Origin of the sequence: Streptococcus sp. NLN76, assembly GCF_015686645.1 — a bacterium.
In the GTDB taxonomy this organism is placed as follows: domain Bacteria; phylum Bacillota; class Bacilli; order Lactobacillales; family Streptococcaceae; genus Streptococcus.
The window spans coordinates 1-42,733 of record NZ_JADPMS010000013.1 but is presented as its reverse complement, the minus strand read 5'-3'; the positions used below and the strand labels follow the sequence as shown (position 1 = coordinate 42,733).

43 protein-coding genes, 1 tRNA gene and 2 rRNA genes are annotated in these 42,733 nt (G+C 43.3%); 5 read left to right on the top strand and 41 right to left on the bottom strand.

Annotated elements, in window-relative coordinates:
* Positions 1-381 precede the first annotated feature (381 nt).
* Together serS and I1A59_RS03885 are read left to right on the top strand one after the other, a co-directional pair.
* Positions 382-1,659, top strand: a complete 1,278-nt coding sequence (gene serS, locus I1A59_RS03890) for a serine--tRNA ligase (RefSeq protein ID WP_196091503.1) — start codon at positions 382-384, stop codon at positions 1,657-1,659.
* A gap of 108 nt (positions 1,660-1,767) precedes the next feature.
* Positions 1,768-2,595 carry an exodeoxyribonuclease III gene (locus I1A59_RS03885; protein ID WP_196091502.1) on the top strand — a complete coding sequence of 276 codons (828 nt, stop codon included), beginning with the start codon at positions 1,768-1,770 and terminating at the stop codon, positions 2,593-2,595.
* 491 nt (positions 2,596-3,086) lie between these two features.
* On the opposite strand, the gene I1A59_RS03880 is transcribed toward I1A59_RS03885, so the two are convergent.
* From I1A59_RS03880 to I1A59_RS03795, 18 genes are all read right to left on the bottom strand, one after another.
* Positions 3,087-5,138: a sodium:proton antiporter gene (locus tag I1A59_RS03880; RefSeq protein WP_196091501.1), complete on the bottom strand. Its 2,052-nt coding sequence runs from the start codon at positions 5,136-5,138 to the stop codon at positions 3,087-3,089.
* A complete protein-coding gene (locus I1A59_RS03875) occupies positions 5,139-5,396 on the bottom strand; it encodes a hypothetical protein (protein ID WP_196091500.1) in 258 nt (85 codons plus the stop codon).
* Positions 5,389-5,946 carry a class I SAM-dependent methyltransferase gene (locus tag I1A59_RS03870; protein ID WP_196091499.1) on the bottom strand — a complete coding sequence of 186 codons (558 nt, stop codon included), beginning with the start codon at positions 5,944-5,946 and terminating at the stop codon, positions 5,389-5,391. Before I1A59_RS03870 ends, I1A59_RS03875 begins: the two co-directional genes overlap by 8 nt.
* Before the next feature lie 212 nt (positions 5,947-6,158).
* Positions 6,159-6,812, bottom strand: a complete 654-nt coding sequence (locus I1A59_RS03865) for a phosphatase PAP2 family protein (RefSeq protein ID WP_196091498.1) — start codon at positions 6,810-6,812, stop codon at positions 6,159-6,161.
* Positions 6,802-7,365, bottom strand: a complete 564-nt coding sequence (locus tag I1A59_RS03860; RefSeq protein ID WP_196091497.1) for an ECF transporter S component — start codon at positions 7,363-7,365, stop codon at positions 6,802-6,804. The genes I1A59_RS03865 and I1A59_RS03860 overlap by 11 nt, the downstream gene beginning before the upstream one ends.
* A gap of 11 nt (positions 7,366-7,376) precedes the next feature.
* Complete coding sequence (trmL, locus tag I1A59_RS03855; protein ID WP_196091496.1) at positions 7,377-7,955, bottom strand: tRNA (uridine(34)/cytosine(34)/5-carboxymethylaminomethyluridine(34)-2'-O)-methyltransferase TrmL; 579 nt, start codon at positions 7,953-7,955, stop codon at positions 7,377-7,379.
* Positions 7,956-8,028: 73 nt separating this feature from the next.
* Complete coding sequence (gene yidD, locus I1A59_RS03850) at positions 8,029-8,280, bottom strand: membrane protein insertion efficiency factor YidD (protein WP_196091495.1); 252 nt, start codon at positions 8,278-8,280, stop codon at positions 8,029-8,031.
* Positions 8,277-9,020 carry a pseudouridine synthase gene (locus tag I1A59_RS03845; RefSeq protein ID WP_196091494.1) on the bottom strand — a complete coding sequence of 248 codons (744 nt, stop codon included), beginning with the start codon at positions 9,018-9,020 and terminating at the stop codon, positions 8,277-8,279. Before I1A59_RS03845 ends, yidD begins: the two co-directional genes overlap by 4 nt.
* Complete coding sequence (gene scpB / locus I1A59_RS03840) at positions 9,010-9,573, bottom strand: SMC-Scp complex subunit ScpB (RefSeq protein WP_196091493.1); 564 nt, start codon at positions 9,571-9,573, stop codon at positions 9,010-9,012. The genes I1A59_RS03845 and scpB overlap by 11 nt, the downstream gene beginning before the upstream one ends.
* On the bottom strand, positions 9,570-10,286 hold the full coding sequence (locus I1A59_RS03835; RefSeq protein ID WP_196091492.1) for a segregation/condensation protein A: 717 nt from the start codon (positions 10,284-10,286) through the stop codon (positions 9,570-9,572). The genes scpB and I1A59_RS03835 overlap by 4 nt, the downstream gene beginning before the upstream one ends.
* A complete protein-coding gene (xerD, locus tag I1A59_RS03830; RefSeq protein ID WP_196091491.1) occupies positions 10,277-11,026 on the bottom strand; it encodes a site-specific tyrosine recombinase XerD in 750 nt (249 codons plus the stop codon). The genes I1A59_RS03835 and xerD overlap by 10 nt, the downstream gene beginning before the upstream one ends.
* On the bottom strand, positions 11,023-11,484 hold the full coding sequence (gene cbpB, locus I1A59_RS03825) for a cyclic-di-AMP-binding protein CbpB (protein WP_196091490.1): 462 nt from the start codon (positions 11,482-11,484) through the stop codon (positions 11,023-11,025). Before cbpB ends, xerD begins: the two co-directional genes overlap by 4 nt.
* Positions 11,481-12,005: a metallophosphoesterase gene (locus I1A59_RS03820; RefSeq protein ID WP_196091489.1), complete on the bottom strand. Its 525-nt coding sequence runs from the start codon at positions 12,003-12,005 to the stop codon at positions 11,481-11,483. Before I1A59_RS03820 ends, cbpB begins: the two co-directional genes overlap by 4 nt.
* On the bottom strand, positions 11,987-12,943 hold the full coding sequence (locus tag I1A59_RS03815; RefSeq protein ID WP_196091488.1) for a nucleoside-triphosphate diphosphatase: 957 nt from the start codon (positions 12,941-12,943) through the stop codon (positions 11,987-11,989). The genes I1A59_RS03820 and I1A59_RS03815 overlap by 19 nt, the downstream gene beginning before the upstream one ends.
* Positions 12,940-13,734: a glutamate racemase gene (gene racE / locus I1A59_RS03810; RefSeq protein WP_196091487.1), complete on the bottom strand. Its 795-nt coding sequence runs from the start codon at positions 13,732-13,734 to the stop codon at positions 12,940-12,942. Before racE ends, I1A59_RS03815 begins: the two co-directional genes overlap by 4 nt.
* A 94-nt stretch (positions 13,735-13,828) precedes the next feature.
* Positions 13,829-14,062, bottom strand: coding sequence for a YneF family protein (locus tag I1A59_RS03805; RefSeq protein ID WP_196091486.1), 234 nt, complete (start codon positions 14,060-14,062; stop codon positions 13,829-13,831).
* 104 nt (positions 14,063-14,166) lie between these two features.
* Positions 14,167-14,853, bottom strand: coding sequence for a Bax inhibitor-1/YccA family protein (locus tag I1A59_RS03800; RefSeq protein WP_196091485.1), 687 nt, complete (start codon positions 14,851-14,853; stop codon positions 14,167-14,169).
* A gap of 16 nt (positions 14,854-14,869) precedes the next feature.
* Positions 14,870-15,604, bottom strand: coding sequence for an RNA methyltransferase (locus I1A59_RS03795; RefSeq protein ID WP_196091484.1), 735 nt, complete (start codon positions 15,602-15,604; stop codon positions 14,870-14,872).
* A gap of 31 nt (positions 15,605-15,635) precedes the next feature.
* On the opposite strand from I1A59_RS03795, the gene I1A59_RS03790 reads away from it, so the two are divergent.
* Both I1A59_RS03790 and yidC read left to right on the top strand, forming a co-directional pair.
* Positions 15,636-15,914 carry an acylphosphatase gene (locus I1A59_RS03790; protein WP_196091483.1) on the top strand — a complete coding sequence of 93 codons (279 nt, stop codon included), beginning with the start codon at positions 15,636-15,638 and terminating at the stop codon, positions 15,912-15,914.
* 82 nt (positions 15,915-15,996) lie between these two features.
* Positions 15,997-16,938: a membrane protein insertase YidC gene (gene yidC / locus I1A59_RS03785; RefSeq protein WP_348769635.1), complete on the top strand. Its 942-nt coding sequence runs from the start codon at positions 15,997-15,999 to the stop codon at positions 16,936-16,938.
* A gap of 95 nt (positions 16,939-17,033) precedes the next feature.
* On the opposite strand, the gene greA is transcribed toward yidC, so the two are convergent.
* The 18 genes from greA to I1A59_RS03695 all read right to left on the bottom strand — a co-directional run bounded on the left by greA (position 17,034) and on the right by I1A59_RS03695 (position 38,897).
* A complete protein-coding gene (gene greA, locus I1A59_RS03780; protein WP_196091481.1) occupies positions 17,034-17,516 on the bottom strand; it encodes a transcription elongation factor GreA in 483 nt (160 codons plus the stop codon).
* Positions 17,517-17,529: 13 nt separating this feature from the next.
* On the bottom strand, positions 17,530-19,278 hold the full coding sequence (gene mltG / locus I1A59_RS03775; RefSeq protein WP_247644756.1) for an endolytic transglycosylase MltG: 1,749 nt from the start codon (positions 19,276-19,278) through the stop codon (positions 17,530-17,532).
* 65 nt (positions 19,279-19,343) lie between these two features.
* Positions 19,344-19,835 carry a GNAT family N-acetyltransferase gene (locus I1A59_RS03770; protein ID WP_196091504.1) on the bottom strand — a complete coding sequence of 164 codons (492 nt, stop codon included), beginning with the start codon at positions 19,833-19,835 and terminating at the stop codon, positions 19,344-19,346.
* Positions 19,836-19,886: 51 nt separating this feature from the next.
* Positions 19,887-21,221 carry a UDP-N-acetylmuramate--L-alanine ligase gene (gene murC / locus I1A59_RS03765; RefSeq protein ID WP_196091480.1) on the bottom strand — a complete coding sequence of 445 codons (1,335 nt, stop codon included), beginning with the start codon at positions 21,219-21,221 and terminating at the stop codon, positions 19,887-19,889.
* The gene (locus tag I1A59_RS03760; protein ID WP_196091479.1) at positions 21,218-21,787 is read right to left on the bottom strand and encodes a hypothetical protein; all 570 of its coding nucleotides are present in this window, start codon (positions 21,785-21,787) and stop codon (positions 21,218-21,220) included. The genes murC and I1A59_RS03760 overlap by 4 nt, the downstream gene beginning before the upstream one ends.
* 68 nt (positions 21,788-21,855) lie before the next feature.
* Positions 21,856-24,936, bottom strand: coding sequence for an SNF2-related protein (locus tag I1A59_RS03755; protein WP_196091478.1), 3,081 nt, complete (start codon positions 24,934-24,936; stop codon positions 21,856-21,858).
* 48 nt (positions 24,937-24,984) lie between these two features.
* The gene (gene der, locus I1A59_RS03750; protein ID WP_196091477.1) at positions 24,985-26,295 is read right to left on the bottom strand and encodes a ribosome biogenesis GTPase Der; all 1,311 of its coding nucleotides are present in this window, start codon (positions 26,293-26,295) and stop codon (positions 24,985-24,987) included.
* Positions 26,296-26,308: 13 nt separating this feature from the next.
* A complete protein-coding gene (gene dnaI / locus I1A59_RS03745) occupies positions 26,309-27,202 on the bottom strand; it encodes a primosomal protein DnaI (protein ID WP_196091476.1) in 894 nt (297 codons plus the stop codon).
* Positions 27,203-28,387, bottom strand: coding sequence for a hypothetical protein (locus tag I1A59_RS03740; RefSeq protein ID WP_196091475.1), 1,185 nt, complete (start codon positions 28,385-28,387; stop codon positions 27,203-27,205).
* Positions 28,374-28,847: a transcriptional regulator NrdR gene (nrdR, locus tag I1A59_RS03735; protein ID WP_196091474.1), complete on the bottom strand. Its 474-nt coding sequence runs from the start codon at positions 28,845-28,847 to the stop codon at positions 28,374-28,376. The genes I1A59_RS03740 and nrdR overlap by 14 nt, the downstream gene beginning before the upstream one ends.
* Positions 28,848-29,078: 231 nt before the next feature.
* Complete coding sequence (locus I1A59_RS03730; protein ID WP_196091473.1) at positions 29,079-29,921, bottom strand: endonuclease/exonuclease/phosphatase family protein; 843 nt, start codon at positions 29,919-29,921, stop codon at positions 29,079-29,081.
* 19 nt (positions 29,922-29,940) lie between these two features.
* Complete coding sequence (locus I1A59_RS03725) at positions 29,941-32,133, bottom strand: PTS transporter subunit IIBC (protein WP_196091472.1); 2,193 nt, start codon at positions 32,131-32,133, stop codon at positions 29,941-29,943.
* 137 nt (positions 32,134-32,270) lie between these two features.
* Positions 32,271-32,969 (bottom strand): response regulator transcription factor, encoded by a 699-nt coding sequence (locus I1A59_RS03720; protein ID WP_196091471.1) that lies wholly within the window; start codon positions 32,967-32,969, stop codon positions 32,271-32,273.
* A 9-nt stretch (positions 32,970-32,978) separates the two neighbouring features.
* Entirely contained in the window at positions 32,979-34,403 is a 1,425-nt protein-coding gene (gene gndA / locus I1A59_RS03715; protein ID WP_196091470.1) for an NADP-dependent phosphogluconate dehydrogenase, read from the bottom strand.
* 233 nt (positions 34,404-34,636) lie between these two features.
* Entirely contained in the window at positions 34,637-36,721 is a 2,085-nt protein-coding gene (locus I1A59_RS03710) for an ATP-dependent Clp protease ATP-binding subunit (protein WP_196091469.1), read from the bottom strand.
* A 166-nt stretch (positions 36,722-36,887) separates the two neighbouring features.
* Positions 36,888-37,421 (bottom strand): YceD family protein, encoded by a 534-nt coding sequence (locus I1A59_RS03705; protein ID WP_196091468.1) that lies wholly within the window; start codon positions 37,419-37,421, stop codon positions 36,888-36,890.
* A gap of 8 nt (positions 37,422-37,429) precedes the next feature.
* On the bottom strand, positions 37,430-38,332 hold the full coding sequence (htpX, locus tag I1A59_RS03700) for a zinc metalloprotease HtpX (protein WP_196091467.1): 903 nt from the start codon (positions 38,330-38,332) through the stop codon (positions 37,430-37,432).
* 1 nt (position 38,333) lies between these two features.
* Positions 38,334-38,897, bottom strand: a complete 564-nt coding sequence (locus tag I1A59_RS03695) for a LemA family protein (RefSeq protein ID WP_196091466.1) — start codon at positions 38,895-38,897, stop codon at positions 38,334-38,336.
* Positions 38,898-38,984: 87 nt separating this feature from the next.
* Here I1A59_RS03695 and rsmG point away from each other — a divergent pair, with 87 nt between their 5' ends.
* Positions 38,985-39,698: a 16S rRNA (guanine(527)-N(7))-methyltransferase RsmG gene (rsmG, locus tag I1A59_RS03690; protein WP_196091465.1), complete on the top strand. Its 714-nt coding sequence runs from the start codon at positions 38,985-38,987 to the stop codon at positions 39,696-39,698.
* A gap of 62 nt (positions 39,699-39,760) precedes the next feature.
* Here rsmG and I1A59_RS03685 read toward each other — a convergent pair whose 3' ends face one another.
* The 5 genes from I1A59_RS03685 to I1A59_RS03665 form a co-directional block, all read right to left on the bottom strand.
* Positions 39,761-40,822, bottom strand: a complete 1,062-nt coding sequence (locus I1A59_RS03685; protein ID WP_196091464.1) for a serine hydrolase — start codon at positions 40,820-40,822, stop codon at positions 39,761-39,763.
* A gap of 113 nt (positions 40,823-40,935) precedes the next feature.
* Complete coding sequence (locus tag I1A59_RS03680) at positions 40,936-41,919, bottom strand: rhodanese-related sulfurtransferase (RefSeq protein WP_196091463.1); 984 nt, start codon at positions 41,917-41,919, stop codon at positions 40,936-40,938.
* Between the two features lie 125 nt (positions 41,920-42,044).
* A tRNA-Asn gene (locus I1A59_RS03675) sits at positions 42,045-42,118 on the bottom strand.
* Positions 42,119-42,127: 9 nt separating this feature from the next.
* Positions 42,128-42,243: ribosomal RNA gene (gene rrf / locus I1A59_RS03670) — 5S ribosomal RNA — on the bottom strand.
* A gap of 372 nt (positions 42,244-42,615) precedes the next feature.
* Positions 42,616-42,733: ribosomal RNA gene (locus tag I1A59_RS03665) — 23S ribosomal RNA — on the bottom strand; the annotation flags it as partial.

The following is a 42,733-nucleotide window of genomic DNA, read 5'->3' as shown; positions in this document are numbered from 1 at the left end:
CTTGCTTGATCACTTGATATTTTTTATCTTCAGACATTGTTAAAACTATTTTCCTCATCTTTCTAATGTAACACAGAGGACATTTTCATATTCGATTTACTTAAGACATTATCACTTTCGAATGATAGACCTGGAAAAAAATTCAGCAAGCGCTTGCCAAAAAAGGCTAGTTTGGATATAATGAAACAAACGGACAAGTAGTCTTATTTCTTCTTTTAGAGAGTCTGCGGTTGCTGCAAGCAGATAGAAGGGAAGGACGAAATTCTACCGTTGGATACAGTTTAGATAAGGAATCAAGGCACACGATGTGAAGTTGGATGGAACCGCGTTTCGACGCTCCAACACCAGCATTCGTGTGTTTTTTCATTAGAGGAGGTTTCTATGTTAGATTTAAAACAGGTTCGCAATGACTTTGCCGCAGCTCAAGCAAAATTGGCCACACGTGGAGTCGACGCTGCTATCTTAGATAAGATGAAAGAATTAGACGAGCAACGTCGGGAACTCTTGGTTCAGGTTGAAGAAGAAAAAGCCAAACGCAATACCGTCTCTGCAGAAATTGCCCAAGCCAAACGCAACAAAGAAAATGCGGATGACAAGATTGCAGCCATGCAAGCTTTGTCTGCCGAAATCAAAGAATTGGATGCCCGCTTAGCAACCATTGACCAGGAACTTCAGGACATTCTAGTAACCCTTCCCAACCTTCCACATGAGTCTGTTCCAGTTGGGGAAGATGAAGAAGACAATGTGGAAATTCGTCGCTGGGGTCAGGTGCCTGAATTTGACTTTGAGCCCAAAGCTCACTGGGACCTGGGAGAAGATCTAGACATTTTGGACTGGGAACGTGGTGGGAAAGTGACTGGAACTCGTTTCCTTTTCTACAAAGGACTCGGAGCACGTTTGGAGCGCGCACTTTACAACTTCATGTTGGACGAGCACTTGGCAGAAGGCTACACTGAAGTGATTCCACCTTATATGGTCAACCACGATTCTATGTTTGGAACCGGTCAATATCCAAAATTCAAAGAGGATACCTTTGAATTGGCAGATACCAACTATGTCCTCATTCCAACTGCGGAAGTTCCCCTTACCAACTACTACCGTGGGGAAATCTTGGAAGCCAAAGACCTACCAATCTACTTCACTGCCATGAGTCCATCTTTCCGTTCTGAAGCTGGTTCAGCAGGACGCGACACCCGTGGTTTGATCCGCTTGCACCAATTCCATAAGGTCGAAATGGTTAAATTTGCCAAACCGGAAGAATCTTACCAAGAATTGGAAAAAATGACTCAAAACGCCGAGTCAATCCTCCAAAAACTTGGCTTGGCCTACCGTGTCTTGACCCTCTCAACTGGAGATATGGGCTTCTCAGCTGCAAAAACGTATGACTTGGAAGTTTGGATTCCAGCGCAAAACACTTACCGTGAAATCTCAAGCTGCTCCAACACCGAAGACTTCCAAGCACGCCGGGCACAAATCCGTTACCGGGATGAAGCAGACGGTAAGGTAAAACATGTTCATACGCTTAATGGATCAGGACTGGCCGTGGGTCGGACTGTTGCTGCTATCTTGGAAAATTACCAAAACGAAGATGGCTCTGTGACAATCCCTGAAGTTCTCCGTCCTTACATGGGTGGTGTTGAAAAAATTGAAGTTCCGTAAAGAAGCTGTTAGCTGGGCGAAAGCCCAGCTTTTTCAATCTCCATTAGACAAATTCCAGCTCTTTCTTTGGTATAATGATAACAATTGAAAAAATAGTAAGGATAGATTATGAAACTCATTTCATGGAATATTGATTCATTGAACGCCGCTCTGACTTCTGACTCAGCTCGGGCTCAATTGTCACAAGCAGTTTTGCAAACCCTAGTCGATGAAGATGCTGATATCATTGCCATTCAGGAAACTAAATTGTCTGCCAAGGGACCTACCAAAAAACATTTAGAAATTTTGGCTGACCTTTTCCCAGATTATGAAAACACATGGCGTTCTTCTGTTGAACCCGCTCGTAAAGGATATGCTGGAACCATGTTCCTCTATAAAAAAGGACTGGAGCCTGTCATCAGCTACCCAGAAATTGGTGCTCCTTCTACCATGGACTTAGAGGGCCGGATTATCACCCTTGAATTCCCAGAGTTCTATGTGACACAGGTCTACACCCCCAATGCAGGAGATGGCCTCAAACGCTTGGCAGAACGCCAAGTCTGGGATGCCTGCTACGCTGATTACCTAGCAAGCCTAGACAAAAACAAACCTGTTCTAGCAACCGGTGACTACAATGTAGCCCACAACGAGATCGACTTGGCTAACCCTGCCTCTAACCGCCGTTCCCCAGGCTTTACAGACGAGGAACGCCAAGGATTCACCAATCTCTTGGCCAAAGGTTTCACAGATACCTTCCGTCACCTCCATGGAATGATTCCAGATCACTATACCTGGTGGGCTCAACGCAGCCGAACCAGCAAAATCAATAACACCGGCTGGAGAATTGACTACTGGTTGGTTAGCAATCGTCTTGCGGCTAAGGTGCAAGAATCCAGCATGATTGACTCTGGTGCTCGCCAGGACCACACTCCTATACTTTTAAAAATTGAACTCTAACAAAGAAGCACGAGTACTGAGACTCGTGCTTCTTTGTGTCAAATTATTCATTTTCTATAAAACTTATACTCATTAAATTTCAAAATCTGACGTTGTCAAGCCTCTTCGGTGAACTTCAGTTCTACCATCATCGGCTTTCCTAGTCATTTTTTTGAAATTTTTCGAGTATTCCGATTTTGAAATTTGTCCAGTATAGTCTTTTAGTTTGCTTTTAGTACAAGGCAGCGAGTCGCAGGCAGTACTAAAGTACGGCAAGACGAGCTAACACAGTAATAAAAGATAAACTAAAAGAGTATATTAACGAATTTCAAACATAGAAAGCTTAGTAGTGAAGAAACCTTCGACGAAAGATTTCCTCACTACTTTTTCTTTATGTTAAAGTAGAGGTGTCTTGTTAAATCGTACTAAATTTTGGCATTTAATGCCGTAGCTCAGTATTTTCTGCGACTCACTTCTATGGCTAAAATTGCTTTTCAGTGAGCATAAACTGTCTATCCTCTGCGACTCCCCAATTCTAAAAGATTCATCTGCAGATGATTTTCCTTTAAAGAATAAGTTTCCAATTGGTTGACAACTGACCGTAAATGATTCGCTTTTTCACTTGAAATCAGCCCATCACTTTCAAATTCATGAATGATTTTTCGTTCCAAATAATAAGCCGCAATTAGTTCCTTTGAATGGTATTGTCTGGTTCGCAATAAAACACGACTGACAAATCCACCATCCCCGATAATGGTTGCTTCTCGTAAACGATAATCTCTGTAGTAATGCAGGAGCTCCGTTGAGTAGACTCCTGACAACTCAGCCAAGGCATCCATCAACACTTCTGTATTGTTCAGATAAAGAATCGCCAATTGATCGCTCTCCTCCGCACTTAGCTGCGGCTGATTTCCAGCCAACCACTGGCGAGTATAGGATCCAAATGTCATGATTTCATGGACCAGCAGTCTAGCTACCCGGAAAAAAAATAGTAACAGAAATGTTAAACGGCTCATAACTGAGCGACTCACTTGCCCTTCCAATCTTCTCAAATAACGCTGGTAAACAAAGTAAGCACGTTCTGATAATTGTCCCGCTTCATAGGCCTGATCGAGACCATCATTTTCGACACTTAACGTTAACAGATTCAAATCTAACCATTGCTGTCGAATGGAACGCCCTTCATGCTCAATAATCAAAGAACCAATCCGATCATTATAATTATCAAGCACAGCATATAGAGCCTCCTTCACTGTACTTTCTTGAATGTCTTGTTCAATTTGATTGATGACTGCATTAAGAACAGCTATCTCTGCAGCATAATCGATATCTTCCTCGGGCTGATCAGCTAGATAAGGTAAAACCAAAAGACCTGTCAAAAAACTGAAGAGCGTAACGCTAGCCACTACAAAGAGTAAACTCGGGTAAGCAATTTTTAAATCTTGTGGTAAGAGAAGGATGGTCGCTATCGACATGGTTCCTTTGACTCCTGAAAACGTTAGGATGAAAATTTCCTTCCACTGGGAGGTCAAACTATCCTTTTTGATCCATGCACGAAGAGCATAATAGACAGTAATTCCTATAAAACGAAGGGCAAATAAAACAACTGTTAGAAGGACACTCAATCCTAAAAGAATCGCATTGTCATACAAGGGACTTCTGACAATTGGATCAAACATATAGACCAATTCAATTCCTAAAATAAGAAAGACAGCCCCATTTAACATGAAGTTCACTGCTTTCCAAACAGTGTCAAAGGTTTCTTCTATTTCCACCTCAAGTTGATTGAAGCGTTTCCTGCGATTAGACTTCAAAATTCCAGCCACAACAACCGCAATGATCCCCGAAACTTGTAGCTGATCCGCCAAATAAAAGGTCAGAAGTGGGAGGCTCAGTTCTAATAACAATTCTCCCGCCACATCAACAGCTTGGTAACGCATCAGTATTTTGTGGGTAATGAAATTCAAACCAGCCGCGAAGAAACCAACCACAATTCCTCCTGCAATTTGAACAAAAAGCGTGCCTCCAGCTTGGGTTACAGAAAACATACCGGTTGTCCAAACCAGAATGGCCGTTTGATAAGAGACCAAACCACTTGCATCATTCAAGAGCCCCTCTCCCCTTAAGATATCCTCTGTCTTCTGCGAAAATCGGAATCGCTCGGCCAAGGACGAAAATGCAATCAGGTCAGTCGAGCCTAGGGCAGCACCTGTGGCTATCGCTACTGCCCACGGTACAACCACTAACTGGGTATGAATAACAGCGCCTAAAACAAGGGTCGTCAAAAAGATGAGGGGGAAAATTAAATAAAGGATGAAGCGCCAATGCCGGCCAATACTAGACACATCCGCCTCCTCCGACTCGCGAAAGGCTAGGGGACCAATGATCAAAGCCAGAAACACGTTCGTATCAAATTCAATTTGATCTGAAAGCGTAAATAATCCAATGATGATCCCAAATACAATCTGTAGAAAAGGGACAGGTAATTGAGGGATAACCTTATTTAATGCATTTGATAAAACTAATACCGATACAAAAATTAATAAAATCAGCAAGATTTCCATCTAGCGCGTTCCACCCTGACAAAGCTTCTGATAAAAATTTTTCTCTTTCGCCACCTTTTTAGCAGTTGGCTGATCATCCTGCCCATTAATTTGCAAGGCACATCGTTTCATCTCCAAACCTAAAACTCGTTTTTGTTGACGACGTAACTGGCGCTCATGACCTGCTTGGATAGCCTGATGATCATCCACACTAATATCTTGTAACCGTGCTCTATCTTTTAAAGCCTGCAAACGTTCTTCAATAAATTCCTTATCCATATTTCTCTACTTTCTTTTCAATCATAATTAAAAAAGGGGGACAATTCCGCTGATTCAGGGTTCGGTATTCCAAAACGGTATAATCCTCTTGCGGCAGGTCTTGGACAAATGCCAAGAGTGCATCCTTTTCCTCTGGACCTCCTGGATGTCCCCAATAGACCATCATCGCAATCCGACCACCCGGAAGCAAGATATCACAGGCGGCCTTCACCGCTGCCAAGGTCGTTTCTGGAAGGGTCACTAGACTCTTATCCGCTGACGGTAGATAACCCAAATTAAAAATCACCGCCTTAGCCTGATCCACATATTCTGCCAGATGCTCATGTCCCTTTAAGTGTAATTGAACATTGCTCTGACCAGCCTGTTCCAAACGCTGCTGGGTTTGAACCAATGCTTGTTCCTGAATATCAAAAGCATGGACCAGACCGCTCCTTTGGGCTAGAAAGAGTGTGTCATGGCCATTCCCCATGGTTGCATCCACTGTGGTATCCTCTGGGCTAAGGACCTGAACCAGAAATTCATGGGCCATGTCTAAGGGTTTTAGTGGCATTTTTTCCTCCCCCATCTTTTTATGCTCGTTATATTTCAAATTCTGACGTTGTCAAGCCAATTCGGTGAACTTTCGTTCAACCTTCATCGGCTTTCCTAGTCATCTCTTTTAGTCATCTCTTTGAATTTTTCGAGCATGTCAGAATTAGTTAAGTACAAAGATGTTCCCATTATACCATTTTTCCCAAAAAAGAAAGCAAGCTAACGCATGAGCTACCTTGCTTGTTTGCCTGTGAAACGCCAACGAAAGCGAAGTCTTTGATAGGCGGGAAATTCTAAAAATAAGATCCCGAACCCTAGTAAAAGACTACCAATGACGTCGCTCGGGTAATGAACCCCTAGATAAACTCTGGAGAGGGGTAAGGCCAAAATCAGGAGAATCAGAGATCCTTGTAAAAAACGCCGGAACCATCCTGCCTGAACATTTTGACTGACAATAATCAGCACAGAGCCGATCACCAAACTGGCTGCTAGAGCATGACCACTGGGGAAAGAAAACCCCTTCTCTGCAACTAAATGCTCAATACCAGGACGTGGTCTTTGATAGATATTCTTCAAGATAAGAACCAGTAGGCCAGTTAAAGCCAAGTTCCCTACTAAGAGGATTGCCTCGCTATAGTAACGTTTCCACAGAAGGAAGATTGTAGCCAGGCCAACCCAGCCCATAATGACCGGCATATTCCCAATCTTGGTTAGACTGGTAAAGAAAGTCGTCAAAGCTGTGGGAAGATCACCACGAACAGCGGTTTGAATCCCACTATCAAAAGCCACCAAGTTTTGAGGATAGAAACGAACTGTATACCCCAAAATCACAAATAATAAGAGACAAAAACTCCCTCTCGTCCAGTAGCTTTGCTTATTCTGCATAGGCTTTCACCACCGGTTTCATGAGTGCCCAAATCAGACAAAAACTAAAGGTATAAGACACTCCAGCAATCAAATTGAAGGGGAGAACCATAGCTTGGAGATAGGTTCCAAGCCCAATGATAGCAGCAATATCAAATCCAGCAAAGCTAGCATACAGGGGAATGGCATAGAAATAGTTCATCCCAAGCATCACCACGGTTAGGGCTAGGGTTCCCAAGCCTCCAGCTAGAAAATACTGAACATAGGAATCCTTTTTACGCCAAACCATGGCTAACACCAACATAAAAGAGAAAATTCCGAGCATATTCATAGGAAGCCCGATAACAGTCGAAATCCCTTGGTTATTCAATAAAAGCTTCAGTAGCGAACGAAGCAAGAGAGCCAAGCTTGCCTGCTTCAGGCCAAACAACTCCAATGCTACCAAAATGGGTAAAATACTTAAATCCAACTGCAAGAAATCTGCACCTGGAATAATGGGAAAAGCAAAAAACATCAAAATAAAGGAAAGGGCAGCCAACACTGCCACGATCGTCAAGCGTTTAATTCGAGTCATGTCGTACCTATCTATTTAATCTTATCTTGTTCATAATGATGAACGGTTTCTAATCCAACAAAGTTCTGTTGGCGTAAAGCCTCGTAAACCACCATACAGACTGCATTGGAAACATTTAAACTACGGACATGGTCATCATTCATGGGAATCCGAATCGCCTGTTTCCGATAGTCCTGTAAGAAATCCGCAGGCAAGCCAGTATCTTCCCGTCCAAAAATAAAGTAAGCATCGTTCCCTGTCTGATAGTCCTTCTCAGCATAGGTCGCTTCTGCAAATTTGGTAACGGGATAGAGTGATTGATGACCCTGTTGGCTCAAAAAATCCTCTAAAGATTCATAGTGAAAAATCTCCAACTGGTCCCAATAATCGAGCCCTGCACGTTTCATCTTTTTATCATCCAAAGGAAAACCCAAAGGATGGATCAAATGAAGGGGACTGTTGGTTGCGGCACAAGTCCGAGCGATATTTCCTGTATTTTGTGGAATCTGAGGTTGGTATAAAACAATATGATTCAAGGAAAAGGTCCTTTCGAATAAAAAAATAGCCACATTGTCCGGAGTCAAGCTCAGCGGGCAATGTGGTGCGCTCATCTGATTAACTTAGATCACAACAGGTCTGAGCTAAATCAATCAAATTACAGTCTTAGTATATACCAGGAACACCTTACCTGTCAAGCTTCTTGATTGTTTTTTTGAAAAAAACAAAGGAATCTGGAAGGGGATCCTCGCCCCCCTGTGACCAAGGGTGACAGGACAAGATTCGCTTACTGCCCAAATAGAGACCCCATAGACCATAAGCCTCTAGGGCTTGAATCATATAAGTAGAACAAGTGGGGCTATAGATACAGGAAGGTGGAAAAAGAGGCGAAATAAAGCGTTTGTAGCCCTTCACCAGAAGAATCAGAAGACGACTCATCGTCTTTTCTTCCCAGTCTGCTTAGGCGTTACCGCTAGGTTATGCAGTTGACTGATTTCTTTTTTGTTTAACCGTCGGAATTCGCCTGGCCGTAAACCTGCTACATCCAGATGACCGAAACGAGTTCGGGATAATTTGTCAACTTGAAGTCCAACCGCCTCAAACATCTTCTTAACCTGATGATTCCGGCCTTCATGAATGGTTAATTCCACAACGGAACGGTTTTTAACCGGGTCGACTTTTAAAATATTGTAGACTGCTGGTTTTGTTTTCTTTCCTTCAATGACAATGCCTCTGGTTAACGGACGAAGGTTTTCCTTGGTAGCCAATCCTTTCACACGCGCTAGGTAAACCTTGTCAATTTCATTTCGAGGATGGATCATCTCATCCGTAAAATCACCATCATTGGTCAATAACAAAACACCACTAGTGTCCCAGTCCAAGCGGCCAACGGGATAAATCCGTTCCTTGACCCCACTAAAAAAATCAAGAACAGTTGCCCGGCCCTTGTCATCACTGACACTGGAAATAACTCCACGGGGTTTATTTAAAAGGTAGTAGACTTTTTCCTCATGATAAATCGGTTGACCTTCAACTTCTACACGGTCCCCTTTTTTCACAGTGGTAGCCAATTCCTTGACCACTTGGCCATTGATCGTTACCCGGCCCTGCTTAATCAGCTCTTCTGCTTTGCGACGGCTGGCAATTCCAGCATGGGCTATGTATTTATTAATTCTCATTTTCTTCCTCAATCCTAAACAAGGACTTCTCTTGCTCTTCTTCTTCCTCTACTTGGACCTGAGGAAGATCTTCTAATTGATTCATCCCCATGTAGTCCAAAAAATAATCAGTGGTGCCATATAAATTTGGGCGCCCTAAGGTTTCCTTTTTACCAACCTCTTTGATTAAACCAAACCCTTGCAACTTGGTTAAGGCCCCGCTTGAGTTAACACCGCGAATAGCATCAATTTCAATGCGAGTGATTGGCTGACGGTAAGCAACAATGGAAAGCACCTCCAAGCTGGCCCGGGAAAGAGATTGCTGCATCGGTGTCTGTGCATAGGCTTCCAATAAAGAAGCATAGGCCGGCTTGGTCACCAGACGCAAGCTTCGCTTGGTCTCAATGACCGTCAAACTGGAATCAGGATTCTGGTCATAGGATTGGATTAAAGCCTTGATCAAGGGTTCGAGCTGAACTGGATCTACATCCAACATGGAGGCCAAATGGAAGCGATCGAGACCATCTTCACCAGCTGTAAATAAGAGGGCCTCCAAGGCCGCTAATTGACTCATGTTACCTGTCCTTCTATCCATATTTCATCAAAGGTCTCAGCCTGATGGAGACGAATTTCTTGGATTTTCACCAATTCCAAACAGGCTAAAAATTGTGTAATCATTTGGGAAAGCGATTCAGCCTGAACTAGAAGTTGGCTAAAGGCCAGTTTTCCCTTGGCTTGCTTCAAACCTTGGCGAACCTGATCCATGGAATCCTCAATCCGAAAATCATCCCGTTCTACCGTTGTATGCTGTCCCTGCCGTTTCTTTTTCTCCTGCCGTAGTAGATGCGAAAAAGTCAAAAAGAGGTCCATGGAGGTGACGTCCTGATTGAGTTCCACAACTTCCGAAAGCAAAGGACTAGAGGGATGGCTATAATAGAGCGAGCGATCCTCATGCTGCTGGGCCAATTCCTGACTGGCTGCTTTAAAGTAGCGATAATCTTCCAATTGTTGAAGCAGGTTCTGCTCCATATCCTCCACTAGCTCGTCTTCCTCTTGACTTTGAATCTGGGGTAAGAGCTTCCGGCTTTTTAGTAAAATCAACTGACTGGCCATAACCATATACTCAGAAGCCACTTCCAAACGTAAGGCTTGGAGGGTTGACAGGTAGGCCAGATACTGTTCAATCACCTCTAACAAGGGAACATCATAAATATCCATTTGGTAGCGAGAGACGAGGTGCAAGAGCAAATCCAAGGGTCCCTCAAAATCTTTGATTTTTATTTCCATTTGCGGTATTTCTCAATACTGTGTAAGGAGCGCAGGCCTAGATTATCTGCAATCGTCAGCAAGTCCACTCCGGCTTTCAATTCTTTAAAAATATACTGCTCTCGTAAACTTTGAGGGGAGTGGGTTGTCAGCTCCTGCTCCTCCAAAAAAGCTTTTATCTGTAAGAAAACCCACTGACGGGTATAGGGTTTCCCTTGATGTTCAAAGAGAAAGGTGCCTGGGCCTGCTTGGCCCAGGAGCTTTCTCAAGTTCTCTCCCACTTCCAGAACTCTGCGTTTACCGCTTTGTCCCACCTGCAAAAGACCAAGAGCAGGCTGTAAATCAGACTTCTTCAGCTGAATAATTTCAGTTGGCAAGAGCCCGGTTTCCAAAATCAGAGCTACCAAAAGCTGGCCTTGTGGATATTGGGTCCTTATCTGAAACAAATCCTTAGCCAACAAAGCCTGGTCAGGAGCACTCGGCTCCTCTTGACTTTTCAAAGGCGGCAAATCCAAACGGTAATAACGTTCGACATGTCCCTCTTGATAAAGAAAGAAGAGGAATTGGTTAATGGCGGATAGCTTTCGCCGCTGAGCCTTTACACTGAGATGACTCAAAGAGTCCCGGTAGACTTTAAGACCCAGATCATCTACCTTGCCATTCAGGCTCCGCTCTAATTGCTTTAAATCCGATACATAGGCCGCCCTGGTATTGGTGGAAAGTCTTTTGCTTTCTAAAAAGGACTCAATCCAAGCTCTCATTTGGGACTCATTTCATAATGTTGGCCAAAATCATGGAGCAGGGCATTGGTTGCCTTGAGAATGGATTTACGAGCAATAATCCCTTCCAAAAGGCCCTCAGCATCCAAGACCGGCAGAAAGGACTCGTCCACCAACTTGTGAAAGACCTCTGTTAGGGTGTAACCCGGTCCCAGGGTAAGTCCATCTCTTTTGACCATATGCACAATGTCCATATTTTCCAGCTCTGCAGCTGACAGATTGTGTTGTATTTGATAGCTCAGGATATCCGTTAAAGAAATCGTTCCTACAAATTTACCGTGGTCTGTTACGACAGGAATCCGTGAATAGGTAATCTGACTTAGTAGAAGAATTACATGATCCACGTTATGGCTATCGATGACAACCGCCAGATTCGCAGCGGGCGTTAGAAAGGTGGACTCTTGGGCCTTCAAATAGTCCTCTAGGGGTTGTGCAATCATTTGATAGTAAACTCCTTGCTTAAGCTGGGGAAAAGCTGATGATCTCGTGTGAAGTAATCCACACGAGCTTGATTGCCTTCAAGACGAATCACAGCATAGAGACGTTCCAAGATTCTCCCACGCGGCTGACTGACTGAACCTGGATTCAAATAAAGGATCCCATCTTCTTGATAAGCAGCAGGGATATGGAGATGCCCGTAAAGACAGATGCTGGCTCCTTCTTCTTGCGCCCAGTAGGCCAATTTATCCATGGTGAAATTGATATTTTGCAGATGGCCATGAGTTTGGACAATCTTGTGCCCATCCAAATCGACACTCAGACGATCCGGAAAACCTGCAAAAAAGTCCATATTTCCGGCAACAACATGGATACCGTCCCAAACTGGATCATCCACTTCCAATTCTGAATCTCCATTGTGGAAAATCAAGTCTGCCTTATCTTGCCATTGTTCTTTGATGGCTTGTACAATACTGCGATCCCCATGAGAATCGCTCATAACAACTACTGTCCGTCTCTCCATGATGGAAATACCTCCACTAATTTCTGAACAGCTTGAGCCCTATGAGACTGCTGGTTTTTCTCCTCCATACTTAGCTGAGCAGACGTTATTCCAGTCTCACCTATGAGAAAGAGGGGATCATAACCGAACCCATTCTCTCCCTTAGGCTCAAAGGCAATGTAACCAGGCCAATCGGCCTCAACAACCAAAGACTCACGCCCCGGAGCAGCGACAACCAAGGTCGTATGGAACTGAGCTGAACGATTTTCCTTCTCTAAAACCATGGCCATCTCATGTAATAATCTAGCATTATTTTCAGCATCCGTCGCATCTGGTCCAGCAAAACGGGCACTCCATACTCCTGGAAGCCCACCTAGGACATCCACTTTTAGGCCAGAATCATCCGCTAGAACCATAGTCCCTGTTAGTTCTGCAATTCCTTCTGCCTTCAGACGGGCATTGGCTTCAAAAGTCGTACCTGTCTCCGCAATTTCTGGCAGATCTGGATAATCATTGAGATTTTCCACTCGGAAACCTAGTGGTTCGAAGATTTTCTTAAACTCCGCTGTTTTACCCTCATTGCGCGTGGCAATCAAAAGAGGCTCTAATTCCGCTTGTCCCAGCACCTTATCCAACTTTTCCCCACCTTCTGGTAGGACCACGTGTAGCAGACGCTCTCCCTCCATAATCAATAGGGCAGCTCCTCGGCGCTCTAGGCTCAGATGACGGTTCTCACTGCGATTGATCAGGTCCACCATAAACTGTGCCAGCTTTTGAGCTGAAGACCATTGGAAAACTTGCACTTTAAAGCCATTTTTTTGAGACAAATTTTGAAAAGGGGCTAGGAAATGGTAAACCTGATCCTCCTGATCAAAAGCGAAACTCAAGTGAGGTCCGTCCGACACTTGTGCGACGTACCAGTCTTGTCCATCTCGAAATTCTACTAGTTCTTGTTTCATAAATCTATATGCTCCACTCGTACTTCTTCTTCTAACCAGGTCTGGGCTAGTTGGGCAAAGGCAGCCGCATCTCCTGTCGTATAAAAGGCGTGTTGTTGCTGTTCCAAATCACGTCCACGATTGATTTCAAAATAATTCAAGAGGACCGAAATATCCCGAACACACTCAGCGCCACTATCAATCAAGGTGACCTCAGGACCCAAGGCATTTTGAATGACTGGCCGTAGCAAGGGATAATGGGTACATCCCAAAATCAAGGTTGAAACCTGTCCCTGAAAATCTTTTAACTGATCATACACAACCTTTTTAGCCAGACTAGAGTGAAGCTCATTCGCTTCAACCAGTGGGACGAAAGGTGGACAGGCCTGACTCATGACTTGAGCATTGGGATCCAAGGACTGAATCTTTTTGCGGTAAATATCCGAGGCGACGGTCATTTCTGTCGCAATGACACCAATCTTTCCTTTATGATTGACTTTAAGAGCTGCAGAAGCACCTGGAAGAATAACACCAAGCACCGGAATATCCAACGCTTCTTTAATATCCTCCCAGGCCACAGCTGTTGCCGTATTACAGGCAATGACAATCATTTTAACATTTTTAGCCTGTAAAAAACGAACCAGTTCCCAAGTATATTCTCGAATTTCTTCAGCTGCCCGAGGGCCATACGGAGCTCGGGCAGAGTCTCCTATATAAATAACTTCTTCATGGGGTAGTTGGCGTCGGAGCTCTTTTACAACGGTCAAACCACCGACTCCTGAATCCAAGAAACCAATTGGACGATTATCCATGCCATACTCCTTTTATCTAGCCCAGTGGCCAATATTGCTGTAACCACCCTAGAAAAAACGAGAAGGCCGAGACTTTTGTCTCAGCCTCGCTTGTTTATTTCTTGGCTTGTTTCTTTTGTTGGTTAACAATTTGTTGATAAACTTGGTTGACACGCGCCTCGCTTGGTTTTTGTCCCATTTGCCCCATCATGACACGCAGGGCATCCTTATTCAAACGAGGGTATTGAGCAATTTCTTGCTCAAATTGACGGCGAGACAAATAAATTCCAAGTGCTACACCAGCAATAAAGAAAACAACGATTAATAGTATTCCTAACCAAAGAGGCATAATTCAATTCCTTCCACTTTCATACATTTCTCCTTATTATACCAAAGCCTAGCCTCTTTTTCAAAAAGAAAAAAACCTCCAAGCAAAACTTGGAGGAATCAGCCTTAATCGCGATTAGCCGCAAAAATGCGGAGGATACTCAAGAAAAGGTTGATAAAGTTCAAGTATAGGCTGAGAGCCATGGAAATAGCCCAACCGTTGGAAACTTGTCCGCCTGATTGCTGGTAGGCTTGACGAATGCGTTGGTTATCATAAGCCGTCAAACCTGCAAAAATCACAACCATCACAATACTCATGATGTAGGACAAGCCTGCACTGCGTAAGAAAATATTAATCAAACTAGCAATCAAAACTCCGAATAAGACCATGCGAAAAGCATGAGCCATACCAGACAAATCCCGCTTGCTAACAAGACCAACCACTGCCATAGCAAAGAAGGTCAGTGTAGCGGTCAAGAAGGCCGCAAACACATCCGTTTGGCTGTAAGCTGCTAGGATAAAGCTGAGGGTGAAGCCGTTTAGGGCTGAATAGAAAAGGAAAAGTGGCATGGCCATTGGATTATTTTTCCAAGCGGTTGTTGAAACTGAATAAACAAGAGCCAACTCAATAAAAGAGGCAGCATAGTAAACCCAAGAATGGTTGACCATAATATTTATCATGGTTGCTTGGAAAACATAAAGCAACAGACCGGAAACGAGAGCTGAAATACCAAGCCCCATCCCCATATAACCATAAACTTTAGCGAAAAAACGATTTAAACCAGTATCGGTTTGCGACATGATTGGTTGCATAAAAAAACTCCTTTAGCTATTTTTTTAAATGAAACAAGAGAATACCAGCCGCGATGGCCACATTTAGACTCTCTGCCTGACCTGACATAGGAATATGAACGGTTTGATCCGCCAACGAATGAGCTAGACCAGAAGCCCCTTGCCCTTCATTCCCCATTAAGAGGATGAGCTGCTCCATAGGAGCTAAGTCCAGGTAAGACTGCGACTGATCCTTTAGACTCGTCACCAAAAGCGGAGCATGAGTGACTTTGGTTAATTCATCCAACGAATACTCGTAAATCGGCAAATGCCAGTGGCTTCCTTGCATGGATCGAAGGGTCTTAGGACTATAGATGTCTGCCGTCCCAGGACTTACCAAAACCCCGGTAAAACCTGCTGCATCTGCTGTACGGATCATGGTTCCAACATTCCCTGGATCCTGAACTTCCTCCAAATACAGCCATTTTCCTTGGCTTAAATCTGGCCTTTCGAGAATCTCTCGTTTCACCTCTGCCACAATCCCTTGAGGTGTTTTGGAATCCGCCAATTCAGCTAGAATGGAAGCAGAGACCAGTTGATAGGCCAAACCCTTTGGAAGTCGCTCTTTTTCTTCTTCCAAAACAAAAATAGTCCCAAATTCTACTCCAGCTTGATAAGCTTCTTCAAATAGATGCCAGCTTTCAATCAGATAAGAATTCTTGCGGTATTTTTTCTTTTGTAATTTTTTGACCTTTTTAATCAAGGGATTGGTTTTAGAGGTTATAATAGTCATAAGAGATATTATAGCACAAATGGAGGAAGCTATGAAAAAAGTACGGTTAATTGTTCAAGGTCGCATTCAAGGAGTTGGTTTTCGCTGGTCTGTTTGGGAACTCGCCAATTCATTAGGAGGGATTACAGGACGTGTCTGGAATCGAGAGGATGGAACGGTGGAAATTCTAGCCCAGTCTGAAGATGCCGGCAAGATGGCACTTTTTATCCAAGAGGTGAGAAAAGGACCTAGCCCTTTTTCCAAGGTGACCTACGTCGACGTTACCATGGCTAACTTCCCCTCTTATCAAGATTTTGCCATCCAAAACTAAAGGTCAGACCTTGGTCCTATTGTAATCTAGGCCTAAAAACAGTAAAATGGGAAGGGTAATAATTTAGAAAAGGACGATGAATGTGACAATTAGAAAAAAATTTGTTTCTGCAGGACTCCTAGCCTCGATGCTGGTCTTGCTCTCTGGCTGTGTCGGCCGTGATGCGAGCGGAAATCCGACGGGCCTTATCTGGGATCTTTTGGGAAAACCCATGAGTATCCTAATCACCTTCTTTGCTGAAAATCAAGGATTGGGATATGGGGTTGCCATTATTCTGGTAACCATTATTGTACGGATTATTATTTTGCCATTGGGGCTCATGCAATCCCATAGAGCAGCCTATCAAGCTGAAAAGATGGCTTATATGCAACCAATCTTGGCACCTATCCAAGAACGGATGCGAAATGCCCAAACCCAAGAAGAAAAATTGTTGGCCAATCAAGAATTTATGGCGGCACAAAGAGAGAATGGCCTTAATCCACTCGGTGGAGTTGGTTGCTTACCAATCTTGATTCAAATGCCTTTCTTCTCTGCCCTCTTCTTTGCAGCACAACATACACCAGGGATTGCAGGTTCCAGTTGGATGGGAATTCCATTGGATTCATCAAGTATGCTCTTGACCATTCTAACGGGGGTCCTCTATTTAATCCAGTCCGCCTTAACCTTGGTCGGAGTTTCTGAAGAACAACGGAAACAAATGCAATCCATGGTCCTTATGAGTCCTATCATGATTATGGTCTTCTCTTTTAATTCACCAGCTGGTGTTGCTCTATACTGGTTGGTCGGTGGTTTCTTCTCCATCATTCAACAATTGATTACCATGTATGTGGTACGTCCACGTCTCCGGAAACAAGTCGCTAAGGAATTTGAAAAAAACCCTCCAAAAAAACCAAGCAACTTTTCAGCTAGCTTCGGAGCCGGAGCTAGTAACGGACCTATCAAAGATGTGACACCACCAAGCTCACAAAATCGCAACAACTCCAATAAAAAACGCAACGCAGGTAAGCAACGGTCTCGTAAATAAGAAGTTGCTAGACTCCCGATCAATTTCGTAAGGCAAAAAAAGACTTGAATCTCTATCATAAGATTCAAGTCTTTTTTCTTACAAGCGTAACCTACTTATTTTGATTTTTTAACAGACAAGATTTTGACATCGTAGCTGCCCACAGGTGTTTGTACAGTGACTGTATCCCCTGTTTTACGACCGATTAGGGCTTGTCCAATTGGACTTTCGTTGGAAACCTTGTTAGCAAAGGCATCTGCTCCTGCAGACCCAACAATCATATAGGTTTCTTTCTCAGTTTCACCCACTTCTTGGATGGTAACAGTTTTGCCAATTGCGACTTCGTTTTTAGCTACAGAATCAGAATCAACAATTTCTGCATTACGAATCTTGTTTTCCAGGTCTGAAATTTGACCTTCAACAAAGGCCTGCTCATCCTTGGCTGCCTCGTACTCACTGTTTTCTGACAAATCTCCGTATGAACGGGCGATTTTAATGCGTTCGACCACTTCAGGGCGACGAACGAGTTTGAGTTCTTCCAGTTCTTTTTCAAGCTTTTCTTTTTCAGCCTGAGTCATTGGATAGGTTTTTTCTGCCATGATTTCTCACTTTCTAATTGGAACTAGCTGATTGATTGGCTAGTTTGGAATTGACATGCTCCTCTACATTTTGATTGTGCTCTTCGATATTATTGGCATAATAAACAGTACCGGTATCAACATCAGCAACAAAGTAGAGGTAATCTGTCTTATTCGGCTCAATGGTCGCGCGGATAGCTGCCATTCCTGGACTATCAACTGGCCCCGGCATCAAGCCTTGATTTTTGTATATGTTGAATGGGGAATCAATGTTGGTATCAATACCAGCATCTTCAGCCAGGGTTGTTTTCTGGCCAAGTTTACCCATAGCATACAGGATAGCAATATTACTTTGAAGTGGCATTTGTTGGCTAAGACGATTGTTAAAAGCACTCGCAATATTCTTGCGATCTTCATCGGTCGCCCCTTCTTTTTCAACAAGGGAAGCCAAGGTCAAAATATCATTTACTGATTTTTGCTGTTCTGAGATTGTACCGTAGAATTGAGCCAGATTGGCATCCATTGCGGCAATCATCTGGTCAATCAAGTTTTCTACTGTATCCCCTTCATTGTAATCATAGGTTGCTGGGAAAAGATAGCCTTCTAAGCGATATTTAACCCCAGATTCTTTAGATGGAAGACTGGACAGCAAGGTTGGATATTTGGCTTTTTCTGCTTCTATAAAAGCATCATCCTGAACCTTCGCCATGAATTCTTCCTTGCTGAAAATACTTTTTTCTTTTCCGTCTTTGGAAGCTGCATTCAGCGTCACTACATCCGCAATTTGCTCCAAGGTATAACCTTCAGGAATGGTTATTTTACCTAAAGACGGGGCAACAGGACTTTCTGTTCCACCTTCCTTCAAGCGTTCAATAATTTCTTCCACATCCATATTTTTTTGCAGGTTATAGTAACCAGATTGGAAATCAGTATGATTGCGGAATTGGGTGTAAAAATTGAAAACTTGGCCACTCTCAATCAAACCGGCATCTTCCAAAATTCGACCAATTTCACGGTTGGAAGAGCCAATTGGAATTTCTACTTGGACATACTCGGTTGAGTCTTTATCAATAGGTCCAAGAGCGGACTGAACATAGGTATATCCAAAAATTCCAGTAGCAATCAAGCAAACAAGCAAGATTAGGGTTACGATCCCGACTATCTTTTTGGCTACTTGATTCTGCTTTCTTCGTTTTTCTAAGCGTTTTTCCATATCGTCATCTTCTCCTTGCCAGGCAACGGCTTCAACCCGAGCCAACTTGGCTTCCTTGACAGGCGCCAGGCTTTGCTTGTTTTCTTCGGCAGCAAAAGAGAGGGACTTCCCAGGGGCTGCTTTCATGCGGATGTGCGATCCAGGTTGTTTCTGTTGAATCGCTTCGGCATGGGCTTTTTCTTTTGCGGCCGGGACGCTCCTTTGTTTGCGGAGAGCCTCGGTCTCAATAGTCTTGGTGTGTTTTTTCCCAATTGATAGAGGAATCTGGACAGATTTTCCACGGCGCTTTGTCTCTTGAGGTTTGTTGGTTTTAGCCTCTCCTTGTGTTCCGCGTACTGCTTGTAGGGGCACCTTAGTTGGCTGCTTGTGACCTAAATCCTGCGGTTCAGACTCAGCCCCAGTCAGTTTCACAGCCTCAAGCTCACGCGCCTGCTCATTGGCGATCGTCTCCATTTTAGCCTGCTGTGCAGCCAGCATGACTTCCTGTCGTTTTTTCTTAGATTGGGAAAGGTCTCTTAAAATTTGCTCTTTAAAGCTGAGACCTCTTCGTCTGTCATCTTGGTCAGCCAAAGGCGGGACCTCCTTCTTACTAATCTAGATTATTATATCACAAAGACCACCATTTCCAATATCGATTAACGGCTATTTTCCCAAAGCATATCAAACCATTTTTCTCCTGCATAAGTAGAAGAGGAAGGTCCAAGCAACTTAAACCCCTGTTTTTCATAAAAGCCTATCAAGTAATCGTGACAAGTGAGGTTAATCCCCTCACGGCCATCCTGTATCGCCACTTGCTTGAGCTCATCTAAGAGAATGGTTGCAAGACCACGGTTCTGGGCCTCTGGGGCCACAGACAAACTGGTAATTGAAATATAACCACCTGTTTTTTCACTAAAATCTTTGGCTTCATAAAAATTCCGATCCACCAAAGTGCGTTCAGGAACTACCGGCCCTTCAATATAAGCTAGGATGCGGTTTTCTTTTTCATAGACCAAAAAACTGGTTTTGATGTTTTGGATATGGACGGCCAGGGTTTCGCGAGGCAAAGCTTCTTTTTGTCCAAAATTTTGGACTTCAATCTCATACAAGCGGTCCAGGTCTGCCATTGCTGCTAATCGAATCATGATTCCTCCAAAAAAAGAAGTGGAGGTCGGGCTCAGCCCGCCTCTCTTCATGGGTTATTGAATATTATTGGTTAAATTTGCTAAGAGCTGCTCAAAAGAGTGCTCATAAGTCTGGATATCTCCAGCTCCCATAAAGACGAAGATGGCTTTGTCATGGTCGAGCAAAGGAGAGACATTGTCAACGGTAATAATGCCACCTTTTTTCTGGACCTTCTCAGCCAAATCTTCTACGCGCACCTGTCCATTGTCCACTTCTCGAGCAGAACCATAAATCTCAGCTAAATAAACGGAATCCGCCAAATTCAGAGCATCCGCAAACTCATCCATCAAGGCAATCGTCCGCGTGAAGGTATGGGGTTGGAAAATGGCGACAATCTCTTTACTTGGATACTTCTGACGAGCCGCATCGATGGTCGCTATAATTTCCGTTGGATGATGAGCGAAGTCATCAATGATTGTCACACCATTCACAATTTTTTCTGTGAAACGACGTTTAACCCCAGCGAAAGTTGTCAAGTGCTGGCGTGCCAAATCCAAATCGAAGCCAATCGTATAAAGCAAGCCAATCACTGCTGTTGCATTCATCACATTATGCTTCCCATAGGTTGGAATATGGAACTGTCCCAGCTCTTCCCCTCGGAATACCACAGTGAAGGTTGAACCAGTGGTCAAACGTACCAAATCTTTGGCAATAAAATCATTCTGCTCAGGGTCAAATCCATAGTAGTAAATCGGCGCATCCGCTGTAATTTTACGAAGAGACGGATCTTCCCCATAAATGAAGAGACCTTGTTTGACATTTTTCGCATAGGTATCGAAGGCATCAAACACATCATCTAAACTAGTGAAGTAATCGGGATGATCGAAATCAATATTGGTAATAATAGAATAGGCTGGGTGATAGGGCAAAAAATGGCGCTCGTACTCATCCGATTCAAATACAAAATAGCCAGCTTCTTTTGATCCACGACCAGTCCCGTCCCCAATCAAATAGGAAGTATCTGTCATGTTAGAAAGTACATGGGCCAAGAGACCTGTGGTTGAGGTTTTGCCGTGTGCCCCTGCAACTCCAAGACTAGTGAACTGTTCCATGAATTCACCCAGGAATTCATGGTAGCGCCGGTAGGACATGCCTTGTGCTTCCGCCGCAGCCAATTCTACATTATTACTTGCCTTGAAGGCATTTCCAGCAATCAACTCCAAATCAGGAGAAAGGTTAGCCGCGTCAAAAGGAAGGATTTTGATCCCCTCTTGTTCCAAACCACGTTGGGTGAAGTAATACTTGTCAACATCACTCCCCTGTACTTCATAACCCATTTGGTGTAGCATAAGGGCTAGGGCGGACATGCCCGAACCCTTGATTCCGATAAAATGAAAACGCTTGGTCATTTTTTCTCCTTCTCACCCGTCAACTTACGCAAATCCAGTTCTTGATTGGTTTGACGAGGAGTTACTTTCTGTTCTTTCTCTTGGTAAATTTGACTCTTTCTTAGAAAGTCGTAGGAATCTTTATTAGCCGACTTTTTAGGTTTCCGTCCACGAGACCCACGTAAATCAGCTAAAATATAGCGCTCCTGACTTAAATTCTGACTATACTTTCGGTAATCAGAAGCAGACTCCTGTTGAAACAAAGCTGTTGGTTCTGTCTTGAGCCGACGACTCTGCAATTCTTTTCGAAAGGTTTGGTTGGGATCATCCTGAAGATAGGCCGCGGACCGCTTTTGACGCACACTTTCCCTGGCCTCTTCTCGTCCCAAAGCCGCATCCGTTTGAAAGGTTTTCGCCTCTTGCGGAAGCTCAACTTCCTGCCTTACATTGGAAATAGGAGCCCAATCATAGATCGCCTTGTCTTCATAGTCTCCCTTAATATTCGAAATCAAATCTGACTCTTCATAGAGATTCAAATACTTACGTTCCTCAAAAATCGGTTCCAAAGGAAATTGTTTATCTGCCATCGTTCTATCCTTTCAAACTTCAATTATAGCGTTTTTTCCGCGATTTTCAAGTTTCTTCTCCCCAGCTTTTATGAAATTCCTAAAATTTCCTTGATTTCCTCCAAACTCATAGCCTCATTTGGACGCCCAGCATCCAAAATAGACCCAAGCAAGTTGCGTTTATTTTCTTGTAATTCAAAAATCTTTTCTTCGATGCTCCCCTTCGTAATAAATCGATACACTTGGACAGGATTCTGTTGCCCCATACGATGAGCTCGACCAATCGCCTGCTCCTCCACTGCAGGGTTCCACCATAAATCCAAAAGAAAAACCGTATCTGCCCCTGTCAAGTTAAGGCCAACACCACCTGCTTTTAAGGAAATTAGAATGCCATCCCCCTGCCCCTGATTAAAGGCATGACTAATCTCCTGCCTTTCCTGGGCTGGGGTTGATCCCTGAATAGTGTAGAAATTCAAACCCTGTTGCTCAATCAATTCTGCCACCAGGTCTAACATGCCTACGAATTGAGAAAAAATTAGCAGCCGCTGCCCACTTTCCTTGGCTCGGGCAACCATCTCCTTCAAGGCTTGCAACTTACCGCTTTTTCCTTGGTAATTTTCTAGGAACAAAGCTGGGCTATCACAGATTTGCCGTAGACGAGTTAGACCCGCCAAAAACTCAACTTTTCGCTTACGAAATTCCTGTTCAGACAAGCCCTCCAATTGTTCTTGCATTTGACTTAACTGAGCCAGATATAGAGTCTTTTGTTCCGGCAGCAATTCCGTTACGTAGACTCCTTCGCTCTTTTCTGGTAGCTCCTTCAAGATTTCTTGCTTATCTCGTCTCAAAATGAAGGGTCGAATTTGCTGCGCCACTGCTTCCACTGGCATCTTAAGTAAAGTCTTTTTTGCTGGTAAAAGTCCCGGTAAAACGAGATTAAAGATAGCACCAATTTCCTCAATTCGGTTTTCCACCGGAGTCCCCGATAAAGCAAAAATAGATTGGGCTTCTATCTGTTCTAAGCTAGCATGCACTTTGGTTCGTTGATTCTTCAGATACTGGGCTTCATCCAAAATTAAACTCTGAAATGACCGATTCTGGTAGGCGGTGACATCCTGGCGTAAACTCCCATAACTAGTTAGATAAATTTGGTGGTCTGATTCCAAGACCTGCAAACGCTCCTGTTTAGAGCCATAGATAAGGCCCACAGACAAGTGAGGAGCAAAGCGTTGAAACTCATCCTGCCAGTTGTAGAGAAGGCCAGAAGGAACCACCACCAAGGCTTTCTTCCCAGGTTCTAAGTGGAGAGCCAAAAAACAAATAGCTTGAATGGTTTTTCCCAGCCCCATGTCATCCGCTAGGATTCCACCGAATTCATAGTGTGCCAGCATCGAAAGCCATGCTACACCTACCTTTTGGTAATCCCGCAACTGCTCAAGAATAGGGTTCTGAGGGAGCGGATAACTAGCAGGGTTAGCTAAATGATTCAGTAATTCATCAAGTGCTTGGGAATAGGTAACAGTACCCTCCTGCAAAATGCTTTGCAAGCGTCCCAACAACTGCCGCTTAACCTGCACTTGCCCTGATTGCCAGTCCCACTGACTGCCCTCTAAGTCCACAAGCGCTTGCAGTTGCCTTCGGTCTTTCTGAGCCAGACCGACATACTTGCCAGCCTTGGTTTTAAAGAGACCTCCCTTAAGAAGAATTTCTACCGCTTCCTGAATTTCACTTTTATCAATTTCCTCCATAGAAAAATGCACTTGCAAGTAGCGGTGCCCCTCCTCAACAGTTATATTTAGTTCCATCTCTTGACGAATATTTCCAAAAGCTGGGGATAGAGTTACCCGAGCTACTTCTTGCAAGTGCGGTAAATGGAATTGGAAGAACTTCAAGAAATCCGCTTCTGAAAAGGGCAGACGACGCCCGACCATGGTCACAGGAAAGCCCGCTGCTCTCATAACTTCCTCAAAAGCCCTGTAATGGAGGGGGTCTAAAACAATTCCTGCTTCAGTCAATTGGTGTGCTTCCACATACTTCTTGCCTTCTACTTCATAGTAGTAGCGGCTATGCAGCCAACCTTTGGGATCCTTATCCAGGGTCAGATGAACTGTAAAGTCTTTTTCTTGTAGAGTTTTAGGAATAAGGACTTGAACAACCCCTTGATATTTTTTTCTAAAATAATATAAATCACTAATTTGTTGGCCATCCAAGAGCAATTCCTGCTGCCGATTTCGAATAGATAGAAAACGATCAAATAGTTCTTGATGAAAGAGGCCAACTTCATAAGGGACCTGGTAAAAACCACCTAGATAATAGAGTATTTGATGATCAAAGAGCGCTAAATGGGGTAAAACTTGGAAATCCAGCTTATAGCCTGCTGTTTGTACCTGAACGTCAATCTGATAAGGGCTCTCGACTTCTGACAAGGGTTTGGGTGCAAAATCCGTCAACCTACGCTCCTCTATCAAAATTTGGAAACCCTCTAGTTTTTGAAAAAAGGGAAGAGCTTGCTTAAGCAAGGGAAAGGGGAGATAGAGATAACGGCCATTTTTCTGATAAAAGAGGCTGCTAGCGTCTGGCTCAGCGTCCAGAGAGAGGAGAAAGTTGCAGAGAGCACGACTCGCGGGCTCCAATATCTCCCAACTCAAATCTAGCTTCAAGGCGCGATTGAGTCGGTAGCTGTCCCCGAATTCCAAGCGCTGAAGAAAATTAGGGATATCCCGCATGATATAGGCCTTAGATGCTCCATAGCGGACGCGCAATGTCCATGCCAAACGATCTCCTGTCCCCAAGAGACTCCCCTCCACTTCAAGTGATAGGTAGGCTTTAGAACTATCCTCTGAAAGAAAGTGCTTGAAAAATTGAGTCCCTTCAAAGGTATCCAGCTGGGAGAGCGGAACTGGGAGAGTTTTCTTTGTACTCTTTCTTAGTCCTTCCTCAGAATCAGCCTCCCGTAAATAGTTTTCAACTGCAGCAATGTGCGAGCAATACCCCTTATTTTCAAAATTTTGACAGCTACACTTATCTAGACTACCATCTTGAGAATAAACAACTTCCTCCTCTCCTACTAAAAATTCTCGAAGTCCATTTTGGTAACCAACAAAGCTAACAGCCCCCTGTTGATAAATCCGTTTTCCCTCCTGGCGTACACGGCCGGGTATCATGCGCATGGTTTCACCATCCTTTCTAGTCAAAAAGACCCGACTGGGTCTTTGACACTATTTCCGTTTTCGTGCTATCAAGTGAATGGGAGTTCCCTCAAAGACAAATGCCTTCCGAATTTGATTTTCTAAAAATCGCATATAAGAAAAATGCATCAGTTCTTCTTCATTCACGAAAATGACGAAGGTCGGAGGCTTAACAGCAACTTGAGTAGCATAGAAAATCTTCAACCGTTTACCTTTATCAGTTGGTGTAGGATTGACCGCAATCGCGTCCATGATGACATCATTGAGGACTGCACTTGGAATTCTTAAATTCTGATTCTGGCTGATTTCCTTAATCATGTCGGGTAATTTATGCAAACGTTGCTTTGTCAAAGCGGAAACAAAGATAATCGGAGCATAGGCCAAGTACTGGAATTGATCGCGAATATCTTCTTCCCAATTTTTCATGGTATGGTTGTCTTTCTCTAAGGTATCCCATTTATTGACTACGATAATAATCCCCTTACCAGCATCATGGGCAAAACCAGCAATGCGTTTGTCATATTCACGAATACCCTCCTCGGCATTTAAGACCATTAGTACCACGTCGGAGCGATCGATAGCTCGCATAGCTCGCATGACAGAGTATTTCTCAGTATTTTCATAAACTTTCCCTGACTTACGCATGCCGGCTGTGTCAATCATGGTGTATTCTTGACCCTGATTATCAACAAAGTGTGTATCTATGGCATCGCGCGTGGTACCAGCTACTGGGCTCGCAATAACCCGGTCTTCTCCTAAAATAGCATTAATGAGACTTGATTTCCCGACATTTGGTCGGCCGATTAAGCTAAAGCGAATAACATCCGATTCTTCTTCTGCATTCTCTGCAGGCAGATTCTCCACAATCGCATCCAACACATCACCAGTTCCGATTCCGTGAACACTGGAAACCGGGAAGAGTTCACCCAATCCAAGAGAATAGAAATCATAGATATCATTGCGCATTTCTGGGTTATCAACCTTGTTGACAACTAAAATCACCGGTTTTTCTGTTTTATAAAGCATTTTAGCTACATACTCATCAGCGTTGGTGATTCCTTCTTTACCTGAAACGACGAAAACAATGACATCTGCTTCATTCATGGCAATTTCAGCTTGATGTTTGATTTGTTCCATAAAAGGGGCATCGACATCATCGATTCCTCCAGTGTCAATGATACTGAAAGAACGATTGAGCCACTCAGCTTGGGCATAAATCCTATCTCGAGTAACTCCTTCAACATCTTCAACGATGGAGATCCGCTCTCCAGCAATTCGATTAAAAAGGGTCGATTTCCCAACATTCGGGCGACCTACGATTGCCACTGTTGCTACTGACATGTGTTCTCCTTTTCTAATTTCGCCGGTTTTGGCCCGGCACGTGTATTTCCTTGGCTAAAAAACGCATCCGTTCCATGATACGTGTGGCCTGCCAGGTCTCATCACCAGCTCTTCCCTGCGCCATCCGAACCTGAAGCTCATCAAAAGATAAGTTGGAGCTAAAGAAGGTTGGCAAGCGCTCTTGCATCCGGTGTTGGAGGATGATTTGTAACACTTCATCTCGCAACCAGGGTGTGAAAACCTCTGCGCCGATATCATCAATCATGAGAACAGGAACTCCCTTAACCTGATTGAGTTGCCGGTGATAAGTTTTTTCGTCAAAACCATTTTTCAAATCCAAGACAAAGGTTGGGAAGTGCAGAAGAGTCGTCTCCACTTCCTTGTGACGAGCCAAATCATTCGCTAAAGCCGCTAGCAGATAGGTTTTTCCAATACCAAAATCCCCATAAAGGTAAAAGCCTTTACTATCTTGGGGATAGTTTAGAAGGTATCGAGTCAATTCCTGAATGGTACCCCATCGATCATCAGGGTCAACATCTTGGAGACTAATTCCTCGAAGACTATTGGGGAGATTGAGAAGATGGACTCGATTCCGTATTTCTTTAGCCCTTTCAGCAGCAATTAGTTCAGTGGTTTCTTTGTAACTAACATCCGCATATCCTTGGTTCATGATCAGAATGGGTTGATACCCTTTCGAAAGATAGGATCCCTGACCACGTTGGTACAATTCGCGTTCGCTAATAAACTGACTAAAGTTTGAAATGGACCGTCTGATTTCCTCTGCGTTCAACTGATGCTCTTCAATAAAAGCTGCAACCTCTGGATCACGTACAATTTCATTGACCAAGCTTTGATAGTCAAAACGTGAAGATGTACGATTATTCATGGCATCATTTACTGGTTTCATCTAGATTCCCTCTCCATTCATTTGTTGGAAGAGCCTTTGGCGTTCTTCTTCACGCGCCTGCTTCTCTTCCGGAGTAGATTGGTCCACATAATCACGCTGACTCCATTTCGGGACATTGGTCTGGGTGACAGTCGACGCCTGTCTTCGTTTCGGTTGACTCGCCTTTTGTGGAGCAGTCCTAGCATACTCCTGCATATGTTGGTGGATTTGGTCTAGCGCAGCTTCTGCATTGACCACCCCCTGCTCTTCAAAATCTCCCGCAACTTTTAAGACATAATGCTCATTAATATGAAGACCTGTATTCCTGTTATAGGCTAACAGAAATAGCAGACTAATTACTTCATCTAAAAAACCACGATTTTGGAGACTGTGAATTAAATCGCGCTCCCTATCCGTCACTCGAGTTCCCCTCGTATCTTTAAGCTGGCTTAAGAAGCTGAGAGCTGATTGACTCTTACTCTCTTTAAGATAGAATGCTTCTTCCGGAGTCATTTTTGTTTTCTGCGTTGGCGCCTGTAACTTAGCCTCAATTCGTTTAACAGAAATTCTCCCTTGAACCTGGGTCTCTTCCGCCAAGAGGAAAAGTTCATTCCAATTCAGCTTGTAACGTCTCGCTAGAAGTTCCAAGTCAACCACATCTTTTTTACGATCTTGGTAACGTAACTGACTTTTTTCCATCCGCATTGCAAACATTTCTTGATCAAATTGATTGGTCTTGGGCTTGCGATGGATTTCCTCCTCTTGAACAAGTAAGCCATCAAAGAATTTCGCTAAATTGACCTCCTGCTTTTGTCCCAGTACTTTTTCGGGCAATAGCTCCTTGAGCGCAACTTCCCCTATTCTTTCTTCCAATAATGTGGAAAGGAGGTGGTCTTCTAAAAATTCTTTTCGATTCAGTGGGGGCAAAAGTTGAATCTGATACTGCTCTCCCTTATAAACCTCTGCTAGACGTAAGACTTGGAGAAGTTCCAGGGATTGAGTAAAAAGGGTAATGGGCATGCGAAGATGGTTGAGTACTTGACTGACTTGAATCGGTTGTGCTCCCCCATCCCAAAAAGCCAGTAAATAGTGATAGAGACTAAAAGCCTCTGGCCCCAAGATGGGATAGTAGCAAACCATAAGATTCCCCGAATCACCCTCAGGTGCTAATCCAGGACAATAGCGAAAGAAATCAATCGGTTTCACTTTCGTCTCCTTTCTGCCGGAATTGTCGTAACAACTCTTCCACTTCACTTAATTCATTAAAACGTTTATAAACACTAGCGAAGCGAAAATAGGTGATTGGATCCAGTTCCGAAAGTGCCTCCAGGACTCGACTCCCCACTTCATCTGACGTCACTTCTCCACTAGAAGAATTTCGCAAATTGATTTCAACATGTTTGACCAAATCCTTGATTTGGTCAGAGGTAACTGGCCGCTTTTCTGCGGACTGAAGAATCCCGTTATAGATTTTTGACGGTTCAAAATTCTCACGACGTCCGTCCTTCTTGATGACGACTAACGCCTTGGTTTCTATCCGTTCATATGTGGTATAACGGTGATGGCAGTTTTCACAGACACGTCTGCGGCGAATAGCCCCCCCATTTTCAACCTGCCGACTATCAATCACCTTGGTTGCATCATTTTGACACTCTGGACACCGCATACTCCACCTCCTACACATCAATACTTCATTATATCACACCCCTAGCCTGGGAAACAAAAATTGACCAAGGTCCTCGAATGAAATCTAATTCATGCCCCAAAAAAGGTTGGGAATCTGATCCCAACCTTACTATAAACTTTAGTGCTACATTCTGAGAATAGAATATCGTTCGCAAAGAAGTACGAACAGGCACTATTGAACAGATGTTTTTTTCAAAAATTACAAATCAAGTTAGCTTTGATTCCCTTTGCCAGGAGTTTTTATTCTTGCCCAGACTTCCAGACCGAAGTGATCACTGACAATTGGTCCATGGACGCCATCAAAAAGCACAACTGACCGGTCCACACTCCAATCCTGGGATAGGAAGGCAAAATCAATTCTCAAAGGCGGAGTTTTTGCTTCCCAGCCATCAATATGACCACCCATGGTGTAGTCCCCTCGAACTTCACTCGCGACCAAGTGACTATCTTGCAAATTTAAGGGACTCGCTAAAATGTGCGCGTGACCTTCTTGGCCAGCTGGGTTATTAAAATCTCCCATTAAAACTGCTGGATGGGATTGGTGAGACAATTCTGATTCTAATCGTGCCCACTCTGCCTGAAAACCTTTGTCCCACCAAGAGAGGTGTACACTGGCAACTTGAATTCGTTGTCCATCAACCTCCGTTTCAGCTAATAGAACTTGACGCCGACGATAGTCGCTTGGATCATCAATTTCAGAAACCAGAAGTTCCGTAGCTTTAAGCGGTTCTTTGGACAGGATTGCAACTCCTTCGTGGTAACGATCATAGCCAATATGATTATAAGCCCAACTCCAGTAATAGGTTAAACCAAATTTTTTCAGTTCTTTTACAAGAACATGAGCAAAATGATCGTCATGAATAGCAAGAAGTGGCTGAGCTACCACGTAGCCCGCCACTTCTTCCGCAGGGGAAGAGTTAATCTCCTGATTAACTTCTTGCAAACAAATGACATCATATTCCTCACGAACAATCTGCTGGACTAGATCTGCCAGTTTTTTCTCTGGCTCCTCTTCCATCCAAGAATGGGTGTTCAAGGTTAAGAATTTTGCCATTTTTTACCCTTTTCTATTCTTATAGGTCTACTGTCGCAACGGTTTCACCTTTAGCAGCTTGGCCAAGTTTTGTTACTTTGACGTTTTGAACAAAATCTTGATTTGTGAATACCACAATAGTGCTTGTTTCACGACCTGCCTCACGGATAGCATCCAAGTCAGCAGTTACCAGGCGATCACCACGTTCAACTTTTTGCCCCTCTGTAACATGTACTGTAAATGGCTTTCCTTCCAAACTTACAGTATCCAAACCAATGTGAATCAAGATTTCAAGGCCATCTTCAGTCAAAAGACCAAGTGCATGTTTGGTTGGGAAAATGCTAGTTACTGTTGCATTAACAGGTGCAAAGAACTCACCATTACTTGGCTCAACCGCAAATCCATCTCCCATCATCTTTTGAGAGAACACTGGATCAGAAACAGCTGCTAACTCAACAACTTCACCATCCGCCACACTAGCGATCTCAACAGATTTACCTTGAGGAGCAGAAGATTCTGCAGGTGCATCGTCAAAGACTGTCATAACTGTTTGAGGAATCACATCACCTGAATCCAAGAGGTCTTGGATATCAGATTTCAAGACGTCTGCTTTCGGACCGTAAATTGCTTGGACTCCAGAGTCTTTCATCACAAGCCCCATTGCCCCTTCTTTTTTCCATAAGTCCTCAGAACCAACTTTTTCTGGATCCTTAACAGTAACACGTAGACGAGTCATACATGCATCCACGTCGGAAATGTTGCTGGCACCACCAAGAAGATTAATAACATTAACTGCTTGAGACGGTGCTGCTACCTTACCATCACCTGAACCTGCTTCAGCTGAATCGGAAGCCATACCCTCTTCATAGTTCCCATTCCGTCCTGGTGTTGCATAGTTGAATTTACGAATCATAAAGTCTGCAATGAAGTACATTGCCAAACCAAAAAGTGCGGTTACCCAGATAAAGTTAAGAATATCCATGCCCAAACCGGCATTAATTGCAAGCGGGGTACGGGTCAAGAATTCGATACTACCGAAAGAGTGCATCCGTAAGTTAACAATATCTGCCATGCCAAAGGCAAGACCTTGAACCAAAGCGTATACGACATAAAGCGGCATAGCTACAAACATGAACATATACTCAACTGGCTCTGTTACCCCTGTTAGGAATACAGCCAAGGCAGTTGCGGTCAACATTCCTTTGTATTTCGCTTTTTTGTCAGCGTCAACATTTTTGTAAATTGCGAAAACGATACCCATCAAGATACCCATAGAACCAATCATTTGTCCCACTTTAAAACGAGCAGGTGTAATGGTTTCCAAAAGGGTATTGTAAGCTGCTGTATCTCCAGCAGATTTCAAGTTTGTCAAGTCAGTAACCCACGCTAACCACAATGGATCTTGACCAAATACAGTTTGACCTGCAGTTGCACCAGTCATGATTTCGTAAGTACCACCAAGAGCGGTGTAGTTGATAGGGATTGTCAACATATGGTGAAGACCAAATGGCAACAAGAGACGTTCCAAGGTTCCAAAGAGGAATGGTGCAATAAACGGTGCGTTCTCTTGAGAGTTGGCAATCCAAACACCAAACGCATTAATTCCTGATTGGATGATTGGCCATACAACAGCCAAGATAATCGCTACAATAACGGAACGTAGGATAACAACAAATGGTACAAACCGTTTTCCGTTAAAGAAGGAAAGAGCATCAGGAAGTTTACGGTAATTATAGTATTTATTATAGGCTGTTGCCCCTACAAAACCGGCGATAATCCCGACAAATACCCCCATGTTCAAAGCAGGTGCTTCCAAGACACTCACAAAGTAGTCTGATACTTTAATGGTTGAACCCAGGAGAGTTTGGACAGTCGCATCCGGATCAGCTAGCAAGGCACTGTTTACTCCCAAGATTACCCCTGTCAAGCGGTTCAAGAGAATGAAGGACAAACCAGCAGCAAAGGCACCACCAGCCCGCTCTTTAGCCCAGCTTCCACCGATTGCTAGGGCAAAGAGAATATGTAGGTTCCCGATAACTCCCCAACCAATTTGTTCTAGTACGCTACCAATCATGACCAAGGCCGCTACATCAGGCCCCAACATCGGAATGGACTTCCCGATTGAGATCATCAAACCAGCGGCTGGCATTACAGCAATAACCACCATCAGAGCTTTACCGAATTTTTGCCAGAATTCAAAGCTCGTTAGATTTTTGAATGTATCTTTCATCATTCATCTCCTCATTTATTTAATAGCTTCACGATAGGCAATCGTTTGACTTACAAGTACATTATACAGCATTCCGATTTTTTTGTAAAGGTTTTCAAAAGTTTTTGTTTAAAAAAGGTTGAAGCTCACACTCCAACCTTTTAAACAGTTAAATCTCTCATTTTGTAGCCAACCCCACGGACAGTCTCAATATAGCTAGCCTGCCCCTCGATATCAATTTTGCCTCGTAGGTAGCGAATGTATACATCCACGATATTGGTCCCCCCTGGATTTTCATACTTCCAGACACGCTCGAGTAACTCCTCTCGCGTAAGAGCTTTAGGACTACTCATCAGCGCAATCAAGAGATCATACTCTCGTCGGGTCAGAGCTAACTGCTCCCCCTTGCGGAAAACCATGTGATTTGCTATGTCCACCTCCAATTGGTGGTGTTTTGCTACTTTTTTAATTTGCCCACAATGTTGATTGATGTAATCCCGCCCTCTAAATATGGAAGCAATCTGCTCTAGCAGAATCGGAGCTACAAAAGGCTTCACTGCGACAAGGACGGTATACTGATGAATCACATCCTGTTGAGTCTTGAGGTCCTCAGGACTAGCCAGAGCAATGATGACCGCTGAGGGTTTTACTTGGGCCAATTGTTCTAAAAAGGAACGATTGGCATCAAATCCAGCTTGCAAGTCAAAGAGAAGGAGCTCCAGATCTCGGCTCGCAGCAAGTCTCAAAGCCTCCTGATGCTCTGTCTCCCAGAGGACTTCATACCCTGCGGACTCCAACTCAAGGGTGAGGAAACGAGCCAAATGGCTATCTTGTTCAATGATTAAAATACGTTTCCCCATCTCAACTCCTTATTCTTCAGAATACCATGAGTAGTGATAAATACCTTCTTTATCCTTACGTTCATATGTATGGGCTCCGAAGTAATCTCGTTGCGCTTGGATAAGGTTGGCAGGCAAATCAGCTGAACGATAGCTATCATAGTAGTTAATCGCACTTGCAAATGTTGGAACTGGCACACCATGTTGGATGGCCAAGGCTACCACTTCTCGCACAGCTGCCTGGTAATCTGCTGTAATTTGACGGAAATAGTCATTCAAGAGTAGGTTTGGTAAATCCGCATCTTCCTTGTAGGCATCTGTAATCTTTTGCAAGAAACGGGCACGAATAATACAACCTGCACGCCAAATAGATGCAATCTCACCAAATGGTAGATCCCATCCTTCTTCTTTACTTGCCACGCGCAATTGTGCAAATCCTTGTGCATAAGACATAATTTTAGAGAAGTAAAGGGCCTTACGGATTTTTTCAATCAACTCAGCCCTATCTCCTTCGTAGGCTGCTACACTTGGACCTGCCAAAATCTTACTTGCTTCCACACGCTCCTCTTTATAAGTAGAGATGTAACGAGCAAATACAGATTCAGTAATCAAGGGTAATGGAACACCTAAATCTAAAGCTGATTGGCTTGTCCATTTACCAGTTCCTTTGTTTCCTGCTGCATCCAAGATGTAATCCACAATCGGTCCGTCTTGACCTTGGTCATCCTTACGGCGCAGGATATCTGATGTAATTTCAATCAAGTAGGAATCCAATTCTCCTTGGTTCCACTCGGTAAAGATATCTGCCATCTCCTCAGCAGATAGTCCTAAAAGACCTTTCATCAAGTCGTAGCTTTCTGCAATCAATTGCATATCGCCATACTCAATTCCATTATGAACCATTTTTACATAGTGACCAGCTCCATTTGGGCCAATGTAGGTCACACATGGGGCTCCATCTTCTGGAGCTTTAGCTGAAATTTCTTCCAAGACATCTGCTACCAGTTCATAAGCCTCTTTTTGTCCGCCAGGCATGATTGAAGGTCCTTCTAAAGCCCCTTTCTCACCACCGGAAACCCCAGTTCCGATGAAGTTAATACCTGAATCCGCCAATTCTTCATTGCGACGAATCGTGTCCTTGTAGAAGGTGTTTCCGCCATCAATCAAGATATCTCCCTTATCCAAGTATGGAAGCAAAGCTTGGATGGTTGCATCTGTCCCTTTACCTGCTTGGACCATCAACATGATGCGACGAGGTTTTTCAATCGATGCCACAAATGATTCCACATCATAGCTAGGCACAAAATTTTTATCGGGATGGGAAGCAATCACATCCTCTGTTTTTTCTTTACTGCGATTATAAATAGCTACCTTATAGCCACGTGACTCGATATTGAGCGCAAGATTCCGCCCCATAACGGCCATACCAACAACACCAAAATTTGCTTTTGACATGAGTCTCTCCTTATACTATTTGATTCCATTATACCACCTATAAAATTCTTCTGCAATTTTTCGGAAACTCTGGTACCCACTTCCCATTTTTCGCAAACCCTGGTATCCACTTCGCATACTCTACTGTAGCAATCCAATTGTTAAAAGAATTCTCTTTGGCTGGAATTAATATTCTTTCTGAAAACGAAGTGAGATCCTTAAAAAGAGGTTGGCACTCATCCAACCTCTCTAGTTTAAGCTGCTTGCTCTTTTGCTTGAATTATAATTTGACCATCCACAACCTCAGCTAGTAGATCTTTGGCATCTAAATGGTCGAGGTAGAAGTCGGTGACTTTATCTCGAATTTCTTGTTCAATCACGCGGCGTAGGGGACGTGCTCCCATAGCAGGATCGTAGCCCTTTTCAATCAAAATTTCTTTAACGGGTGCGGTCACATCCAGATGAATTTCTTTTTTATCTAACGTTTTCTGAACATCGCCCAGCATTAATTCTACGATTTGAGCCAAATCGGATTTTTCCAAATGACGGAATTCGATGACTGCATTAAAGCGATTAAGGAATTCTGGCCGGAAGTAAGGAGCCAATTTCTCCATCAATTCCCCGGAATCATCGAGGGAACCATGTCCAAAACCTGCATTTGATGTTGCAATAATCACTGTATTCTTAAAATTAACGCGATTACCTTGGCCGTCTGTTAAGTGACCATCATCCAAGACTTGCAACAGCAAAGTTAAAACTTGTGGATCCGCTTTTTCAATTTCATCAAAAAGGAGAATGGAGTACGGGTTTCTGCGGACTTGTTCGGTTAAGGTATTGCCATTATCCTCATAGCCAACGTAACCTGCAGTGGTTCCAATTAATTTCGAAACTGCTGTTTTATCCGCATATTCAGACATATCCAAGCGAATCACAGCATCCTTATTACCAAAAAGTTCCATAGACAATTGCTTAGCCAATTCTGTTTTTCCAACCCCAGTCGGTCCTACAAAGAGGAAGCTACCAATGGGGCGGTTGCCATCGTCAAACCCAGCTCGGTTGCGCCGGATAGCTCGCGCCACCATTTCCACAGCTTGATTTTGACCAATCACCTGGCTTTCCAATCGCTCTTTCAATCCTTTCAAGCGTTCAATATCGTTTTCACCCATTTGCGCGACTGGGATTCCGGTCAAACGTTCGATAGATTCAGCTACATCATTCACGCTTGCTTCCATTTGTTTACTTGCGCGTTGCTGGCTGATTTGCTCTTCCAATTCTTGGATTCGAACCTTGTGCTTAAGGGCTGTTTCATAATCTTGTTGTTCAGCCGCTGTTTCTTGTCGAGCCTTTTCCAATTGGATTTCTTTCTCCACTTCGAAGACATCGACTTCAGAATGCTGGGCTGCCAAGTGAGCTGCCGTGATATCCAAAAGATCAATGGCCTTATCCGGTAAGCTCCGTTGCGGCATATATTGAACGGAAAAATCAACCGCTGCTTGAAGTACCGCATCCGGCAATAACACATTGTGGTGTTCTTCATAGAGTGACCGTAAGCCTTTTAGAATTTCGAAAGTTGCATCTGCAGACGGCGCCTTGACTTTCACCTCATTAAACCGCCTTGCAAGAGCCGCACTCTTCAAAATTGTATTGCGATATTCATCTTCTGTTGTTGCCCCAATTACTGTCAATTCACTTCGTGAAAGAGCTGGTTTCAAGATATCTGCCAATCCTTTAGAACCTGAATCTCCACCAGTACTTCCAGCTCCAAGAATTTGATGAATTTCATCAAAGAAGAGGAGAATATTTCCAGCAGCTTGTACTTCCTCTATTAATTTCTGAATGGTTTCCTCAAAACTTCCTCTGTACTGGGTCCCAGCTTCAAGGTTAGCAATGTCTATGGAAATAATTTCCTTATCTTTAATCGCAGCTGGTACATCCCCTTTCACAATTGCTTGCGCTAGACCTTCGACAATAGCCGTTTTCCCAACACCTGCATCCCCTACCAAAATTGGGTTATTCTTGATCCTACGAGCCAGAATTTCAGCGGTTTCTTGAATTTCCTTTTCCCGACCAAGAACTGGATCTAGGTTTCCTTGACGCGCTTCAGCTGTTAAATTCCGTCCCAACTTAGCCAAGATCCCTTGTCCAGTTGCCTCAACTGGTGTTGCTGCTGGTCGAACAGTTTGACCAGACTGTGTTTGATAAGCCGCAAATTGCTCGGGTGTCACTTCTTGGCCATTAATTCTGTAACGGCGAGTTTCTCTTTGAAAACCTTGACCTCCCATCAAGCGGTTCATCAAATCGTCCATTTGGTTAAAATAATCATCATTTCTATAATTCATGGTTTTACCTCTTTTAGTTTTCTTATTGTTAGTCAGCAGATCTTTGACCAACACTTACTATTTGACCTTTACTGACTATAATTATTTTAACAGTTCTGTAATATATTGTCAACGAATTGTTACGTTTTTTTACAAAAAAAATGGAGGCATTCGCCTCCAAATAATCTTACTCTTCTGTAAATAGGTCTTTAAGCGACGCAAAAGGATTACTTTCTTCTTTCGCGGCCGCTTGCTGCTGCGCAAAATCTTCTTCCGTTAAAACCTGCCAAGAATTACCAGTAGGCATTGTGTCCTCATCTGCCTCTTCTGGCGTCAGAACCTTGAGAGGAATCTCCAAAAGAATATTGTCTGCCACACTGTCTTGCAAGCTAATTCCATCTCCCTCAATCGGTAGGAGGAAGAGACTCTCTTCTTCACTTAGTGATGCGGCATCCGCCGCATCTCCAAAGACTTCAGATACAGGAAAATTTTCCTTGAGAGACACGGGTTCTAAACTGCGACTGGAAGCTAAAGTAATGTCATAGGAAAGGTTGTAAGTTAAAAAATAGAGGCCATCCTCATAGACTACCTGACCTATAGCTTTGACATTCTGCAGATCCAGAATCTCAGGATTGCGTTCCTGGAGATCGGCTAGCAGACTTAGTTCTTGATCAAAGGCAATGCCCTCGGGTTTACGACGAATTTCTTGTAAATGGAACATGATTCTCCTTACATTTCTTCCAGACGAGCAATCCGTTCTGGAATTGGTGGGTGGGTATAGAATAATTTTTGAAGACTTCCAGCTTTTCGAGGCTCATTGATGTAGAGGGCAGCACTTGCGTCATCAACAGTCCGCTTACTTGCAGGTCCCCCTTCTAATTTTTCCAAAGCGGAAATCATTCCTTTGGGGTTTCGAGTTAACTCAACACTGGAAGCATCCGCCAAAAATTCGCGTTGGCGGGAAATGGCCAACTGTACCAAAGTCGCTGCGAGCGGGGCTAACACAATCGCCAAAAGTGATAAAAGCAAGAAGATAATATTGGCTGCGCCTTGTTGATTCTCATCAGAATTGGAGCGACGGCGCCCTCCCATACTATACCAAAGGTTACGACCCGCTATATTCGAGAGCATAGTCACAGCACTGGTTAAGGCCACAGCAATGGTCGAGATGCGAATGTCATAGTTGCGAATATGACTCACTTCGTGTCCCATGACCGCCTCTAGCTCTTGCCGGTTCATCATATCCAGCAGACCAGTTGTGGCAGCCACAGCCGCATTTTTAGGATTGGAGCCAGTCGCAAAAGCATTTGGAGATGGATCTTGTACCACATAAACACGGGGCATAGGAATCTGAGCTACCATAGCCATATCCTCGACAATATGATAGTAATCAGGATAATCTTTTTCTTTGATTTCCTGAGCTCCGTTCATGTACATCACCATTTCCGTAGCTTGGAAAATCATGCTTAGGGCATAAATCCCTCCAATAATGAAGGCCGTCAACACCCCACCCCAGACATTGCCCAACCAAAGATAACCAACTGCAGCTCCAATCAAGGCTAGAAGGAGGAAAAAGACAAAGAGCAACACCCATGTACGCCTTTTATTACTTGCAATCTGGTCAAATAACATCTTAGTCTCCTAGCCCATTTGCCCCAAAATCAATCTTTGGAACAGCTTTCTCTTCTTCCGGAATTTGAAGAAATTCCTCAGGTTGAAAATGGAAGAAATTTGCAATCAAGTTTGTTGGGACTGTTTCCAACTTGGTGTTGTACTTAGCCGTAACACTATTATAGAGTTGACGAGAATAGGCAATCTTGTTTTCTGTATTCGTCAACTCTTCTTGGAGTTGTAAATAATTGCTATTAGCCTTCAAATCGGGGTAGTTTTCAGCAATCGCGAACACACCTGAAACGTGACGACTCAAAGCATCACTAGCGGCCATAGCTTCTGCTGGACTAGCAGCTTGCTGAACCTGGGTGCGGAGGCTCGTGATTTTATCCAAGGTAGACTGCTCGTACTTCCCATAGCCTTTCACCGTTTCAATCAAATTAGGAATCAAATCATTCCGACGCTTCAATTGTACATCTATCTGACTCCAGGCTTCCTGTGTTTGCATCCGAGAACGAATCAAACCATTATAGGAAGCAACTCCAAATACGATTAGAATCAAAATAATACCAAGTAAAATCCACATTCCATACATCCTTCCTTTCGTAAAACTAGTACTAGTATATCAAAATTAGCTTAGATTGTGTTAGAATAAAGGGAAAAGGGAGGGTTTATGAAACCAGAAATATTCTATCAAAAACTTGAAGAACAGGGCTTTCCTCTAAGCCAAAAACAAAAACAGCAATTCGAAACTTACTATGAGCTACTCGTTGAATGGAATCAAAAAATAAATCTCACAGCCATCACGGACAAGGAAGAAGTCTATCTCAAGCACTTCTATGATTCCTTGGCCCCAGTCTTCCTTGGACACATCACAAATCAATCACTCCAACTACTAGATATCGGGGCGGGAGCAGGTTTTCCAAGCCTCCCCATAAAGATTCTCTTGCCTGAAATCGAAGTCACAATTATCGACTCTCTAAACAAACGCATCCAGTACCTTCAGCTACTGTCTGAAAAATTGGAATTGGATAAGGTGCGCTTCATCCATGGACGCGCAGAGGATCTCGGACAGAACAAAGATTACCGAGCCACCTTTAACCGAGTTACAGCTCGAGCTGTTGCCCGCTTGCCTATTCTCCTTGAACTAACTATACCCTTCCTCAAACTAAACGGGCAACTTCTAGCCCTCAAGGCTAGTGATGCAGCTGAGGAAATCGAAGAAGCTAAGAATGCATCCAGTATTCTCTTTACCAAGCTTATCAGCACAGAGAACTATCAACTTCCTAACGGGGATCCTCGTGCCTTGACTATCTTAGAAAAACGCAAAGAAACACCCAATAAATATCCACGAAAAGCGGGGATCCCTGCAAAACGGCCATTATAAAAAATAAAAAGACAGAAATTGGATTTTTTTCTGTCTTTTTTTCGAATAAAAAATTGAAAGCCTTAGGGATTCATATTCACACGGTGCCACTCATTAATAACATAGGCTAATTGGCTAACTTGGTAAAGACCTACTGGATTCACTTCGGTTGAAGCGACTGTGCTTCCACCCAAGCCTGCTGTGTACAAGGCAACAAGATAAGGTGTTTCCTCATAAACCACTGCATTAACATTTAAAGCTTCATTGACGTAACCCGGTTTCTGATCAATCTTCAAACCAGGTAGTAATCCCTTATAATATTCTCCAGGGAAGGACTCACCCGTTAACCGTAATATTTCTGCGTACTTTTTCTGATTTTTCCAGAGATAATCAAGTACTTGAATAAAGTAATCCGTTGTTGTTTTGTTTTCAGTCGAAATCGTTTTAATTTCACCTTTGGATGTCCCGTAACGGTCATACATGGTGTAAACCTTGTCCATACCACCTAAACGATCTGCTAACGCGTAAGCCGGCGTATTCTCAGAATAAACTAATGAATAAACCTGCATATCTGGAATCGTCATCGCACCTCCAAAAGCAGCTACATAATTATCGTGCTCTCCTTGGTATTCATACTGAGTATTAGTGATATCAAATTCCTCTTCCAAACTGAGATTGCCCTTGTCAACTTCATCTACAACAAGCATATTAAGCGGCAATTTATAAGTGGAGCCAGCTGTCATAGCTTGCGTATCATTAAAAGCAAATGTTTCATTAGATTTTGTATTTTTATAACTGAATGCCACTTGTGAATAGTCAATACCATACTCATCCATATATGCCTTTACAACATCTTCTAGCGACAGGTTGGCATAATCATAGTAAAGACCGTAACTATTCATGGTAGCAACATCTTCTTCCATAACGCGTTGCTTATCAGATTGGCTCTTGTTTGTCGGTCTAACGACATCTTCCTTAGGCTCTTCCTCTTTCTTTTCTTCAGCCTTTTGACCAGTAATTTGCTTCACCATTTCTGAAAATGGATTGGCATTTGAATTTGTACTAGCAAAAAAGACAGCGGCAATAAAGGCAACAGAGGCAAGCGCAACTAGAGATCCAACAATCCACTTAATGTTCTTTTTCATAATTCCTCACTTTGTATATTTTCAACTCACTTATTATAAAATATAAAAAAGCAAAAAACAATAGAAAAGAAAAAGTTCGAGTAGAAAAACTCGAACTTATTTCAAAACAAGTTTTAAGCCATAACAGGATCTAATATTTCTCCAATAGCTGCTAAACGCTCAATAACTTCGGCCTCAGTTAATCCGTTTTCAGAAACATAACGGTTGCGAGGATGAACGCGGCACTCATGGCTACAACCTCGAAGATATTTATCTTCATTTTCCACTGAAGTTAAAATGCGACGGTTACAGAAAGGATTTCCGCAGTTTACATACCGTTCGCATGGGGTTCCATCAAACCAATCTTTACCAACGACCACTGGATCCACATGGTTGATATCAACCGCTATACGCTCATCAAACACATACATTTTTCCATCCCAGAGCTCTCCTTGAACTTCTGGATCTTTACCATAAGTTGCAATTCCACCGTGTAATTGGCCTACATCTTTATATCCTTCACGGACCATCCAACCTGAGAACTTCTCACAGCGAACCCCACCTGTACAGTAAACCACGACACGCTTATCCATAAATTCCTCTTTGTGATCCCGTACCCATTGTGGCAATTCACGGAAATTACGAATATCAGGACGAATCGCACCACGGAAGTGGCCTAAATCATATTCATAATCATTCCGTGTATCGAGTACAACTGTATCTTCATCCAAAAGAGCTTCTTTAAATTCTTTTGGTGAAAGATAAGCACCTGTTGTTTCAAGTGGGTTAATATCTGTATCAAAATCGTTATCTTCTAGACCAAGATGAACAATTTCTTTCTTATAGCGAACAAACATCTTTTTAAAGGCTTGTTCTTCTTCCAAGTCAATTTTAAACCAGAGATCCTCCATCCCTGGAAGTGAGTGAACATAATCCATGTACTTCTGAGTTGTTTCAAAGTCACCAGATACAGTACCATTAATCCCCTCATCTGCTACCAAAATCCGCCCTTTGAGACCAATGGATTTACAGAATGCCAAATGGTCTTTGGTGAATTGTTCCGCATTTTCAATTGGAACATACTTGTAATACAATAGAACACGAATATCTTTTGCCATAAGATTTCATTCTCCTTTTAAACGATCATTTGAATTTAAAATTCAATTCATTATAACTTGAAATAGAAGAAAACCCAAGAATTTTAGCTTAAAAACAAGAAAAAAAGACCTCTAGAGGTCAGGAACTCCGCCAGTAGGACTCGAACCTACGACATCATGATTAACAGTCATGCGCTACTACCAACTGAGCTATGGCGGATAAGAAAAAGCTAAGCGACTACCATATCTCACAGGGGGCAACCCCCAACTACTTCAGGCGTTCTAGGGCTTAACTGCTGTGTTCGGCATGGGAACAGGTGTATCTCCTAGGCTATCGTCACTTAACAAATTTTCTAGCTTTTTCCTCGTTGACGGCGTCATCTGCGTCTCGGTAATCCTTAGATTGACCTCGACTGGATTCCTTGTCACCAAGAAAAAATCTTATAAAATTACATTGTCACTCTACAAGCTAGAGTAGACAGAGTGTTAAGAACACTCAAAATTGAATATCTATACAGGATATTAAAGCCGTCCAGCTTGCTGGCGCTTCAAAGGAAAAATAGGAAATCAGACGAAGTGTCTTTAGACACTAGGATGATTTATCTTTTTTCCACAGAAGCGAGGCTGTATTCGACTCTATCATCAGAAAGTCCCAAGTTTAACCTCAACTCGCATCTGAGTTCGTCATTCTTAACGTTTCCGTTACTTAGTTTGACTTCGGATAAGTCTTCGAGCTATTAGTATTAGTCCGCTACATTGCTCACACAACTTCCACTCCTAACCTATCTACCTGATCATCTCTCAGGGCTCTTATTCATTGCTGATGGGAAATCTC

What these genes read in the sequence shown, in the direction of transcription:
- xerD (WP_196091491.1), bottom strand. Translation starts at nt 11,026, where the DNA reads ATGAGAGCTTGGATTGAGTCCTTTTTAGAAAGCAAAAGACTTTCCACC.
- I1A59_RS03705 (WP_196091468.1), bottom strand. Translation starts at nt 37,421, where the DNA reads ATGTTCCATTTACAAGAAATTCGTCGTAAACCCGAGGGCATTGCCTTT.
- I1A59_RS03755 (WP_196091478.1), bottom strand. Translation starts at nt 24,936, where the DNA reads ATGCGCATGATACCCGGCCGTGTACGCCAGGAGGGAAAACGGATTTAT.
- I1A59_RS03725 (WP_196091472.1), bottom strand. Translation starts at nt 32,133, where the DNA reads ATGATGAAAGATACATTCAAAAATCTAACGAGCTTTGAATTCTGGCAA.
- scpB (WP_196091493.1), bottom strand. Translation starts at nt 9,573, where the DNA reads ATGAGTCAATTAGCGGCCTTGGAGGCCCTCTTATTTACAGCTGGTGAA.
- I1A59_RS03790 (WP_196091483.1), top strand. Translation starts at nt 15,636, where the DNA reads ATGAAAAAAGTACGGTTAATTGTTCAAGGTCGCATTCAAGGAGTTGGT.
- I1A59_RS03685 (WP_196091464.1), bottom strand. Translation starts at nt 40,822, where the DNA reads ATGAAAAAGAACATTAAGTGGATTGTTGGATCTCTAGTTGCGCTTGCC.
- I1A59_RS03860 (WP_196091497.1), bottom strand. Translation starts at nt 7,365, where the DNA reads ATGACTCGAATTAAACGCTTGACGATCGTGGCAGTGTTGGCTGCCCTT.
- I1A59_RS03865 (WP_196091498.1), bottom strand. Translation starts at nt 6,812, where the DNA reads ATGCAGAATAAGCAAAGCTACTGGACGAGAGGGAGTTTTTGTCTCTTA.
- nrdR (WP_196091474.1), bottom strand. Translation starts at nt 28,847, where the DNA reads ATGCGGTGTCCAGAGTGTCAAAATGATGCAACCAAGGTGATTGATAGT.
- trmL (WP_196091496.1), bottom strand. Translation starts at nt 7,955, where the DNA reads ATGAGCGCACCACATTGCCCGCTGAGCTTGACTCCGGACAATGTGGCT.
- I1A59_RS03880 (WP_196091501.1), bottom strand. Translation starts at nt 5,138, where the DNA reads ATGGAAATCTTGCTGATTTTATTAATTTTTGTATCGGTATTAGTTTTA.
- gndA (WP_196091470.1), bottom strand. Translation starts at nt 34,403, where the DNA reads ATGTCAAAAGCAAATTTTGGTGTTGTTGGTATGGCCGTTATGGGGCGG.
- greA (WP_196091481.1), bottom strand. Translation starts at nt 17,516, where the DNA reads ATGGCAGAAAAAACCTATCCAATGACTCAGGCTGAAAAAGAAAAGCTT.
- I1A59_RS03760 (WP_196091479.1), bottom strand. Translation starts at nt 21,787, where the DNA reads ATGGCAGATAAACAATTTCCTTTGGAACCGATTTTTGAGGAACGTAAG.
- htpX (WP_196091467.1), bottom strand. Translation starts at nt 38,332, where the DNA reads ATGTTATTTGACCAGATTGCAAGTAATAAAAGGCGTACATGGGTGTTG.
- murC (WP_196091480.1), bottom strand. Translation starts at nt 21,221, where the DNA reads ATGACCAAGCGTTTTCATTTTATCGGAATCAAGGGTTCGGGCATGTCC.
- I1A59_RS03885 (WP_196091502.1), top strand. Translation starts at nt 1,768, where the DNA reads ATGAAACTCATTTCATGGAATATTGATTCATTGAACGCCGCTCTGACT.
- cbpB (WP_196091490.1), bottom strand. Translation starts at nt 11,484, where the DNA reads ATGATTGCACAACCCCTAGAGGACTATTTGAAGGCCCAAGAGTCCACC.
- dnaI (WP_196091476.1), bottom strand. Translation starts at nt 27,202, where the DNA reads ATGAAACCAGTAAATGATGCCATGAATAATCGTACATCTTCACGTTTT.
- yidD (WP_196091495.1), bottom strand. Translation starts at nt 8,280, where the DNA reads ATGAGTCGTCTTCTGATTCTTCTGGTGAAGGGCTACAAACGCTTTATT.
- der (WP_196091477.1), bottom strand. Translation starts at nt 26,295, where the DNA reads ATGTCAGTAGCAACAGTGGCAATCGTAGGTCGCCCGAATGTTGGGAAA.
- rsmG (WP_196091465.1), top strand. Translation starts at nt 38,985, where the DNA reads ATGAAACCAGAAATATTCTATCAAAAACTTGAAGAACAGGGCTTTCCT.
- I1A59_RS03820 (WP_196091489.1), bottom strand. Translation starts at nt 12,005, where the DNA reads ATGGAGAGACGGACAGTAGTTGTTATGAGCGATTCTCATGGGGATCGC.
- I1A59_RS03875 (WP_196091500.1), bottom strand. Translation starts at nt 5,396, where the DNA reads ATGGATAAGGAATTTATTGAAGAACGTTTGCAGGCTTTAAAAGATAGA.
- I1A59_RS03870 (WP_196091499.1), bottom strand. Translation starts at nt 5,946, where the DNA reads ATGCCACTAAAACCCTTAGACATGGCCCATGAATTTCTGGTTCAGGTC.
- I1A59_RS03815 (WP_196091488.1), bottom strand. Translation starts at nt 12,943, where the DNA reads ATGAAACAAGAACTAGTAGAATTTCGAGATGGACAAGACTGGTACGTC.
- I1A59_RS03795 (WP_196091484.1), bottom strand. Translation starts at nt 15,604, where the DNA reads ATGACTATTATAACCTCTAAAACCAATCCCTTGATTAAAAAGGTCAAA.
- I1A59_RS03835 (WP_196091492.1), bottom strand. Translation starts at nt 10,286, where the DNA reads ATGGAAATAAAAATCAAAGATTTTGAGGGACCCTTGGATTTGCTCTTG.
- I1A59_RS03710 (WP_196091469.1), bottom strand. Translation starts at nt 36,721, where the DNA reads ATGAATTATAGAAATGATGATTATTTTAACCAAATGGACGATTTGATG.
- racE (WP_196091487.1), bottom strand. Translation starts at nt 13,734, where the DNA reads ATGGATAATCGTCCAATTGGTTTCTTGGATTCAGGAGTCGGTGGTTTG.
- I1A59_RS03730 (WP_196091473.1), bottom strand. Translation starts at nt 29,921, where the DNA reads ATGGCAAAATTCTTAACCTTGAACACCCATTCTTGGATGGAAGAGGAG.
- I1A59_RS03845 (WP_196091494.1), bottom strand. Translation starts at nt 9,020, where the DNA reads ATGAGAATTAATAAATACATAGCCCATGCTGGAATTGCCAGCCGTCGC.
- I1A59_RS03805 (WP_196091486.1), bottom strand. Translation starts at nt 14,062, where the DNA reads ATGCCTCTTTGGTTAGGAATACTATTAATCGTTGTTTTCTTTATTGCT.
- I1A59_RS03695 (WP_196091466.1), bottom strand. Translation starts at nt 38,897, where the DNA reads ATGTGGATTTTACTTGGTATTATTTTGATTCTAATCGTATTTGGAGTT.
- I1A59_RS03800 (WP_196091485.1), bottom strand. Translation starts at nt 14,853, where the DNA reads ATGCAACCAATCATGTCGCAAACCGATACTGGTTTAAATCGTTTTTTC.
- serS (WP_196091503.1), top strand. Translation starts at nt 382, where the DNA reads ATGTTAGATTTAAAACAGGTTCGCAATGACTTTGCCGCAGCTCAAGCA.
- I1A59_RS03720 (WP_196091471.1), bottom strand. Translation starts at nt 32,969, where the DNA reads ATGGGGAAACGTATTTTAATCATTGAACAAGATAGCCATTTGGCTCGT.
- I1A59_RS03680 (WP_196091463.1), bottom strand. Translation starts at nt 41,919, where the DNA reads ATGGCAAAAGATATTCGTGTTCTATTGTATTACAAGTATGTTCCAATT.